The organism is Ruegeria marina (genome assembly GCF_900101475.1).
In the GTDB taxonomy this organism is placed as follows: Bacteria; Pseudomonadota; Alphaproteobacteria; order Rhodobacterales; family Rhodobacteraceae; genus Ruegeria_B; species Ruegeria_B marina.
In genome coordinates this window covers 1-54818 of sequence record NZ_FMZV01000020.1, presented here as the reverse complement: position 1 = coordinate 54818, position 54818 = coordinate 1, and the positions used below count along the sequence as shown (strand labels likewise).

Genomic DNA, 54818 nt, shown 5'->3' with positions numbered 1-54818 from the left:
ATCCAGCCTGGTCAGGGGGATACTGAAGCGTGTCCAGAATTCCTTCTGGAACTGGGTTAGCATGCTTTTCGTGGCAACAACTAGAATGCGTTTGGCGCGGCCCCTGCGCACAAGTTCCGCTGCTAGGATACCTGCCTCCAAGGTCTTGCCGAGCCCGACATCATCGGCGATGAGCATGCGGACTCTCGGAGCGCCAAGTGCCATTTCCGCAGGTCTTAGCTGGAAAGGCAGCTGATCGATCGCGGCCTTGTCTGCGATGACCGGTTTGTCTGAAACAGGCATGGACCGCTGAAGCTGCCCTTCGAGATAAAGCAGTGTGTCTCTAAAGTATGGAGATTGATCGGGCACTAGCTCGGTGCGCGCTGGATCAACCACTTCAATTCGCTTTTCCAGGCTATCTATGAAGACGGCCTCTTTGTCCCGCACAATACCGGATAGACCAACTGCGTAGATCAGCTTACCCGAACGGGGACTTTGTTCTGTGCGTCGTACGAGCCACTCGGCATCTCTAAGTTCGATACGTGCTCCAGGGACTATGCTTTGTTCGAGGGCGGCCATCGAAAATCTACTTTCTCCCTAATATCGGTCCGGCGACGTCAAGCTTATCCTTGGCGCTGGCTTTGCTTCTTTGGACATAGCTTCGCATAAATTCGCGAAGAACTTGTGCCGCAGGCTTGTCTTCCTCGCGGCAGGCCGCCAAGAATTCTTCCCGTAGGTCACGCTGAACCCGTATGCGCAGGCCGACGTCTTTCATAGCTTCGCAGTGTAGCCAATGGATACACATTTGGGTAGGCTTTTCTCAAATTTCTAAGGGCTTAGACCTTACGCACCCGTAAGCTTGCTTCGTCCGGAGCCATCCATCGCCTTCACCCCGTGCCGAGGCGATGGGGGCAAAGGACGACCAGCGCTTGCTTCGGCGGTGATTCCGGATGCCTTCTTGTCCGCCGCCCAGCCCGTTGGCCTTGGTATACCGCTGCTGGCGCCCTGCAGTCCCCCTTCGCACCAGGGATCGTCACCCGACTGGGCCGAAACCAGACCACTCCACCTTCCGCGTCTGGGTTCGGTCGCCACCGGCGATAGAGCCCGGCCCGGCTCGTGCCGGGGATGCCAAAAACACACGATCACCGTGTTGATGGCCGAGACCATCCACATCATTTTAAGGCCGAGCTTGTCCGCCTATTTGCCACTCGCCCTGTGATGCCTCACACTCAAGCGCATGAAGATTATCGGAATTGATTTCACAAGTCGGCCTTCGCGCCGCAAGCCGATTACGGCGCTCCACTGCTCTTTTGAGAGCGGAACACTCACGGCAGAAAACCTTGAACGCTGGGCGAATTTCAGCCTTCTGGAGACATTTCTGAAAACACCAGGACCCTGGATTGCCGGGATAGATTTCCCGTTTGGCCAGGCAAGGCGCTTCATCGAGACGATTGGCTGGCCGCAAGATTGGGCTGGGTACGTGAACCATGTCGGGAAAGCCGACCGCAAGGATTTCCGCCGCGAACTGGACGAGTACCGAAAAGATCGCCCCGCGGGAGACAAAGAGCACCGACGCGCGACAGACATCGCTGCGAGTTCAATCAGCCCGCAAAAGCTGTACGGCGTTCCGGTGGGTCTGATGTTTTTCGAGGGCGCCCCGCGGCTGATCGAAGCCGGTGTTACCATCCCGCACCTGATGCAGGGCGACCCACAGCGCATTGTGGTCGAAGCTTATCCCGGCGTAGCGGCCCGGAACCTTATCGGCAAGCGCAGCTACAAGAACGACACGAAGAAAAAGCAGACCGATGATCAGCGGCATGCCCGCCTGGATGTTCTTGAGGAACTGAAGCGCCGAAGCCAGAAACTGTACGGCTTCACAATAGAAGCTGACACCTCACTCTGCGATGACCCGGGTGCCGATAGCCTTGATGCCTTGCTCTGCGCCGCGCAGGCCGCCTGGGCCTGGACACAGCGCGATGAGGGCTTTGGCGCCCCAGCAACGGTCGATCCTCTCGAAGGCTGGATTGCTGATCCAATTCTGAGAGGTACCGTCTAGCTACCTGATCACGGCCTCTGCCGGGGGTGCCCAATGAGACGGTTTCCTGTGGATGGATCGACAACCAGCCCGATCGAGCATGGCGAAGCTCGGGGCGCCCTCGCTATGCTGGAAGAGTTACTATGCGAGTGAAACAAGGGTTGGTTGATGACGAAAGAGGTGATGTGCGAGTTCGAGCGGATGAGGATTGTCACCGAAACCGGCCGGCAAACACTGGAATGGTTATACAATCACTCCAAACACCCGCAGAGACGGCAGATCGCCAAGAAAGCGCTGGAAGAAATCGACAGCGGTTTAGAGCTGCACAACAGCGCTGATACCAGCAGCCAGTTGGCCCTCTCCTACGCCATTGTATTCATGGCGATAGGAACAGCGGGAAAAGAGCTTCAAGAAGCTCAGTAGCGCCCCTGAAGAAAGACGACAGAAAGGAAAGACATGCTTGGCAAGAAATTTGATGAAGCCCTGATTTTAGCATCCGAGCTTCATCGTCAGCAGACCCGGAAACAAACGCCGATCCCGTATATCGCCCACTTGATGGCCGTCGCGGGCATCGTCATGGAGGCCTATGCCTACCACCAGTTCGACAACATCGAGGACATCGCGATCGGTGCCCTTCTTCATGATGCGATCGAAGACCAAGGTCATCTGATCAATCTTGAAGAGATCAGGCAGCGCTTCGGCGATACGGTGCACGACATTGTCGAGGACTGCTCCGATGCGATCATTGAAGAGGAAGGCCAGGAAAAGGCCCCCTGGCGGGAGAGAAAGGAAACCTACATCGCGCATGTCCGGCACAAACCGATCGAGACCCAGCTGGTGTCTTGCGCGGATAAACTCCACAACGCCCGCTCGATCCTTTTTGACTATGACAAGATCGGGAGCGCGATTTGGGACCGGTTCAACCCGACGAAGGACGACACGCTCTGGTACTATGAGAGCCTCGCAGCCGCCTTCACAGAAGCCTGGCCGGAAAACCCGCTCCTCCCGGATTTCCGGGCAACGGTGGAGAGGATGCGAAAAGCGGTTGAAGCCAGCTAACGGATAGCAGCGGACAGATAGCGCTATCCATCTTAGTTATCCGTTTTATATGGCACCCCAAAAATTGGCGTATTGTGGTACTCATATTCGATACCATTCATAGCGAGCCAGCTCCTGATATCATGGCACTCCGATAGGCTTTGCTGTATAAGCTTCATCAGCAATTTATTCTTTTCTTCCCAGCCTATCGAAATCGAATAGCTGATCTCATCGTCTCCGGGAAAGCCTTCAAGGAGAGGACCTGAATCGTTGCCTTCGAACACGAGGTAATCCGAGTCATTGATGAATGCATCGAGACTATAAGACTGTCCACCCACACTCCTCTCGGCAACGCGTGTTCTGTAATTCTGCCCATCACTCATAACTTCCCCCAAAATACATTTACCGGCCAATTCAAATCAGAAAATTCTATTCGCCTTTTATACCAGATACCGCTGCGAATGAGTCAAGGAAACCAGAGTTTTTTTACAAGAGTGAGAAAGAAGCGCAGAAGACAATGACCACTTGAAGATGGAGCCTTCGCGATACCTGCCCGAAGGTCATCCAGTGTAATTGATCGCAGATAAAACACAGCGCACAAATATTAATCCGGGGACTTCATTATTTATTCTTCCGGGTATTTTCGGTAAGGTGTTAGGATGTCTTTTTCAAATTTTTTAAAATGGTCATTTGTTGCTGTGGTTGCCCTATTGTCGGGCTTTTATGTGTTTCTTTATTTTTCATCGGATCGCCACAAGCTTCCCCCGAACCTACCGCCCGGAGCATTCGCCTTGGCCTTCAAGAATGGCGTGCGCGCCATAATGATCGACATTGAAGACCAACGGTTTAATGAGTTCGCAACCCGCCGTAAATATGTAGCTTCGCCCGTAGAAGACCTTCCGCCGTGGTTCGAAGGCGCTTGGGCATTTTGCAAGCCGCCGACGGAAGAAGAGTGGGAGGAACTGAACCGACTTAACTCGAATCTTGATATGCAAGGGGGCATGCGCCTCGAAGCGCTCTGTAAAATTGAGGTGGATTACGAAAGCTTCACAACGTCAGTCATATTCTCAGTACCTGATCTATAGAACGATAGAGCCCGGCCCGGCTTTCGCCGGGGGTGCCCATACCAACAGACCTACCGCCCGCGATCCTTGCCGCGATCCCGGCTGCGCTTCCGCCGATACCGCTTGATCTGCTCTTCGGCCTTCTCCTCCGTCCGCGGCCTGCGCCCATCACCCGCTTGCCCGCGCCCCTCATCATCGCGCGCGGCCTCCACACCGGCGGCCCGATCAAACTCTTCTGTGAGATCGATAGGCCCCGTCTTCTCCGGCGCCGCCGTGATGTCCTTGGCATTCTCCGCCCAGCGCGAACGCTCCTGCTCCCGCTTTTCAAGCGTCAGGTTTTCGCCCGGACGCTCACCCATCCGCAGAGATGGCATTTCAGTTCGACCGCCACGCGCCTGTTCACGCCCTTGCCGGACAAGGGACGTTTCCAGCGAGGCAAGCTCGCGCTTCTCGACCTTATCGAGCCCGCGCAGCTTTCGGCTTATTCCCATCGCTTGCGCCTGGAGCTTTCTTTCCAGCAGCACACGTTCTTCACGCTGAAGATCGATCAACGCGTCCTTACCCGTCCGATACGCCTGATAGCGCTTTGTATCCTGCCGCTTATGCAGCAGCTTGATCGCCGCACTGACACCGGTGACGCGCCCGAGGAAGGCCGCGAGCCCTGTCGCCCGGCCTCGGCGCCGCCGCTCCCGGATGCGTCTGCCTTCCATCACGTATTCCGCCCGGCGCTGCGCCTGCACCGCCTGCTGCTTTAAAACGAGCGCGGATCTTTCCTTGTCCTGCTTTTCGCGCAGCACCGCTTTTTGTTTCTCGAATTCAGCCCGGCGTTCGGCTTGCCGCTGTTCAAGCGCTGATATCTGCGCCGCTCGATCTTCCACCTTTTCATGCTCTTTGAGCGCCGCGCGGTGCTTTGCCGCGAGCTCCTTGGCCTCGTCAACCGAGGGTAAGGCATCCACCGGATAGGCGTCCTGCAGGAAGGCCTGCACGTCTTTCGCGCGCACCTGCTTGTCCCCGATCATCCGGGGAAGCGCGCTGACATGACCGTAGAGATCAACGACCAGATAAGGCCGGTTCCCTGTCGCCAGGATGTACCCTTGATCGGCGAGAGCTCCGACAAAGGCCTTCGGACTATCCGCTGTGCGCCAAGCCGCCGTGATCTGATCGATCCGGTCCTGCTTGCTGATCCCGGTCTCGCGCTGCTGGTGCATTTCATAGAGGGTGGCTTGGCGTCCGGACTCTGTCCCGCGCTCATAGCCTTTGGGCAAGGACAGCCCGTGCTCCCGCGCAAATTCACGGGTGACCATCATCAGCTTTTGCTTGTCATAGGCGAGATGCACCGCCTTGCCCTGCTGCGCATCGATGCGGGACCAGACGACATGGCAATGCTCACGTCCATGTTTGATGTGAAAGACGACGGCACGCGGCTGCCCGGCCAATCCGAGTTGCTCTTCGGCCCGGTCGATATAATCGAGATATTGTTCTCGGGTCAGCCGCCCCTGCGCCGGATCGGGATTGACGGACAGGCTGTAGAGATATTTCTGGCAGCGTGTGAGCGCATCCGCCTGAAACTCCCACTCGGCAAAGGCGCCATGGAGATCACGGCAGGCCGCACCGCGGATTTGGGCAACCTCGACACGCTCGTTTTCTTGAGCGTTCTGCAAATGGGTGGCGAGGTCCTGCCCCAGCCCGCGGGATGTCGCGAACGGAATCATGGCTTCCGCCCCGTCGCCAGCAACGCCGTCGCGGCAACTTGTTCGATATGCCGGGCCGCGCCTTCCACCGCACGGGAGACATCCTGATCCTGACCGGCCACCTCGACAATGCGATCCAGCCCGTCCCGCATCGCAGCGCATTCCGCGATCAGCTTGGCCAGCAATGCGCGATCGATGGCAGAGCCGCGAACCCGCGGCGGACCGCCTCCAAGAATGCGCATTGTCATGTAGGCGTTGAGCGATATGCCCAGCTCACGCGCGGCCTCCGGGGCCTCATCCCAGCGATCTGCCGGGGGCCTCCAGGAATGGGGCGGTTTACGCTTGTTGCCGGTCGTCTTGCTCATGTCTCCTACGTAGATGAGTGGTTACCGGCCCTGCCTCGGGCCGACCTCACATCACACGCAGGGGCGCAGGGTTTCCCTCCTGCCGGGGTTCAGCGCTCGTACGCTGGTCAGGTTTCCAAAGGGCACGAAGGCTCTTTGCTCCGCCCACCGCAGCTTATCTGCGAAGGTGGGGTCGTTAAGGATGCGCATTTCGCGCATCGTCCATGCCACGCGCTATTCGCGCTACGGCATGAGGGGGTTCCAAGGGGAGAGCGAAATCTCCCTTTGGTGCGGGGTTAAGGGCTGCATAAGGCCCTTACGGCATCCAACCGGCGCACGGTTGGTTGAGGGTATCTAGGGGAGCAAAATCCCCTAGAGCGATGGGTTCCAAGGGAGAGCCAGTCTCCCTGGTCGCCGGTCACAGACCCGGGCGAAACGGCAATGGTGCCAATCATTGCCCTCAGCCGATCTCATCCTCGATGGGTGAGACGGCTGACACAGCCCTTAGGAAAATCCGTGCCAGAGCGCAGATTTTGCTTAGGGCTGCCCTGGGGGGTCCGCGGGGGATGGGAAATCCCCCCGCAAGGTGCGCGTGGTAGTACCACGCACACCTTGTACTCACTCTTATGAGCTTTCACCCTAATTTCAGGATATCGGGAAAACACTGCGAAAAGGTTAATTTTCACTTAATTTGGTAGCACAAACGCAGGCTCAGAGCCAGCTTCAGCCATGCTGCATTGCATCACAAAAACGCTCGGAACGCCTCTCCCGGATCAATACTGAGGCGTCACCGAGGCAGGCGTTTCTCCGGCCCCGTCATAACCCGTCCATCAGATCAACCAGCTGAGAAGGACGGTTCCCATGGACTATGAAACAGAAGTCGCTTTGTATCGCCTGGAGCGGGCAGCCGCGCTTATCCAGAACTGCATCGAGCATGATGCGTTCGATCAACTCGAAGTCGATGAGTACATTCGGTGGCGGGCAGACAGAGCCGAACACGATGCGATCCGCGATGACTGGGAGGCCATCGACTGCCTGATCACAGTCGCGCTGCAAGGGCGCCCGAACAGGCTCTCGTATATGGATGAAGAATGGGAAGCGTTCGCGTTCGGGACGCCCTTCGTCCCTGAAGATGAGGACGATCCCGAACACGACGAATAGGCGCCGGGCGGGATTTTCCCGCTCAGCGCCCGAAGGCGGGAGGCTCTAGGCCCCCGCCTCCGCGGTGTTGATGGCGTACAGGGTGAAGTTGCTGACAACCTGGGTGCCGTAGAGCTTGATGTAGAACGAGCCGTCATCGTTTTCCCAAGCGACCCCGATCCGCTCGTAGCTAGCCTTCTTGCCGTAGCCGATGCGGGTCTTCGCAACGTGGGTCGGCAGGTTCTTGGTTTCGCCGTTGTCTTGGGTCGTATTTTCGGTTTGCGTGCTCATCTTTCTTTCCTTTCGTTTGTGTCGGTCTGGACCATTCCAGCCTTGCCCGCCGATGAGCAGAGCGAAGGTCACGTGTCATGGCCAACACGGTCCGGCGGAGCCTTGGCGAAGACGGATGGTGCGGGCAGTGCCATTGACACGCCGTCAGGGTATGGCCTGCGGTTTGCTAGGCGGCAGCTTTGGGTATGGCTGGAATTGCGTCGCAGAGCGCCCCGGCAAACGTGCCGGAAAGCATGAGCTCCCAACGAACAGACCCGGAACTGGAAACGGCGGAATAGAACGCCGTCCGTCTCACGTTCGCAAAAAACTCAAGAGCGCAGGCCGAAGCGCAGTGCCGATCGGCTGACGAGCTCAGAAAACGGACAGCACTGAGGTTAGACCGAGGCACCGTTTTCCGCACCTGAGCGATAGTCGCTCCATCACATTCTGATGGAGTAAAGCCATGACCAGCCTTCCGGACACTGTCATCTTCAATCGCTGCGCCTATGACGAGCGCGGAAACCTTATCGGCCATGAGCCGATGCGCGTTCGACGAGGCGAAGTCATGGAGTACTGCCTTCGCAGCGAAGGCAGCGGCGTCGCCCTTGTCTTACCTTGCCAGGACGGCAGCGTTTCCCTCATCCCCGTGCGCGAGACACCCGAGATCGTCGCGCGGCTGACCGGCGCCCCGATCAACCTAAGAACCTTGTGGGACTGAGCCATGAGCGATCTCATCCACGGGTCTTGTCAGACAAACCCGGCTTGAGGCGTGGCAGGGGCCTCTGTAGCGTCTTCCAATGACCCGACCGTGCCCATTCAAGTACTTCAAGACGTCGCGCGAGATTATCCGTCTTGCCGTGATGATGTATGTCCGCTTCCCGCTGTCGCTTCGGAATGTCGAAGACCTGCTGCACGAACGTGGGATCGACGTCAGCCACGAGGCGGTCCGGTTCTGGTGGCATCGCTTCGGCCCGATGTTCGCAGCCGAGATCCGGAAACGTCGGATCGAGGGTATGCGGTCGAGCCAATGGCGATGGCATCTCGACGAGATGTTCGTGAAGATCAACGGCGAGCGATACTACCTCTGGCGAGCCGTTGATCACGAGGGAGAGGTCCTCGAGAGCTTCGTGACGAAGACCCGCGACAAGAGGGCTGCGCTTAAGTTCCTCAAGAAAGCAATGCGCAAGCACGGCCGCCCCGAAGTGATCGTGACGGATAGGCTCCGGTCCTACGGCGCCGCGTTGCGCGAAATTGGCGCCGCTCATCGCCGGGAAACAGGGCGCTGGTTGAACAACCGCGCTGAGAATTCACACCTACCATTTCGACGACGGGAGCGGGCGATGCTCCGTTTTCGGCGGATGCGAAGTCTTCAAAAATTTGCCTCCGTCCACGCCTCGGTCTTCAACCATTTCAATTCGGAACGCAGCCTCACCAGCCGACAGGATTTCAAGTTGAACCGAGCCGCTGCTCTAGCCGAGTGGCGCGGTCTCTGCGCTGAATAAAGGACAGCCATCCTGTCCTTGCCGAGACTAGTTAGAATTCGTCTGGCAGCACCGCCAGCCACCTTCGGGTATTCCCCCTATAACAAAGTAGATGCCCTTTCTGCCCGCTATTCCGGGCGGTTGCGCGCTGTTTTGGTGCGCAGAGACGCATTGTAGCGGCGCGGGAGGGCGGGATTTCGGGCACAGTCTCTGCGGGCCATTTCGGCGGTGCGGTTTTTCGTTTCGGGCCGCGATTTACAGGGAAAAACGCATCGGGGGCGCCGCGCCGCTCTTGCGGCGACATGCGTGAATGCAACCGGGCCGATCTCTGGCGCAGAGACCGGCCCGAGGCTCGAACGATTGAAGGGGGGATCAGGCCCTGCCCGCCTCAAGTCGGTTTGCTTTGACAGCACCCACGGGCGGCTTCGGCATCGCCATTGGCGTAAAGCCGCAGCAGTGCGTCTTCTGCGTCTGAGTCCGCAGCCGCGCCACCGCCGCGGGCAACTGTGCCAATAGAGGTCATGTCCCCCTTCCGGGTCAGTGTTTCATCTTGTCGCCAAAGCCGTGGCGGCCGTGGCGCGCCTTCATCCGCTCCTGCATCTGGGCAAACTCCTGTTCCGAGATCGCTCCGTCGCCATCGCTGTCCTGTCGCCCAACGAACCCTGCGCCATGACATTGTGGTTCAGGCATTTCGTTCTGACGAAACTGGCCGTCCTTGTCGCTGTCAAGCCGTTCAAGCATGTGGGCCACACGCGCGCTGGCGCGCGCCTGTGCCTCGGCCTCCAACTCCGAACGGCTGAGGGCACCATCCCCATCGGTATCCGCGCGGGCAAGCCGCTCGGCGCGATGGCCCAGCATTTCTTCCTGCGCGATCTTGCCGTCGCCGTCCGCATCAAGCTCGGTAAAGCTAAAGCGCGGACCATCGCCCGGCCCCATGGCCAGAACCGAAGAGGAGGTCAAGACGACGGATGCCAGGACAATTCCCGCGATCAGTCCTGCGTTTTTCATTTTGGCCTTCCTTTCTCCGTGGCGACACCCTGCCGCTGTTCACTTTTTTCAAACGCAGGAGACGCGGCTTTCCGTCGCTTTTTTCTTTCTTTTCCGGAGGCCTGAAAACGTGAGTATCGCCCGCCTATTTTGCGACATCCGGACGCAAGGCGGTTCCATACCCTTTCATTCGCGGCTATAGACGATCAGATTTCGGGAAATCACCTGGACGAGCAAAACATGACAGATCAGATCGCCTGCACCGGCACCGACCGACCGACATGGCCCGCAGTCTTTGCCGGCTTCCGCGGGCGTTGCCCCAATTGTGGCGAAGGAAAGCTCCTTCATTCCTATCTGAAGGTAAATGACAGCTGCGGAAAATGCGGCGAGGAATATGTTCATCATCAGGCCGACGATGGGCCGGCATATCTGACGATCCTCTTCGTGGGGCACCTGATGGCACCCCTGCTGCTTATGGTGTTCGAAACCTGGAGACCAAGCCCATTGACCCTGTTCGGCATCTTTGCCCTTGGCTGCCTCGCGCTGTCGCTTTACCTTTTGCCCCGGTTGAAAGGCAGCGTCGTTGCCTATCAGTGGGCACGACGGATGCATGGGTTCGGCAATTCGCGCTGAAGGCCGCCCGACGGGAGGATTGATGGAGCAAGACAAAACGACGATCCGCAACGCGGCAACCGTGATCGTGCTGCGCGATCGGGCGGACAACCCGGCAATCCTGATGGGCCAGCGCGGCGCCACGGCAGCGTTCATGCCCAACAAGTTCGTATTTCCCGGCGGGGCCGTCGATGTTGCGGATGCGCAAGTGCAACTGGCCGCACCGCTGCCGCGGGTCTGCGCCGACCGCCTGACGGAAAAGGCCCCCGCGGGTCTGGGTCACGCGTTGGCAGTTGCCGCCGTTCGCGAGTTGTGGGAAGAGACCGGACTGATCCTGGGTACGCCGGGCCACTGGACCGGGGCGGTTCCCGACGATTGGCAAACCTTCGCCGCCACCGGCCATCTGCCAACCGCCGATGCCTTGCAATTCGTGTTTCGGGCACTCACCCCACCGGGGCGCCCTCGCCGCTTTGATGCCCGTTTCTTTCTGGTCGACGCCACGGCGATCAAGGGCGATCTGGACGATTTCACCCATGCCTCGGACGAGCTGTCGCATCTTCAGTGGATTCCCCTGAAAGACGCGCGCAAGTTCGACTTGCCTTTCATCACCGAGGTCGTTCTGGCCGAGGTCGCGGGCCGGGTGGCCGATCCGACCCCGCCGGAAACGGTGCCCTACTTCCACAACAATGAAGAGGCCAGCCTGTTCCTGCGCCTGCGCGGTTACCCGATGCCCGAAACCGGATGACACCGGCGGGGCCGAGCGCCGCGAGATTTGAATTGAAAGCTTGCCGACAAGATCCTTTTCAGGACCTTGTCCCGTTCCCGCTCAGCGCATCCGGCTGATCACCACGGTCACTTCCGGCTTCTTTCCCAACTCGCTTTGCGCGGTCTGGCGTGCGATGCGCTTCAGGGCCTCTTCCAGCCGGTCGTCATCACGCAGGGTCTTCTGGTTGGAGCGCATCAGAAACTGGTTCAGGTCCTCTTCCATCACCTCGACCAGAGGCGCATTCGACGAACCGATCTCGGGAAGGCCGATCAAGTCGCACCACGGCTCACCCAGCGGCTCGTCCTCTTCGTCGAGGATCACCGTTACCGTCACGTGCCCGTTCAGCGCCATCCGGATCCGGTCGCGGACCACCCCGTCAAGCGCGCCGACCTGGATGGTGCCATCCAGATAGGTGCGGCCGGTTTCCACATGGCCCGCCACCACCGGCGCATTGCCAGAGAGGTCCAGCATTGTACCATTCACGGCGACTACCCCCTGGCGGCCACCCGCCTCGGCAAGGCGCGCATGTTCGCGCAAATGACGGTGTTCGCCATGCATAGGGATCACCATCTGAGGATCGACAAGCGCATGCATCCGTTCCAGATCGGGGCGATTGGCGTGACCAGAAACGTGATAAAGCCCTGAACTGTCATCGACCACATCCACGCCCTTTTCGGACAGTTGGTTGATGATGCGAATGACGTCCTTCTCGTTGCCCGGAATAGTCTTGGACGAAAACAGGAACAGATCACCTTCTGTCATCTCCAGGCCGCGGTACTTGCCGCGCGCCAGTTGCGCGCTGGCGGCACGTCGCTCGCCCTGGCTGCCGGTCACGATAAGCATCAGGTGATCTCGGGGAACATCCTGCGCCTCTTCGGCGCTGAGCACGCTCGGAAAGTCGGTCAGGACACCGGTTTCGATCGAAGCTTCGATCATGCGCCGCATGGCGCGACCGAGCAGGACCACCGAACGCCCGGCACGTATCCCTGCCTCTGCAAGTGTCCGCACACGGGCCACGTTCGACGCAAAAGTGGTGGCCACCACCATACCGGATGCCCCCGCAACCAGCTTGATGATCTCGGGTCCCACCTCGGCCTCGGAGCGGCCGGGATTGGGGGAGAACACGTTGGTGGAGTCGCACACCAGCGCGCGCACGCCACCCTTGCCGATCTCGCCCCACAGATCGGGATCAAAGGCTTCGCCGACCATCGGTTCGGGATCCAGCTTGAAATCTCCGGTGTGCACGATGCGTCCTGCCGGCGTGTCTATGACCAGGCCCGCGCTTTCGGGAATGGAATGGGAAACCGGTAGGAAACCGACGGTGAACGGTCCCGCCTTGATCGTTTCGGGCCAGGCCGAGGCCGTCGTTACGGTGTCCGCGGGATGGCCAAGCTCGTCCATCTTGCGCCGCGCAATGTTCGCGGTAAAGGTCCGCGCGTAGATCGGGGCGCGCAGTGCCTCATGGCAATGGGCCACTGCGCCCACGTGGTCTTCGTGCGCATGGGTTATGAAGATGGCCTCCAGCCGGTCAACGTTCTCCTTCAACCAGGAAATGTCCGCCCAGATCAGATCCACACCCGGAGACGTATCCATGTCGGAAAAAGCCACCCCCAGATCGACAAGGATCAGCCGTTCCTCACCCGGCTTGCCGTATCCGTAGACATAGGCGTTCATGCCGATCTCGCCGGCGCCTCCCAGAGGAAGGTAGATCAGTCTTTCACGGCTCATGCGGTCCCGTTTTCCTTGTTGTAGCGATGGATCACGGTCAGACCGTGCATCGTCAGGTCGTCCTCGAATATATCGAACAGAATTTCGCTTTGCTGAAACAGTGCCGCCAGGCCACCGGTCGCGATGACCTGCATGTCGCGGTTGCGCTCGGCCTTGATACGCGCGCAGATTTCCTTGACAAGCCCGACGTATCCCCAGAAAACCCCCGATTGCATGCAGGCCACTGTATTGGTTCCGATGACCGCCTGTGGCTTGGCGATGTCCACATGCGGCAGCGCCGCTGCCGCCATGTGCAGCGCCTCAAGGCTCAGGTTGACGCCCGGCGCAATGACGCCACCAACATAGGCCCCATCGTCATCGACCACGTCGAAGGTTGTGGCCGTACCGAAATCGACGACGATCTTGTTGCCCCCGTGGCGGTCAAAGGCACCAGCCGCGTTGACAAGCCGGTCCGGCCCGACTGCGGTTCCGGCATCGACACGCGGCGCGGTGGGCAGCAGGCATTCGGGTTTTCCGACCACCAAAGGGCGGCACCCGAAGAACCGGTCAGAAAAGACACGCAGGTTGAACACCACCCGTGGCACGGTCGAAGAGATGATCACATCCGTTATGTCGGCTTCGATCCCGTAATGTTTGATCAGGGTCGAGAACCAGGTGAAATAGGCGTCCGCTGTCCGAGCGTGATGGGTCGAAGTCCTGAGCGTACACAGGAATTTCTCACCATCCCAGATCGAGAACACGGTATTGGTATTACCGCAATCAATGGCCAGAAGCATGATCCAACTCTCCTAATAATAGACGTCCGCTGCCGGAATGCTGACGCGGCCATGAGCGGTGTGTAGGACAAGGTTACCATCCGCGTCCACAGTTTCGAAAGTTCCCACCGTCTCGGACGTTGCGGTACGCGCGGTGATCACTTCGCCCAGACGGGCGGCCCGGGCCAGCCAGGCGCTGCGGATCGGGGCAAAACCATATGTCTCGAACTGCGCCTCGTACCGGGCATATGCTGCGGCGAGTTCGGTCAGGAACATTTCGGGCTCAACCCGCAGACCTGTTTCCGAAAGGAGCGACACGGGCCGGACCGCGCCCGGTTCTACCGCATCGGCACCGGGGGCGTCAGCCAGGTTCACGCCGATACCAATGGCAAGGTGCGCCACGCCAGTTCCATGGCCAGAACTTTCCAGCAGGATGCCCGCCAGTTTTCCGCCATTCAGCAGAACATCGTTGGGCCATTTAAGGGCCAGCCCTTCGGCCCTGCCGGTGACCGAGACACAGGCATCAAATAACGCCAGCGACGCGACAAAACTGCGTAGAGCCACCTGCCCGGCCTCGCCCACCGGCCGCAAGACCAGCGTCGCCGCAAGATTTCCGGCAGGCTGCACCCAGGTCCGGCCACGACGCCCGCGCGCGGCAGTCTGGCGCCGCGCCATGATCCATTCCGGTCCGGCCAGAGACGCCGCGATCCGGTTCGCCTCGTTCAGGGTGCTGTCGACTTCGTCCAGCACCCGTTTCCCGTAGCCTTGCGGCCATTCGCTCATCGGACAAAAAGGCCCGGTCCTGCGACCGAGCCTCCCTTTGTTGGTTGTGACACGGAATCAGTTGACAAGTGTTGCCGCCGCGGCCGCTGCCGCGCCCTCGACCCCGAACTGGTAGAAGAGCCCCACCAGCATGAGTGCCGCGGATCCCATCAGCGCCGTCCACAGAACAGGCGAAGAGTGGGTGTCGATCGGTTCTTCGTTCTCGGCACCGAAATACATGTAGAAGACGATGCGCAGATAATAGAAGGCGCCGATGACCGAAGCGACGGCCGAGGCGACCACAAGCCCCATCAGCCCGGCATCGACACCGGCCTGCCATACGCCCAGCTTCGCAAAGAAGCCCAGCATCGGCGGCACGCCCGCCAGGCTGAACATCAGGATCAGTACCGCTGCTGCCTTGCCCGGATCGCGACGCGAGAACTGCCGCAGCGCGTCTATGTCGACAACCGGCTGGCCATCGCGCTCCATCATCAGGATGAAGGCAAAAGTGCCGACATTCATGGTGACGTAAATGGCAAGATAGACCAGCATCGCCTGAACGCCCGCTTGCGTGCCGGCGGCCAGACCGATCAGCGCATAGCCCATATGCGCGATGGAAGAGAAGGCCATCAGCCGCTTGATGTTGCGCTGCCCGATCGCGGCCACAGCGCCCAGGAACATGCTGAGCACCGACAGCACCACAAGAACCTGCTGCCAGTCGCTGACCGCATTGCCGAAGGCATCGAACATGAGCCGCGCGAACAGACCCATCGCCGCAACCTTGGGCGCGGTGGCGAAGAAGGCGGTGATCGGGGTGGGCGAACCTTCGTAGACGTCCGGCGTCCACATGTGGAACGGCACTGCCGACACCTTGAAGGCCAGACCCGAGATCAGGAAGGTCAGGCCAAAGAGCAGCCCGATCGACACTTCGCCATGATGAGCGCTGGCCAGGATGCCCGAGAACAGCGTGGTCCCGGTGTAGCCATAGACCAGCGAGGCGCCGTAGAGCAGCAGACCGGAACTCAGCGCGCCCAGCACGAAGTACTTCAGACCTGCCTCGGTCGACTTGACGCTGTCGCGGCGCAGCGATGCGACCACATAGAGCGCCAGCGATTGCAGTTCGAGCCCCATGTAGAGCGACATCAGATCGCCCGAGCTGACCATCATCATCATCCCGACCGTAGCCAGGGCCACCAGGAGAGGATACTCGAAACGCAGGAGCCCGCGCCGCGCCATGTAATCCTGACTCATCAGGAGGACGGCTCCGGCCGAGAGCAGTATCGCTACCTTGGCAAAGCGTGCAAAGGCATCATCTACGAACATGCCGCCGAAGGCCACCCGGGTTCCGGTCTCTTGCGTCGCAATCCAGATCGCCAGCACCGCCATCAGCGCCGCCGTCGCCCAGACCAGAAGCGGGCCCAGCCCGTCCTTAGTTGTATAAACAGCCCCCAGCAGCGCCGCCATCGCATAGAGCGCCAGAACGATCTCGGGCAGGATAATGTACAGATCAGCCTGGATCATTTTCCCAAAGCTCCCTTAATGCGATGCGACCTGGGTCGCGGTCTCGGCCGCGGCCAGGGCCGTGTCAAAGTTCGAAATCAGCGCGGCGGTCGACGGGCCGATGATATCGGTGACCAGCGAGGGATAGACCCCCAGAAGAATGGTCATCACGATCAGCGGCGCGAAGATGGCGCGCTCGCGCGAGGTCATGTCGGTAATCGCCTTCAGGCTTTCCTTGATCAGATCCCCGAACACCACCCGGCGATAGAGCCACAGCGCATAGCCCGCTGAGAAGATCACGCCCGAGGCGGCGACAGCCGCAACCCAGGTGTTTTTCTGGAAGGTGCCCATCAGGGTCAGGAATTCACCAATGAAACCGCTGGTGCCGGGCAGGCCCACATTGGCCATGGTGAACAGCATGAACACACGGGCGTAGGTCGGCATCCGGTTCACCAGACCGCCATAGGCATCGATGTCACGGGTGTGCATCCGGTCATAGATGACGCCGACGCAAAGGAACAGCGCCGCCGAGATGAAGCCGTGGCTGAGCATCTGGAAGATCGCCCCGTCTACCCCCTGCTGGTTGGCGGCAAAGATGCCCATGGTGACAAAGCCCATATGCGCGACCGAGGAATAGGCGATCAGCTTCTTCATGTCCTCCTGCACCATCGCCACCAGCGAGGTGTAGACGACAGCGATGGCCGACATCCAGAGGATCACGTCGGTCATCACCTCGGCTCCCACCGGGAACATCGGCAGCGAGAAGCGCAGGAAGCCGTAACCGCCCATCTTGAGCAGGATCGCGGCCAGAACCACCGAACCGGCGGTCGGGGCCTGCACGTGGGCATCGGGCAACCAGGTATGCACCGGCCACATCGGCATCTTGACGGCGAACGAGGCAAAGAAGGCGATGAACATCAGGGTCTGCGCCCCGCCCAGCACATGCACGCCCAGGATGCTGAAGCTCTCGGACGAGAACTGGTGCTTCAGCAGCAGCGCGATATCGGTGGTGCCCGCATCCACATACATGGCGACCATCGCCACCAGCATCAGCACCGAACCGAGGAAGGTGTAGAGGAAGAACTTGAAGCTGGCATAGATGCGGTCCTTGCCGCCCCAGATCCCGATGATCAGGAACATCGGGATCAACCCTGCCTCGAAGAACAGGTAGAACAGCACGAGGTCGAGCGCCATGAACACGCCCAGCATGAGCGTCTCCAGCAGCAGGAACGCGATCATGTATTCCTTGACGCGGGTCGTCACCTCCCAACTGGCCAGGATGGTCAGCGGCATGATGAACGTGGTCAGCAGCACGAAGAGCACGCTGATCCCGTCGACGCCCATCTTGTATTTCAGGCCCATCAGCCATTCGGCCTCTTCCACCATCTGGAAGCCGGTGTTGTTGGGATCGAACCCGGTATAGATGCCGATCGACACAAGGAAGGTCACGGTTGTCGCAAACAGCGCCACCCATTTGGCATTGCGCTGTGCGGCGGCGTCCTCTCCCCGCAGGAACACGGCCAGGATTGCCGCGGCCAGCGCCGGGATGAAGGTGACAATGGAAAGGATATTGTCCATCAGTGTGCGCCCCCGCCGATCGACATCCAAGTGATCAGGGCGGCGATGCCCAGGACCATCCAGAAAGCGTAAGTGAAGATGTAGCCCGACTGCGCCTTGCCCGCGAGGCGGGTGAAATAGGGCACCACGCCCATGGCGACGCCGTTCAGGAAGCCGTCGATCGTGCCGCCGTCACCGCGTTTCCACAGCAAGCGGCCCAGAGCCAGCGCAGGGCGGACAAAGATGGCATCGTAGATCTCGTCGAAATACCACTTGTTCTTGAGGAACAGGTAGAGTGGACGCTGGTTGGCAGCCAATTTCTTGGGCAGCTCGGGATTGGCGATGTAGAACAGATAGGCCAGCGCCAGACCCAGCACCATGGCGATGAAGGGCGAGACCTTGACCCATTTCGGGGCCGCGTGGGCATCGTCCAGCACATGGTTGTCCGGGCCGAAATAGAGCGCGCCCTCGCCCGGAGCTCCGGCGAAACTTGCATGATGCTCGCCGTCGGCCTTTCCATGTGCCGCTTCGTCGCCGTGACCGGCATCGGCGTTGCCGTGGCTGGTCTCGCCGGTGGTGACCTGATCGCTGTCCGAGGCCCCATGCGCGGTGTCCTGACCGCCTGCGGCGGCCTCGGCCACCGGGATGCCGTAGAACTTGCCCACCTGATCGGCATGGCCGAAGAACTGGCCATACCAGATCATACCGGCAAACACGGCGCCAAGGCTGAGCACGCCAAGCGGCACCAGCATCACCCTGGGGCTTTCATGCGCGTGGTCATGCGTGTGCTTGTCGCCGCGTGCCTTGCCATAGAAGGTCAGGAACATCAGCCGCCAGCTGTAGAAGGACGTCATGAACGCCGCGATAACCAGCAGCCAGAACCCGTATCCCGAGCCACCTGCATAGGCGCTTTCGATGATCGCGTCCTTGGACAGGAACCCGGCAAAACCAATGGTGGTCAGCGGGATGCCGACACCGGTGATGGCCAGGGTACCGACCATCATCGCCCAGAAGGTGTAGGGGATCTTCTTGCGCAGCGCGCCATAGTTCATCATGTCCTGCTCGTGATGCATCGCATGGATGACCGAGCCGGCGCCAAGGAACAGAAGCGCCTTGAAGAAGGCATGGGTAAACAGGTGAAACATCGCCGCCGAATACATGCCCACGCCCGCCGCCACGAACATGTAGCCCAGCTGCGAGCAGGTCGAATAGGCGATCACCCGCTTGATGTCGGTTTGCACCAGACCCACGGTTGCCGCAAAGAACGCGGTTGTGGCGCCCAGCACGGTGATGAACCCGGCCGCACCCGGCGCGAATTCGTAAAGCGGCGACATCCGGCAGACCAGGAACACGCCTGCGGTCACCATGGTGGCGGCGTGGATCAGCGCGGACACCGGGGTCGGGCCTTCCATCGCGTCGGGCAACCAGGTGTGCAGCAGCAGCTGCGCGGATTTGCCCATCGCACCGATAAAGAGCAATACGCCGATCACCTCTGCCGCGTTCCATTCACGCCACAGGAAGGTCACCTGAGTTTCGGCCAGCGTCGGCGTGGCCGCGAAGATGTCGGAGAAGTTGATGCTGTCGACCAGGAAGAACAGGGCAAAGATGCCGAGCGCAAAACCGAAATCGCCGACACGGTTGACGATGAAGGCCTTGATCGCCGCCGCGTTGGCCGACGGCTTGCGATAGTAGAAGCCGATCAGCAGGTAGGAGGCGACGCCGACGCCTTCCCAGCCAAAGAACATCTGCACCAGGTTGTCCGCCGTCACCAGCATCAGCATGGCGAAGGTGAAGAAGCTGAGATAGGCAAAGAAGCGCGGCTTGTAGCTTTCGCCGGTCCGCCATTGCGGGTCGTGATCCATGTAGCCGAAGCTGTAGAGATGCACGAGCGCCGAAACGGTCGTAACCACGATCAGCATGATCGCGGTCAGCCGGTCGAGCCGGATGGCCCAGGAGGTCGAGAGCGAGCCGCTTTCGATCCAGCGCAGGATCTCGATCTGCTGTGTATGGCCGTCAAAGCCAAGGAACACGATCCAGCTGAGCGCGCAGGCCAGGAACAACAGGCCGGTGGCGGTCCACATGGCGGCCTTTTCACCGATGAACTTCCAGCCGAAGCCGCAGAGGATGGCGCCCACCAGCGGGGCAAAGAGGATGGTCGTTTCCATGATCTCTTACCCCTTCATCACGTTGACGTCTTCGACGTCGATGGTGCCGCGGTTGCGGAAGAAACAGACCAGGATGGCCAAGCCGATCGCGGCCTCGGCAGCGGCGACCGTCAGTACGAAGAGCGTGAACACCTGCCCCACCAGATCACCCAGAAAGGACGAAAAGGCCACCAGGTTGATGTTCACCGCCAGAAGCATGAGTTCAATGCTCATCAGCAGGACGATCACGTTCTTGCGGTTCAAAAAGAGCCCGAAAATGCCGATGACGAACAGCGTCGCCGCGACAGTCAGGTAATGTTCAAGTCCGATCATCCACTTATCCTCTGGTCCCTTTGGTCCCAAGTCTTCTTTCTCTCAGCCAGCGCAGGCCGCTATAGCCCGCTGTGGCCTTTATCACCCAAAGGCCGCCCAAACCGGCCAACCCGATAAGGGCAAATGTGCTATGCGCCAGTTCCAGCACTCACAGCCCCTGCCCCGGTTTCACGTCCTTCAGTTCCATCGCCTTCGCCGGGTCGCGCATCATCTGCGCGACGACGTCCTGGCGCTTGACGTCCTGGCGGTGGCGCAGGGTCAGCACGATGGCGCCGATCATGGCGACCAGCAGGATCAGCCCCGCCAGCTGGAACAGCAGGAAATACTGGTCATAGATGATCAGCCCCAGCGCCTCGGTGTTGTGCCGGTCGGCAGGCACCGGCTGCGCCAGATGCCCAGTTGCCCCATGTGCGGTTTCCCAGGCGCCATAGGCCATGACGAACTGCATCAGGATCACCAGCCCGATCAGCAGCGCCAGCGGCATATAGCGCGCCATCTCCGCCTTCAACTCGGCGAAATCCACGTCCAGCATCATCACGACGAAGAGGAACAGCACCGCGACCGCGCCGACATAGACGATCACCAGCAACATGGCCACGAACTCGGCCCCCAGCAGCACGAACAGGCCCGCCGACGAGATGAAGGCCAGGATGAGCCACAGCACCGAGTGCACCGGCTGGCGACTGATCACCGTGAACAGCCCGCCAGCGATTGCGCTGATGGCAAAGAGGTAAAAGGCAAACACGCTCATTGATCATCCTCCCCCTTGTCGCCCATGACTTCCTGCGCGAGGTTCAGCGCGCGGGTCATGGCGGGAATGCCGGCAAAGACCGACATCTGTCCGATCGTTTCCACGATCTCTTGTTTTCTGGCCCCCGCTTCCAGCGCGTGGCGCACGGTCTGGCGCACGGCGGTGTCGGCCTGCGCGCCCTGGCAGGTGAGCCCGGCCAGCGTCAACAGCAGCCGGGTCTTGGCATCCAGCCCGTCCTTGTTGAGGGTATTGCCGAACATCAGTTCCATGACCTCTTTCGGCATTTTGGGCCACATTGCCTCGAACCCTTTGAAGGCCTCGGAAGGAGAGAAGTTCTCCAATGCCGGATTGAAAGCCTTGGCCATGTCATGGGCTTGGGCGAGCATGATCTCGAACGGATTTTTCGGCGTATCGGTCATCGGTAGGGCGCATCCAGTTCCAGGTTGCGGGCGATCTCGGCCTCCCAGCGGTCGCCGTTCGACAGGAGCTTTTCCTTGTCATAGAACAGCTCTTCGCGGGTTTCGGTGGCAAACTCGAAATTCGGCCCCTCGACGATGGCATCGACCGGGCAGGCCTCCTGGCAGAAGCCGCAGTAGATGCATTTCGTCATGTCTATGTCATAGCGCGTGGTGCGGCGGGAGCCGTCCGCTCGCGGTTCGGCGTCGATGGTGATCGCCTGCGCCGGACAGATCGCCTCGCAGAGCTTGCAGGCGATGCAGCGTTCCTCGCCATTGGGATAGCGGCGCAGCGCGTGCTCGCCACGGAACCGGGGGGAAAGCGGCCCCTTTTCATGCGGATAGTTCAAAGTCGCCTTGGGGGCGAAGAAGTATTTCAGCCCCAGTTTCATGCCGCCCCAAAAATCCTGAAGCAGGAAATATTTGGCGGCGCGGGTATAGTCGATATTCGCCATGATCAGCCCCCCACGGTCCAGCGGGCGAACAGGCCCCAGAACCAGTCGAATTTCGCCGCAAAGGCCACGAAGACCACCCAGACCAGGCTGAACGGCAGGAAGACTTTCCAGCCCAGCCGCATCAACTGGTCATACCGGTAGCGGGGTGTGATCGCCTTGACCATTGCAAAGAGGAAGAAGAAGAACGCCATCTTGGCGACCATCCACAGCACCCCGTCGGGCAGGCCCGGAATGGGCGACAGCCAGCCGCCGAAGAACAGCAGCGAGGTGAGCGCGCACATCAGGAAGATGGCGATGTACTCACCGGCCATGAACAGCAGGAAGGGCGTTGCCGAATATTCCACCTGATAGCCCGCCACCAGTTCCGATTCCGCCTCGGGCAGATCGAAGGGCGGGCGGTTGGTCTCGGCCAGCGCCGAGATGAAGAACAGGAAGACCATCGGGAAATGCGGCAGCCAGTACCAGCCGAAGAAACCCCAGTCGGTGTCCTGCGCCCGCACGATATCGCCGAAGTTCATCGACCCGGTCGACAGGATGACCCCGATGATGATCAGGCCGATGGAAACCTCGTACGAGATCATCTGCGCGGCAGAGCGCAGGCTGCCCAGGAACGGATATTTCGAGTTCGACGCCCAACCGCCCATGATCACACCGTAGACCTCGAGAGACGAGACCGCGAATACATAGAGAATGGCGACGTTGATATCGCTGAGAACCCAACCGTCGTTGAACGGGATCACCGCCCAGGCGATCATCGCCAGAACGAAAGAGGTCAACGGCGCGAGGATGAACACCGTCCGGTCGGCTCCGGCGGGAATGACCACTTCCTTGACCACGTATTTCAGCGCGTCGGCCACCGATTGCAGCAAGCCATAGACGCCCACCACGTTCGGGCCGCGGCGCATCTGGACAGCGGCCCAGATCTTGCGGTCCCCATAGACGAGGAAGAGCAGCGAGATCATCACAAAGGCAACAACTGCAAGCACTTGCGCCAGGATGATCAGGGCTATGCCGCCTGGGGTGTTAAAGAATTCAGCCATAGGTCCTCACACCGTAGGTATTCCGTTTTCGGCGCAGTGCGCGACCACGACTTCGGCGTCAATGGTCTTTGCCCCGCGCGGCAGGGATGGCGAGATGGTGTAAACAGCATCCGCTGCCCACACGCCACCCTTTTCGTTCACATTCGTGCGCAAATGCCGCGCAAACCCGTAGCCCCGGATCAGGGCGTATTGAGCTGCCGCGCATTCGGCATAATCGTCCAGATCGGCCGGACCGCGTGCACCGCTCATCCGTACCCCGAACTGCACCAGATCGCCTTCCAGAAGCGCGGTCTCGACGCCCATGTACTGGGGCGCAAAACGCGACACGTAGTCCTGCGCCGGGTTGGCGCAGGCCATCAGGATCAGGGGCGATATGACTGCGAGACGGGTCATTCGGCGGCAATCTTCTCCGCGTGGCGCGCCTTGGCCATGGCAGAAAGCTCGGCCATCAGGGTGCTGGCGCGCGCGATCGGGTTGGTCAGGTAGAAATCGTCCACCGCATTGCGGAAACTTGCGTCGCCCAGCGGACCGGACTCAAGCATCTGCACCTCGTTTTCGGCGACGCAGTCCACCTGTGCCAGATGCGGCACCTCGGCGACCAGCGCCTGACGCAATTGGGCCAGGCTGTCGAAAGGCAGCGTGGCGCCAAGCTCGGCGCTCAGCGCGCGCAGGATCGCCCAGTTCTCCTTTGCCTCGCCCGGGGCGAATCCGGCGCGCATCGCCAGTTGCGGGCGGCCTTCGGTGTTCACGAAGAGCCCGTTTTCCTCGGTGTATGCGGCACCGGGGAGGATCACGTCGGCGCGATGCGCGCCCCGATCCCCGTGACTGCCCTGGTAGATCACGAAGGCACCGGCGGCGGTCTCGACCTCGTCGGCCCCCAGATTGTAGATCACTTCGGCACCCTCGATGGCGGCCTCGATGCCGCCCTCGGTCACCGCGCCGATGTCCATGGCACCCACACGACCCGCCGCTGTGTGCAACACTAGCACACCCGCGCCCGACTTGGCCGCGATCTCCTGAACCTTGGCCATGACGGCCAGTCCATCGGCCTCGCGCAGCGCACCCTGTCCCACGATGATCAGCGGGTTCTTGTCGGCAATGTCATGCGCATCGGCCGCAACCTTTTCCAGCGCGTCGCGGCCGGCGCCGACATGATCGTATTCATACGTCAGATCAACGGCCTGACCGACGACACCCACGCTTGCGCCCTTGGCCCAGGCCTTGCGAATGCGCGCGTTCAGAACCGGCGCTTCGTCGCGCGGATTGGTGCCGACCAGCAAGATGGCGCGAGAGGAGTCGATATCCTCGATCCGGGCAGTTCCGACATATGCCGAGCGGTTTCCAATGGCGAGACGGGCGTTGTCGACCCGGCATTCCACTTTGCCGCCCTGTCCCTCGACCAGCTGCTTAAGGGCGAAAGCGGCCTCGACCGGGACCAGATCACCAACGAGGCCAGCGATCTTCCTGCCTTTCATCGCGGCAGCCGCGACACCCAACGCCTCGGACCAGCTGGCCGGCCGCAGCTTGCCGTTCTCGCGCACATAGGGCTTGTCCAGCCGCTGGCGGCGCAGGCCGTCCCAGACAAAGCGCGTCTTGTCGGAAATCCACTCCTCGTTCACGCCGTCATGGTTGCGCGGCAGGATGCGCATGACCTCGCGCCCCTTGGTGTCGACCCGGATGTTCGATCCCAGCGCATCCATCACGTCGATGGTCTCGGTCTTGGTCAGTTCCCAGGGACGGGCGGTGAACGCATAGGGTTTCGACGTCAGTGCTCCGACGGGGCACAGGTCGATGATATTGCCTTGCAGGTTCGAATCGAGTGTCTCGTTCAGGTAAGAGGTGATCTCGGCATCCTCGCCGCGCCCGGTCTGGCCCATCTGGGTGATGCCGGCCACCTCGGTCGTGAAGCGCACGCAGCGGGTGCACGAGATGCAGCGCGTCATGTGCGTCTCGACCAGCGGGCCAAGGTTCAGATCGTCCACCGCGCGCTTGGCCTCGCGAAAGCGGCTGAAATCGACGCCATAGGCCATGGCCTGGTCCTGCAGATCGCATTCCCCACCCTGATCGCAGATCGGGCAATCGAGCGGATGGTTGATCAACAGGAACTCCATCACGCCTTCGCGCGCCTTCTTGACCATGGGCGAGTTGGTCTTGACCATAGGCGGCTGGCCTTCGGGACCGGGGCGCAGGTCGCGCACCTGCATGGCGCAAGACGCGGCGGGCTTGGGCGGGCCACCCACGACCTCGACCAGGCACATCCGGCAGTTGCCCGCGATGCTGAGACGTTCGTGGTAGCAGAAGCGCGGCACCTCGATCCCGGCCACTTCGCAGGCCTGAATCAGGGTCATGGCCCCGTCGACTTCGATCTCGTGCCCGTCGATGTTTATCTTGCGGAGGTCAGACATGATCTAATTCGCCCTCAGTAGCGCGCCGATTGCGCTTTTGTTCGTGATTTCAAGCCGGCCCAAACGGCACAGGTCGCCCGGCTTGTCATAATCGAGGCCCTTGCCGGCCATGTAGACGCGTCCGCGTGCACGCATCCGTTCCTTTTCCTCGTCAGAGTCGAGCACCGCGCGGATCTCGGCATCCGAATAGCCAAGTTCGTTCGCCCGCGCCCGCAGGCGCCGAATCTCTCCGATCCCCTTGAAAATGCGGCCATCTATCTCGTCACATTTCTTGCGGATTTCGTTTGCCACCACGATGGTAAAGATCCCGTCAGCGATTTCGGGCACCTCGCGCAGCGGAGGTTTCGCCGCGGCTACGGCCACGGCCCCCAGGCACAAGCAGGTTGCAAGTGCTGTCATTGCAAGTTTGGGCATGACATGTCCTTTCAGTCTGGATGCTCCAGACCGATACGCACCGGGGGCGTTATTCAATAACACCGCGCCGGATCGGCAGGGATATGCCGAGCCCCGCTTCATGGCCGCTGGCAAGTTCCGCTGAAAGTGAACTTGTCATCCACGATGCGCAATTGCGCCGGGTCGCTATCGGGGCCGAGAGACCACTCGATTTCCGACGTGCCGTAATTGGAGATGCAATAGACAGTCCCGCCGTGCCGTCCGGCTTCGCGCGCGTCATCCGGTGACTGGCTGGCCTTGTCGACGGTGACTGTGAAATCGGCGAGACTGACTTTCTTGTCGATCGCCTTTGCCTTGACCGGAAAATAATAGCCGTTGAAAAGCATCCTGTTCTCGCGCTTCTGGCCCGAGCAACCGGTGGTTACCACTACGGCACAGATCAGGCCGGCCAGCACGAGCCGTCCCTTCCGCCCGGACATGGAAATGCTTTCGCCGCCCATCCCGATCACTCCGCCGCCATCGCGCCCATGCGGCGCGACTTCTGCGCCTTGATCCGATCTTCGATTTCGTCGCGGAAGTTCCGGATCAGGCCCTGGATCGGCCAGGCGGCCGCATCGCCAAGCGCGCAGATCGTATGGCCTTCGACTTGCTTGGTCACATCCCAGAGCATGTCGATTTCCTCGATCGCGGCCTCGCCTTTCACCAGGCGATCCATCACCCGCATCATCCAGCCGGTCCCTTCGCGGCAGGGAGTGCACTGGCCGCAGCTTTCATGCTTGTAGAACTTGCTCAGGCGCCAGATCGCCTTCACGATATCGGTTGATTTATCCATCACGATCACCGCCGCTGTGCCCAGGCCCGAGCCCAGTTCGCCGCGCAGGTAGTCGAAGTCCATGATGGCGTCCTTCATCTTTTCCCCGCGCACGCAGGGCACCGACGAGCCGCCCGGGATCACCGCAAGCAAGTTGTCCCAACCGCCGCGAATACCGCCGCAATGGGTCTCGATCAGTTCCTCGAAGGAAATCGACATCGCCTCTTCGACAACGCAAGGGTTGTTCACGTGACCGGAAATGGCGAACAGTTTGGTGCCCGCGTTGTTGGCGCGGCCGAAACCCGCGAACCACTCGGGACCACGCCGCAGGATGGTCGGCACGACCGCAATCGACTCGACATTGTTCACGGTCGTGGGGCAGCCGTAGAGACCGGCGCCGGCCGGAAACGGCGGCTTCATCCGGGGCATGCCCTTCTTGCCTTCGAGGCTTTCGATCAGGGCGGTTTCCTCGCCGCAGATATAGGCCCCTGCACCGTGGTGCAGATAGAGGTCGAAATCCCAGCCCGACTTGGCCGCGTTCCGCCCCAGAAGGCCGGCGTCATAAGCCTCGTCAATGGCAGCCTGCAGGGCCTCGCGCTCGCGGATGTATTCACCGCGAATGTAGATATAACAGGCGTTCGCGTTCATCGCGAAACTGGCGATCAGACAGCCTTCGATCAGCGTGTGCGGATCGTGGCGCATGATCTCCCGGTCCTTGCAGGTGCCCGGCTCGGATTCGTCGGCATTGACCACCAGATAGGACGGGCGGCCATCACTTTCCTTGGGCATGAAGGACCATTTCAAGCCGGTCGGGAAACCCGCGCCGCCACGACCGCGCAAGCCACTGTCCTTCATCTGCTGGATGATCCAGTCCCGCCCCTTGGCGATTATCCCGGCGGTTCCGTCCCAGTGGCCGCGCGCCATCGCGCCCTTCAGCGAGCGGTCGTGCATCCCGTAGAGATTGGTAAAGATCCGGTCCTGATCCTTCAGCATGCTTCCTGCCTACCTTTGGCTATCCTGACGCAGGCGCCAGAGTTGAAAAATGTTGATCACCGCATAGATGAACCCGGCAAGCGCGGCGAAATCGAAGAGCAGCGCATACCGGTCCGGCAGCCCCAGCGCCGGACCGATGAACATAGACAGGACAAGCCACAGCACCATGGTCACGGCAATGACCAAGGCGATATGGCGACCCTTGCGGGCAATGACCTGTTCCAGTTTCTCGTCCATGTTTCCAGTGCGCGCCACGGATCACGCCGTGGCACTGTTACCTTCATATCGCCACGTGCCCTTGCGCGCGGCCAGTTCAGCTTCGCCCGGCAAGGCCTTGGAGGGCTGAACCAATTTCATCTCTTCTGCGGCCTCGACCACTGTCGCGACCGGCTCGGGTTCCGCTACCGCGCTGGCGGCCACCGGTTCCGTCATCGGCGCCGGAGCGCTCGGGGCGACATCGGCCCGCGCCTCGGTCTCTCGCACCGCACCGGACATCCGGCTGCCAAGGTAGCCGCCCGCAGCAAAGGCGAGCACACCGGCCACAGCAGCGGTCATGACACTTGTCTGACCAAACACCAGGATCACACCCGCGACCACGAGCCCGCCATAGGCCGCCCGTTTCCAGACACGCGCGGTGTCCGCCGATTTTTCCGTTGAGGTCGTCATGGTGTGGTCTCCCTGTTGTCAGTTATTCGTCGTAAATTCCGTCCTTCTTCGCCCGTTTGGCAAATTCCGTTTCCTCTCCCGCAGCCAGTGCGCGGGCCTGATCGATCCAGCCATCGCGCTCGATCCGGCCCTTGAACTTCAGACGCGCATCAACCCAGGTGACTTGCGCCGGGGTCCAGGCGGCAATCTGGTCATAGTGGTAGAAGCCCAACTCGTTCAGAAGCTGCTCGAGCTTGGGGCCGACACCCTTGAGCAGCTTCAGGTCGTCCGCCCCGCCCTCGCGCGCGGCGGTCAAGGTAAGGGGCTGTTCCTCGCCTGCCTGTTCGGCTGCAGCGGCTTGTGCTGCCTCGTCCGCTGGTGCCTCATAACGCCATGTGCCCTTGCGGGTAGCCAGATCCTCCTGCCCAGGCAGGGGAGCGGACGGTTTCACGAACGGGCCCGCCTCGGGCTTCGGTTCAGGTTTCGCTTCCGCCTTCGGGGTCTGTTTGACCGCCGGTTTCGGCGCCGCCGGCGCCGGCGGCGGGCTTACCTTGCCGGCACGGCTGGCGACCGAACCATCCTTGCCGATCCAGGGCGTCAGCAACGGCACTTCGGTTCCGTCGATCCGCTTCACCGTATCGCCGATGTCGGTCGCCAACTGCACGCTCGCATTGTAACGGGTCTTGCCGCTGTCATGCTGAGTCAGGCTTGAAAGCCCCTTGAGCGGCTCGGAGGCGTACCGGCCGTTTTGCGGACCGGGTACCGGCACCTTGCCGGCAGCCAGTTCGTCAAGGATCTCGCCCAACCGCTTGGCGGTCAGATCCTCGTAATAATCCTTGCCGATCTGCGCCATGGGGGCATTGGTGCAGGAACCGAGGCATTCCACCTCTTCCCAGCTGAACTTGCCATCCGCCGACACGGCATGCGGTTTCTCGGCGATCTTTTCCTTGCAAACCGCGATCAGATCCTCGGCGCCGCAGATCATGCAGGATGTGGTGCCGCAAATCTGGATATGTGCTACCGAACCAACGGGCTGCAGCTGGAACATGAAGTAGAACGAAGCCACTTCGAGAGCCCGGATATAGGCCATGCCCAGCATGTCGGCGACGGTTTCGATGGCGGGTTGGCTCAGCCAGCCTTCCTGCTCCTGCGCGCGCCACAGAAGCGGAATGATCGCGCTGGCCTGACGGCCTTCGGGGTACTTGGTGATCTGGCCTTGCGCCCAGACCAGGTTGGCGGGGGTAAAGGCGAAACTGTCGGGCTGTTCGGGATGCAGACGGCGGAGCATTAGCGGTCGATCTCTCCAAAAACGATGTCCATCGTGCCGATGATGGCGGCGACGTCGGCCAACTGGTGGCCGCGGGCGACGTGATCCATCGCCTGAAGGTGCAGGTAACCCGGCGCGCGGATCTTGGACCGGTAGGGCCTGTTGGTGCCGTCGGCAACGAGGTAGACGCCGAATTCGCCCTTGGGCGCCTCGACGGCGGCATAGACCTCGCCCGCGGGCACGTGGAACCCTTCGGTGTAAAGCTTGAAGTGATGGATGAGCGCCTCCATCGAGGTCTTCATGTCGCCGCGTGACGGCGGAGTCAGCTTGCCGCGCGCCAGCACATCACCGGGACAGTCCCGCAGTTTGGCGATGGCCTGACGGATGATCGAGATCGACTGGCGCATCTCTTCCATCCGGCAGAGGTAGCGGTCGTAGCAGTCGCCGTTCTTGCCCACGGGCACCTGGAACTCGAACTCGTCATAACATTCATAGGGCTGCGCGCGGCGCAGGTCCCAGGCCAGGCCCGAACCGCGCACCATCACGCCCGAGAAGCCGTATTCGAGGATCTCTTCCTCGGTCACGACGCCGATATCGCAATTGCGCTGCTTGAAGATGCGGTTTTCGGTCAGCAACCCGTCGATATCGTCCAGAACCTTGGGGAAACTGTGACTCCAGGCCTCGATATCGTCTAGCAGCGCGTCGGGCAGATCCTGGTGCACGCCGCCGGGCCGGAAATAAGCCGCGTGCAGGCGCGCGCCGCAGGCGCGCTCGTAGAACACCATCAGTTTTTCACGCTCTTCGAACCCCCACAGCGGCGGGGTCAGCGCGCCCACGTCCATCGCCTGGGTGGTGACGTTCAAGAGGTGGTTCAGGATACGGCCGATTTCCGAGTAAAGCACCCGGATCAGGCTGGCGCGGCGCGGCACCTCTACGCCGGTCAGTTTCTCGATGGCCAGGCACCAGGCATGTTCCTGGTTCATTGGCGCCACGTAATCCAGCCGGTCGAAATAGGGCAGGTTCTGAAGATAGGTGCGGCTTTCCATCAGCTTCTCGGTGCCGCGGTGCAGCAGGCCGATATGCGGATCGCAGCGTTCGACGATCTCGCCGTCAAGCTCCAGCACCAGGCGCAACACACCGTGCGCCGCAGGGTGTTGCGGGCCAAAGTTGATGTTGAAGTTGCGGATCTTCTGCTCGCCCGTCAGCGCGTCTTCGAAGCCCTTGCCACCGTCCATCATCTGTCACTCCTGTCCGGGAAACCCGGATTTCAACTCGCTCGGGCGCCTGCCCGTCAGTCGACGCAGTCAGCGCCGCTTGTCTGCCTTTGTCCCGGCCCGAACCCGGACGCCTTGCGCCTCGGGAGCCCTGGCCGCAAACCCGGTCAGGATCAGCCCCAGTACCACTATCGCCGCCAGTTCCCCCAGAATCGCCATCATCTCACCTGCGCTCCAGTTCCTGAAGCTTGACCGCCATCCACCACAAAAGCCCAAGCGCCCCCACCGGAACGACACAGACCAGCGCCCAATACTTGTCGATCCCGAAATGCGGAAGAAGCTTCAGCATCGGCACGATGGTCGCAACGGTCCAAACGAGCCAGATGACGAACTCCATCACTTCGCCTCCTGCTTTTCATCCCCCGGAAGAATGTAATTGGCACCTTCCCACGGGGACATGAAATCGAACTGGCGATATTCCTGAACCAGGCTCACAGGTTCGTAAACCACACGCTTCTCGGCCTCGTCATAGCGCACTTCGGTATAACCGGTGGTCGGAAAATCCTTGCGCAGCGGATAGCCGCGAAACCCGTAGTCGGTCAGGATCCGGCGCAAATCCGGATGACCGGAGAACAGGATCCCGAACATGTCGAACACCTCGCGCTCGAACCAGTTCGCCGACGGATGTACATCGACGATGGATGGCACCATGTCCTCTTCCCGGATCGACACCCGCAAGCGGATACGCTGATTCTGATACATGCTGAGGAAATGGTAGACCACGTCGAACCGCTTGGGCCGCGCCGGATAATCCACCGCCGTGATGTCGACCAGGGTCGAGAAACGGCAGGCCGAATCCGACTTCAGAAACTCGACGAAATTCACCAGGTTGGACGGCGCCACATCGACGTTCAACTCGTCAAAGGCAACATCCCAGGACAGCACGCAATCCGCCCGCGTCAATTCGAGGTGGGTTCCCAGTTCCTTGAGAGCTTGGCTCATCGAATTGTCTCCTCAGCGCACGATGGTGCCGGTGCGGCGGATCTTGCGTTGCAGCTGCAACAGACCATAAAGCAGCGCCTCTGCGGTCGGCGGACAGCCCGGCACATAGATGTCGACCGGCACGATGCGGTCGCAACCGCGCACCACGGAATAGCTGTAGTGATAGTATCCGCCGCCGTTGGCGCATGACCCCATCGAGATCACGTAACGCGGCTCGGGCATCTGGTCGTACACCTTGCGCAGCGCGGGCGCCATCTTGTTGGTGAGTGTACCGGCCACGATCATCACGTCCGACTGGCGCGGCGAGGCGCGCGGCGCGATGCCGAAGCGTTCGGCGTCATAGCGCGGCATCGAGGTATGCATCATCTCGACCGCGCAGCAGGCCAGGCCGAAGGTCATCCAGTGCAACGAGCCAGTCCGGGCCCAGTTGATGATGTCCTCGGTCGATGTCAGCAGGAAACCCTTGTCCTGCAACTCGGCATTGAGGGCCTGGGTCGCGACTTCCTTGTCGACTCCAGCGGTGTTGGCACCGGTCATCACTGCCATTCCAGCGCCCCCTTCTTCCATTCATAGGCAAAGCCGATGGTCAGCACGCCGAGGAACACCATCATCGACCAGAAGCCCACATCGCTCATGTCCTTGAACCCCACGGCCCAGGGAAACAGGAACGCGATTTCGAGGTCGAAGATGATGAACAGGATCGACACCAGGTAAAACCGGACGTCGAACTTCATCCGCGCGTCGTCGAATGCGTTGAACCCGCATTCGTAGGCGCTGACCTTTTCGGGATCGGGATTCCGGACCGCCAAGACAACAGCCGCGAGAATCAGGACTATGCCAAGACCGGCGGCGACGGCCAGAAACACCAGGATCGGGAGGTATTCCCGCAACAGCTCTTCCACGAGTGGCTCCTTTCCTGCGCGCCCCGTTTGGACGCGCCGTCAATTGGCGTATTGACTGGACCTTCTCTAACCGCGCCCGCGCAGAGGGTCAACTGAACGAACGCGTCCAGAAGCGCATATTTCGACGCAGAAGGCATGTGATTTCCTGAATGTTTTCAGGATCGCGCACGCGCTCACGCCCGGATCAAACCTGAGTATTCCATGCAGGTTTTCGCTTGTCAAAGAACGCGCCGATTCCTTCGCGAGCCTCGTCGGTTTCCCAACGGTCGACCAAAGCCCGGATGGTCCGGTCGATGACGGCATCGTCGACGCGCGGGCCAAGATCCCGGACCAGCTGTTTTGCCGAAGCGACCGCTCCAGGCGCACAAGACAGATAGGGGACCACTTCCGCCTCGACGGCCGAGGCAAGATCGCCGGCCGGCACCGCCCGGGCCAGAAGGCCCAGTTGTACCGCCTCGGACGCATCGAAGATTCGGCCGGACATGAACACCCGCCGCGCCCGCGCCTCGCCCATGCGGGCGATGACATAGGGGCCGATGGTGGCGGGAATGATCCCCAGCCGCGTCTCGGTCAGGCCCATTTTCAGATTATCGACCCCGATGGCGACATCGCAGACGCTGGCCATACCGACGCCGCCGCCAAAGGCGTTGCCCTGCAACGCCCCGATCAGCGGCTTGGGCAAGGTATTCAGGGCCTGCAGCATCTCGGCCAGCTTGCGCGCCTCGACAAACCTGGTTTCAGCATCCGCCGCCATCTGCGCCTGCATCCAGGCCAGATCGCCACCAGCGCAGAATGTCTTTCCGGCGCCCGTCAAAACCACGACCCGCACAGCCTCATCCGCCGCCAGTTCTCCGGCGGCCGCGGTCAGGTCCGCCAACATCTGTGCCGACATCGCATTGTGCTTGTCCACCCGGTTCAGGGTCAGGGTGGCGACGCCGCGCGCATCTGTCTCGATCGTTATGGTTTCGTACATGATATCTCCTTCACGGCCGGTACCCGGCTCGAACCACGCAGGGCCAGAATGTCAAAGGTCGCAGGTTTCAGGCCGAGCGCATTTTACGAGCCATTTCGGCCGCTTCCTCGATCACACCCAGGTCCAGCCCGGTCCGATAGCCAAGGCGTTCCAGATGGGCGACGACCGCCTCGGTCGCGACGTTGCCTGCCGCGCCCGGAGCATAGGGGCAGCCCCCAAGCCCCCCGACCGCCGCATCGAAGACGCGCACGCCCAGCGCCAGCGAGGCGTCGATATTGGCCAGCGCCCGGCCTGCGGTGTCGTGGTAATGCCCGGCCAGCCGCGTGACCGGCACCCGTTCGCGCACCGCCATCAACATCCGTGCAATCTTGTCGGGCGTTGCTTGTCCGATGGTGTCCCCCAGCGAGATCTCGTAACATCCGAGCGCGAACAGCCGGTCGGCCACTTCGGCCACTTTCTCGGGCGGCGTCGGCCCGTCATACGGACAGTCCGTGACGCAAGAGACATAGCCGCGCACAGGCAAGTCGATATGGCGCGCTGCCTCGAGGATCGGCACGAAGCGTTCGATGCTCTCGTCTATGGTGGCGTTGATATTCGCCTTGGAAAACCCTTCCGAGGCTGAGGCAAAAACGGCGATCTCGTCGGCCCTGGCCGCCAGAGCGTCCTCATATCCGCGCATGTTCGGGGTCAGCGCCGCATATCTGATACCTTCCGCCCGCTTGATTCCTGCCAGGACCTCGGCCGAGCCCGCCATCTGCGGCACCCATTTCGGCGAGACAAAACTCGCCACCTCGATCCGGCTGAAGCCCGCGCGGCTCAGGCAATCGACCAGCGCCACCTTGTCCTTTACCGGGATTTCGCGTTTTTCATTCTGCAACCCGTCGCGCGGGCCTACCTCGAAAATCTCGACAAAATCGCCCATCTGCGCTCTCCCGCTTCCTTGTGGTTCACGAAACCAATATCACGCTGGCAAAGACCCGTCCCGCCTTCATTCATCCTCGGGTTCCAACCGGACCAGCGCCGCGCCGGCCTCGACCTGGGAACCGGCGGTTGCCAGCACTTCGGCCACCACGCCATCGCGCGCGGCCAGCAACGAATGTTCCATCTTCATCGCTTCGAGAATGGCCAGCCGGTCACCCTCCCGGACCTCCTGTCCGGCGGTTGCAAACACCGCTTTCACCAGGCCGGGCATCGGCGCAAGGATCACGTTGGTGTCGCCACCCGCACTTGTCTCGCGCGCCAGCGGGTCGAAGATGTCAAAGCGATATCCATTGCCCCAGAACACGGTCAACTCGTCCGGCTGCCGGGCAACCCTTGCCTGCACCCGTGTCGCGTCGACCCACCACAAACCGCCCCGGAATTCGACCCGGTGCCGGACGCCTTCGCCCAGCGAGACGTCGAAACACCCCGGACCACTGACCAGAACCCGCGCCTGGATGTCCTCGTTCTGATGGATCAGGGCCACATCCCAGCCCAGCGGTTCCCACAGTGTGAAACCGCCCAGTTCTCCCGCCCCTTCGTGCAGGCCCAAGGCCGCCAGCGCCGCGATCGAACGCGCCTTGGTACAGGCCACCGGCGCGGCGGTCAGGCTGTCCGCCTCGCGTCCGATCAGGCCGGTGTCGACATCGCCCCGGACGAAGTCTGGCTGACAGGCCAAGAGCCGCAGGAAGGACACGTTGGTGACGGTGCCACCGATATCCGTCCAGCGCAGCGCCCGCTCGAGCTGGCGCAGGGCCGCGCCCCGGGTCGGGCCATGCACGGTGATCTTTGCGATCATCGGGTCATACCAGGGGCTGATCGTATCGCCCGCGCGCACGCCGCTGTCGATACGGGCGCCCGCTGGAAACTCCAGATGGCTGAGCGTGCCGGTGGCGGGCAGGAACCCTTTCGGCACATCCTCGGCATAGATCCGCGCCTCGAACGCATGGCCATTGATCGACAGATCCTCTTGCCGGGCCGGCAGGCTCTCGCCTGCGGCCACGCGCAACTGCCATTCCACCAGATCGACACCAGTGATCGCCTCGGTCACCGGATGTTCGACCTGAAGACGGGTGTTCATCTCCATGAACCAGAACCGGTCGGCGCGCAGCCCTTCGGAGGCGTCCACGATGAACTCGACCGTACCGGCCCCCTTGTAGCCGATGGCCTCGGCGGCGCGCACGCCCGCCTGACCCATGGCCGAACGCATCTCTTCGGTCATGCCCGGCGCGGGCGCTTCCTCGATCACCTTCTGGTGGCGGCGCTGGAGCGAGCAATCGCGTTCGAACAGATGCACCGCATGAGTGCCATCGCCAAACACCTGCACCTCGATGTGGCGGGGTTTCGAGACATATTTCTCGATCAGCACGGCGTCGTTGCCAAAGGCGGTCTTCGCCTCGCCCCGCGCGCTGTCGAGCGCCGCCGCAAAATCCTGCGGTCGTTCGACAAGGCGCATCCCCTTGCCGCCGCCGCCCGCGACCGCCTTGATCAGCACCGGATAGCCGATGGCATCGGCCGCCCCCGAGAGATGCTCGGGGTCCTGGTTGGCCCCATGATAACCGGGCACGACGGGCACGCCCGCTTCCTGCATCAGCGCCTTGGCGGCATCCTTCAGCCCCATGGCGCGGATCGCCCTGGCCGAAGGGCCGATGAAGGTCAGGCCCGCCGCCTCGACCGCGTCGACGAAATCGGGGTTCTCGGACAGGAAACCGTAACCAGGATGGATCGCCTGAGCGCCGGTATCGAGCGCCGCCTGAATGATCACATCCCCCTTCAGATAGCTGTCGGCCGGGGCGGCACCGCCGATATGCACGGCCTGATCAGCCATCGCCACGTGTTTGGCCCCTGCGTCGGCGTCGGAATAGACCGCAACGCAGGCCACGCCCAGACGCTGCGCCGTTTCCATCACACGGCAGGCGATCTCGCCCCGGTTCGCAATCAGGATCTTGTCGAACATCTAGCTCTTCCTTCTGTACCAGCCGCCCGCAAGCAGGGCCTCGGCCTCATGGGCCATCTGTTTCATGATTTCCGCCGCAGGGGCGCTGCCGTTAACCAGCCCTATCCCCTCACCCAGCACCGGATTGGCGACCGACGGATCACCTGCGGCCAGGCCTGCGGCCCAGGCCGCGTGCTGCGCGGGATCGGCACGCAGCCCGTCCAGATCACCCTGCCAGCGCGCGGTGAATGCGTTGTCGAGAACGCGGATACGGAACCGCTCGGGCCAATCATAGCCGCGCACGATATCGACCACCTTGGTGGCAATGGTCTGGTCACCGTTTGCCGCGATACCGGCCTGCTGAAACCGGGGTGGGATCAGGGCCTCGTCGCTCAGGCAGAAACGCGTCCCCACCAGCGCCCCGTCCGCGCCCAGCATCAAGGCCGCAGCTAGGCCCCGCCCGTCGGCTATCCCACCCGCTGCCAGCAAAAGCGTTTCAGGAGAAACCGTCCGCAACAGATCCGCCACTTCGGGCACCAGCGTCATGGTCGCCCGGTTGGCACCATGGCCACCGGCCTCGCCCCCCTGGGCCACGATCACCTTTGCTCCGGCCTCGACGGCCTGGCGCGCATCGACCAGCGTCTGTACCTGGCAGATCAGCGCCGCCCCGGCCGCATGGATACTTTCGGCAAAGGGCCGAGGGTCGCCAAAGGACAGAAACACCGCACGCGCGCCGCGATCGAGCGCCGCGTCGAGCACCTGCGGCGCCTGGGCCAGTCGCCAGGTGATGAAACCGCAGCCGACGGCGGTGTTGCCGGCATTGGCGAATTCAGCCTCGATCCAGTCAGCATCGCAATAACCGCCACCGATCAGGCCCAGCCCCCCGGCCCGCGACACCGCCGCCGCCAGCCGCCCGCCGGCGACCCGGGCCATGGGAGCCGACACGATCGGATAATCAAGACCGAAGGTTTCAGTGAGCCGCGTGCGGATCATGGCCTGTCCCTTGTGTCGTTCCGGCCGGAATCGCACCGGGTCGCCTGACGCCAGGAAACGACCGCACCAAGGGCGCTGCCCCCGGACCCCGGGAGTTTTTGGGAAAAGAGGAGGATCACATCCGGAACACGCCGAAGCGTGTCTCCTCGATAGGCGCGTTCAGCGCTGCGCTCAACGACAGCGCCAGCACGTCACGGCTCTTGCGCGGGTCGATGATACCGTCATCCCAGAGCCGGGCGCTGGCGTAGAGCGGATGAGACTGCCTCTCGAACATCTCCAGCGTCGGGCGTTTGAACTCTGCCTCTTCCTCGGTCGACCAGCTGCCGCCCGCGCGTTCGATCCCGTCGCGCTTGACGGTGGCCAGAACGCCAGCCGCCTGCTCGCCGCCCATGACGGAAATCCGGCTGTTGGGCCAGGTCCACAGGAACCGCGGCTGATAGGCGCGGCCCGCCATGCCATAGTTGCCCGCCCCGAACGAGCCGCCCACCAGCATGGTGATCTTGGGCACGCTGGTGGTGGCGACCGCCGTCACCATCTTGGCGCCGTGGCGCGCGATGCCTTCGTTTTCGTATTTGCGGCCCACCATGAAGCCGGTGATGTTCTGCAGGAACACCAGCGGGATCTTGCGCTGACTGCACAGTTCCACGAAATGCGCGGCCTTTTGCGCCGCCTCGCTGAAGATCACGCCATTATTGGCGATGATGCCGATCGGGCAGCCCTTGAGATGCGCAAACCCGCAGACAATGGTCTCGCCAAAGCGCGGCTTGAACTCGTCAAAACGCGAGCCGTCGACCAGCCGCGCGATCACCTCGCGAATGTCATAGGGGGTTTTCAGGTCGGCGGGCACCACGCCCAGGATTTCCTCGGGGTCATAGGCCGGTTCTTCGGGGCTGGCCCAGTCCACCGTCAGCGGCTTGCGCCGGTTGAGCGAGCGCACCGCGCGCCGCGCCAGCGCCAGCGCATGGGCGTCGTCCTCGGCCAGGTAATCGGCCACGCCCGACAGGCGGGTATGCACATCGCCGCCGCCCAGATCCTCGGCGCTCACCACCTCGCCCGTCGCGGCCTTGACCAGCGGCGGACCTGCAAGAAAGATGGTGCCCTGTTCCTTGACGATGATGGTGACGTCGGACATGGCGGGCACATAGGCGCCACCTGCGGTGCAGGAGCCCATCACCACGGCGATCTGCGGGATGCCCTTGGCCGACATGCGCGCCTGATTGTAGAAGATGCGGCCAAAGTGGTCACGGTCGGGGAACACCTCGTCCTGGTTGGGCAGGTTAGCGCCGCCGCTGTCCACCAGGTAGATGCAGGGCAGGTTGTTTTCCTCGGCGATCTCCTGAGCGCGCAGGTGTTTCTTGACCGTCATCGGATAATACGTGCCGCCCTTCACGGTAGCATCGTTGCAGACCACCATGACCTCCTGCCCCTCGACCCGGCCGATACCGGCGATCACACCGGCGCAGGGGGCGGCGTTGTCATACATGTCGTGGGCGGCAGTCGCGCCGATTTCCAGAAAGGGCGAGCCGGGATCAAGCAGGTTCGCCACCCGCCGGCGCGGTAGCATCTTGCCGCGCGAGACATGGCGTTCGCGCGCCCTGTCTCCCCCACCGGCGCGGGCGGCCTCGGCTGCGGCGCCGATCCGGGCCAGCGCTTCGAGATGCGCGTCCCGGTTCGCCTTGAAGCCCTCGGAGGCGGGCATGGCCTTGGAGTTGAGTTTCATTGGTTGGCCTCCAGTTCAGCCGCTGCGCGGCGCTTCAATTCCTTGCGGATCACCTTGCCTGTCACTGTCATCGGCAGCGCGTCGAGAAATGCCACCTCGCGCGGATAAGAGTAGTGGGCCAGACGCTCCTTGACGTAGTCCTGCAAATCCGTTCCCGAAACCTGGGTGCCCGGTTTCAACACCACATAGGCCTTGACGATCTCGGTCCTGAGCGGGTCTGGCTTGCCGACCACGCCCACGGTCGCGACCGCCGGGTGGGTCAGCAGGCAATCCTCGATCTCGGCGGGGCCGATGCGGTAACCGGCCGAGGTGATCACGTCGTCCTCTCGGCCCACGAAACGGAGGTACGCGCCCTCCCACACACCCCGGTCGCCGGTGACAAGCCAGTCGCCCCGGAACTTGGCCGCCGTTTCCTCGGGCCGGTTCCAGTATTCCAGCAGCATCGAGGCCGAGCCGCGCCGGATGGCGACATCGCCTTCGTCCCCTGTCGGATTGCCATGGGCGTCGATCACCTCCACCTCGTGCCCCGGCACCGGCTTGCCGATACAGCCGGGGCGCGGCGCGAAATCAACCGCGCAGGAGGAGGCGACCATGTTGCATTCGGTCTGACCATAGAATTCGTTGATCGTCAGGCCAAAGGCGCGTTGGCCCCAGGCCAGCATCTCGGCACCCAGCGGTTCGCCTCCGCTTGCGACCGACCGCAGGCCTGGAATCGAGCGGTCGGCTACTTTCAGCATCCTGAGCGCGGTGGGCGGAAAGAACACATTCTTCACGCCGCCACGCGCAATCACATCGGCGCAGGCCTCGGGCGTGAACTTGTCAAGACGGGCCGCGACCACCGGAATGCCCAGCGCCAGCCCCGGCATCAGCACGTCGAAAAGACCGCCGATCCAGGCCCAGTCGGCAGGGGTCCACAGGCAGTCGCCCGCGCGCAGGTGGTCATGGCTGATCGAGACTCCGGGCAGGTGCCCGGTCAGCACCCGGTGACCATGCAGCGCGCCCTTCGGGCTGCCGGTGGTGCCGGAGGTATAGATGAGAACCGCAGGGTCTTCGGGTCGGGTATCGGCGAAGGGAACCGGCGCGCCCTCTTTCCCTGCCTCGGCGGTCATCGCCGGTTCGGCCAGATCACCCAGAAGCCCGGCGCCCTCGGCATCAGTCAGCACCAGCCGCACGCCCGCATCCGAGACACGGGACCGCAGGGCATCCTGCTTGAACAGCTTGAACAGCGGAACCGAAATCGCACCGATCTTCCAGATCGCCAGATGGGCGGCGGCGCACCAGGGCGACTGGCTGAGCAGCACGCCAACCCGATCTCCAGAGGCAACCCGCGTCAACAGGTAGCGGGCCAGGTTATCGACCATGCCGGTCAACGCCCCATAGGTGATGTCGCGCCTCTCTGGCCCGGTCAGGTCGATGATCGCCAGATCGCCCGCCGGGTGGGACAGGCACTGACGCGCCATGTTCAGTCGCTCTGGCAGGTCCCAGCCCCCATCTGGGCGCAATCCGGGTATGCGCGCAGTGAAACTCATGCACTCCTCCAGAGGAAAGAGCCTTGTTTTTCAGCGTTGTAGCATATGTCTCCTGAATGAGCACATGTGCGTGCCGAAAATTTGCACATGGAATCCTGATCCGGATCAGAGATTGGGAATGTGTTATTTGCCACGAGGGGTTCATCACTCAGACAAAATGAACCCAGATGACACGCATTGCCGCCGCGTTCGCGATCTCGACCGCTCTTGCCACCCTTGCCGACCCTCTGGCCGCTCAGTCTCATGGTGACTGGACCGTCGGTGTCGGCTACGCAAACCCCAAATCCAACAACGGCACACTCGCTGGCGGGACCGCGACCGTGGACGACAGCCCCCGGCCGATCTTTACCGCAGAGTATTTGATCCGCGACAACCTCGGCATCGAACTGCTCGCTGCAACCCCGTTCGAACATGATGTCTCCGTCAGCGGTATCGGCTATGCGGGCTCGGTCAAACATCTGCCGCCCACCCTGTCGCTCAACTACCGTTTCCCGACCCAGCCGGCCTCGAAACCCTATGTCGGACTCGGTGTGAACTACACGACATTCTTCTAAGAAAGCTCTCCCCTCCGAGCCTTGAAGCTGGAAGACAGCTTCGGCATCGCGGTCAACGCAGGCCTCAACTAACAGATCAGCGATACCGGAGCACTGCGCCTGAATGCGAGATGGATCAGCATCGAATCCGACGTCACGCTGAACGGTGCGCCGATCGGCACGGCAGAAATCGACCTGCGGGTAATCGGCGTTCAGTACGTGCATCGGTTCTGGTCCCCTCGTCAGTGACAGGCGGCCCGCAAGACCCCTCGGCGTGCGGGCCGTTTGCGTTTCAGAGCACCGTGTTCATCAACTCGCGCCCGATCAGCATGCGGCGGATTTCCGAGGTGCCGGCGCCGATCTCCATCAGCTTGGCATCGCGGAAGATGCGGCTGACCGCGCTGTCGGACAGGAAGCCGGCGCCGCCCATGGCCTGCACCGCCTGATGCGCCTGCACCATCGCCTGTTCGCTGGCATAAAGACAGCAGGCGGCGGCGTCCTGACGGGTCACGTCGCCCCGGTCACAGGCCTTGGCCACCTCGTAGATATAGGCGCGGGCCGAGTTCATCGCGGTATACATGTCGGCGATCTTGCCCTGCATCAGCTGGAAGGTGCCAATGGGTTTGCCGAACTGCTTGCGCTCGGCCAGGTAGGGCATGATCTCGTCGAGACAGGCGGCCATGATGCCGGTGCCGATGCCCGCCAGCACGACGCGCTCATAGTCGAGGCCCGACATCAGCACCGCAACGCCCTTCCCCTCCTGCCCCAGAACGTTCTCGAAAGGGACCTCGACATCTTCGAAGACCAGTTCGGCGGTGTTCGAGCCGCGCATGCCAAGCTTGTCGAAATGTTTCGAGGTCGAAAATCCCTTCATCGACTTCTCGATAAGGAAGGCGGTGATGCCCTTGCTGCCAGCCTCGGGGTCGGTCTTGGCATAGACCACCAGCGTGTCGGCGTCGGGGCCGTTGGTGATCCAGTATTTGTTGCCGTTCAGACGGTAATGGTCGTTGCGCTTTTCGGCGCGCAGCTTCATCGACACCACGTCCGACCCAGCACCCGCCTCGGACATGGCCAGTGCGCCCACATGCTCGCCCGAAATCAGGCCTGGCAGGTACTTGCGCCTCTGCTCGTCATTGCCGTTCAGCTTGATCTGGTTGACGCAGAGGTTGGAATGCGCCCCATAGCTCAGCGAGACCGAGGCGCTGGCCCGCGCGATCTCCTCGACCGCGACGGTATGCGCCAGATAGGACATGCCCGCACCGCCGAATTCCTCGGGGACCGTGATGCCCAGCAGGCCCAGATCCCCCATCTCGCGCCACAGTTCGTTGGGAAACTCGTTGCTCCGGTCGATCTCGGCGGCCATCGGCTTGACCCGCTCCTGCGCCCAGCGATGCACCATCTCACGCAGCGCATTCACGTCCTCGCCCAGATCGAATTGCATGGTTGCTGCGAACATCGCGCTCTCCTCTCCGCATTAATGAACAACTGTTCAATAAAGTCGATAGCAGCGTTTTCCGAACCCGTCAACGATTCCTGCATATAGGGCAAACAGCAAAGACGGCACCCCGCTCGGGGCGCCGCTGATGGCCTTGCGGCAATGTTCAAGATGTCAGGACTGGTAGACCGTCCCTACCTCGGCCCGGATGATGCGCGCGATCAGATCGCAATCCTCCAGACTGAAGGTCAGCGGCACCCGCATATCGACGATTCCGGCCAGCACCCGGTCGCTGGCGGGCATCGGCGCACTCTCGGCATAGCGCCAGCTGTCATAGCGCGAGGTGAAGCCGACCGGTTCAGGAGCGCCGAACCATTTCAGTTCGACCCCGCGGGCGGCGCAGCGGCGCAGCACCTGCTGCACCTTGTCGGCCGCCCAGTCGAGCAGCAGGAACTGGATGGAGGAACCCACATAGGTCTCGGCCTCGGGCCTCTCGATCACGGTCAGGCCCGGCGTGCCGCGCAGCCCCGCCTCGATCCGCCGATAGCGTTCGTTCCAACGTGCCACCTGGGTATCAAGCGCCCGCAACTGCGGCCGCAGGATCGCGGCGCGCAGATTGTCCATCCGGCCCGAGATATTGGGGGTGTGATACTTGATCCGCTCGAACACCTCGGGCCCCGGCGCCGCCAGATGACGTTCATAGAGCATATACGACCCCGACAGCATCACCGCCCGCGCCGCGATCTCCTCGTCATCGGTGACCAGCAGCCCACCCTCGCCCGAATTCACATGCTTGTAGGTCTGGCAGGAATAGCAACCGACCGCGCCCTGCCGCCCCGAGGGCACCCCGTTCCAGGCCGCGCCCATCGTGTGGGCGCAATCCTCGATCACGGTGATCCCGGCCGCGTCGCAGATCGCCATTAACCGGTCCATGTCGCACAGGTGCCCGCGCATGTGGCTGAGCATCAGAACCCGCGCCTGGCCCGCCTTGGCGGCAAGGTCTTCGAGGTCGATGGTCAGGTTCTCGGTCACGCCGACAAACACGGGCCGCGCCCCCACCGAAGCGATGGACCCCGGCACGGGCGCCAGGGTGAATGCGTTGGTCAGCACCGGGTCGCCCGGCCGGACACCAACCGCGCGCAGAGCCGTTGCCAGCGCATATCCGCCCGAGGCCACGGCGAGGCAGTATTTCGCGCCAACCTGGGCAGCGAATTCCTGCTCCAGCAGCGCGGTTTCGCCCAACTCGCCCCTTGCCAGGTTGTAGCGGTGCAAGCGACCGTGGCGCAGCACCGCCAAGGCCGCCTCGACCGCCTCCTCCGGAATGGGTTCCTGCTGGGTGAAACTACCCGAAAATGTCTCTGTCATGACCAAGGTTGTGGGGGCGGTCTTATCGACGGTCAAGGGGCTACAAACCGATTTCGGAATCTCAAATCCCGCATCAACCGATCAGTCGCCGAACGGTGTCGGGCAGATCGTCAAAGCAGTCGATCAGCGCCTCCGGTTCAAGGGCAGCCATGTCCGCCCCGGAGGGTCCAAAGGTCACGAGGATCGAAGGCACACCCGCCGCGCGTGCCGTATTGCGGTCGGTGTCACTGTCACCCACCAGAACACAGGCCGCCGGATCGCCACCCGCCGCGCGTGCCGCCGCCCGCAACGGTTCGGGGTCAGGTTTGCGCACCGGCAGGGTGTCGGCCCCGATCATCGACGCAAACGCACCCCGCACCCCCAACCGCTGCAACAACAATTCGGCCAGAGCCTCGGGTTTGTTGGTGCAGATCCCCACGCCATACCCTCGCGCCCGCAATGCCTCCACTGCTTCCATCGCTCCGGGATAAACAAAGGTATGGTGGTCGATCGCCCCCCGATAGGCCTCAAGCAAGATGGGATAATATTGGTCGACGGTGGCAACCTCGTAGGCGCCGACCCGCTCGAGCCCGCGTGTCAGCATCATGCGGCCTCCTCGCAGGGCGATTCCCGCATCCTGTCCGGGGATCAGCACATCGCCATACCCCATCTCGCGAAAGCAGTGGTTCGCGGCGGCCAGAAGATCACCCGACGTGTCCGCCAGGGTTCCGTCCAGATCGAAGATCACCGTACGCATGCTGCCCCCTTCGGCGGCTTTCCGCCTTGGCCTGTTGCAAGCCGCAATCTAGTTTGATCGCGCTATCGCTTGCGCCTTTGTCACCAGCGGATAAAACGGACGGCAGGAAAACAAAAGAGAAAACGCCACATGAGTACCGCTTTGGTCATACTGGCCGCAGGCAAGGGCACCAGAATGAATTCGGACATTCCCAAGGTCCTTCACCCGATCGCACAGGTTCCCATGCTGGCGCACGCCATGCGGACCGGAGCCGCGCTGACGCCCGAACGGACAGTGATCGTGGCCGGCTATGGCGCCGATGCCGTACGCAGCGCAGCACTGGACGAGGATGAAACCGCCCTTGTCGTTCTGCAAGAGGATCAACTGGGCACAGCTCATGCGGTCGATCAGGCCCGTGCGGCCTTGCAAGGGTTTTCCGGCGATGTCGTGGTGCTGTACGCGGATACGCCGTTCCTGCACCCCGATACGCTGGAACGGATGGTCGATGCCCGCGCCACGCATGATCTGGTCATCCTCGGATTCGAGGCCGCCGATCCCGAGCGCTATGGACGCCTCGTGATGCAGGGCGACAGCCTCGAGAGGATCGTCGAATACAAGGATGCCAGCGACGCCGAACGCGCCATCAGCTTCTGCAACTCCGGGCTTCTGGCCTGCAAGTCCGACACGCTGTTTTCGCTGATCGCCGAGGTGGGCAACGCAAATGCCGCGGGCGAGTACTACCTGACCGATGTCGTCGAGATCGCCCGCAAGCGCGGTCTCAGGGTCACGGCCGTTTCCTGCGATGAAAGCGAGACGCTGGGCGTCAATTCCCGGGCCGATCTGGCAGCGGCCGACGCGATTTTTCAGACCCGCGCGCGGGCAGAACTGCTCGACCTCGGCGTGACCCTGATGGCGCCCGAAACCGTCTACCTTGCCGCCGACACCGTGATCGGCCGCGATACCGTGATCGAACCCAATGTTGTCTTCGGCCCCGGCGTCACCGTCGAAAGCGGCGCGACGATCCGCGCCTTCTCGCATCTCGAAGGGTGCCACGTCAGCCAGGGCGCGGTCGTAGGCCCCTATGCGCGCCTGCGTCCCGGCACGGAACTGGCCGAGAACACCCGTGTCGGCAACTTTGTCGAGATCAAGAATGCCGAGATCGGCGAGGGCACCAAGATCAATCACTTGTCCTATGTCGGTGACGCAAGCGTCGGGGCACACACCAACATCGGTGCGGGAACAATCACCTGCAATTACGATGGCGTGATGAAACACCGCACCACCATTGGCGCGAACGTGTTTGTCGGGTCGAACACGATGCTTGTGGCCCCGGTGACATTGGGAGATGGCTCGATGACGGCGACCGGAACCGTGGTCACCCGGGATGTGGAACCCGACGCCCTTGCACTTGGACGCGCCGCGCAGGAAAACAAGCCTGGCTATGCACGCAAGCTGTTCCAGATGCTGCGCGCCAAGAAAGCCAGAAAGCAGAAGGAAACCTGACCATGTGCGGCATTGTCGGTGTGCTCGGCGACCACGAGGTCGCACCCACCCTGGTCGAGGCCCTGAAGCGGCTCGAATACCGCGGCTACGACAGCGCGGGCATCGCAACAGTCAACAATGGCGTGCTGGATCGCCGCCGGGCCGTTGGCAAGCTTGTGAACCTGAGCGACCTTCTGGTGCACGAACCGCTGCCGGGCAAATCCGGCATCGGGCATACCCGCTGGGCGACCCATGGCGCGCCCTCGGTCAACAACGCCCATCCCCATCGCGCCGGCGCGGTTGCGGTGGTCCATAACGGCATCGTCGAGAATTACCGGGAATTGCGCGCCGAACTGGCTGAACTTGGCATCTCCTTTGCGACCGAGACCGATACGGAAACGGTGGCCCTGATGACCGAGCGTTACATGCGCGAAGGGCTTGGTCCGGTCGAGGCGGCCTTTCGCACGCTCGACAAGCTTGAAGGCGCCTTTGCCCTGGCGTTTCTCTTCGATGGAGAGGAAGACCTGATCGTCGCCGCGCGCAAGGGCAGCCCCCTGGCGATCGGACACGGCGACGGCGAGATGTACGTCGGATCGGACGCCATCGCGCTGGCCCCGCTGACCGACAGGATCACCTATCTCGAAGAAGGCGACCGCGCCATCGTCACCCGCAAGGGCGTCGAGATCAGCGACGCCAACGGGCAACGGGCCAATCGGCAGATGCGCAGGATCAAGCTGGACAGCGCGCGCGTCGACAAGGGCGGTTTCAAGCATTTCATGGCCAAGGAAATAGCCGAGCAGCCCACGGTGATCGCCGAGGCGATCCGCTCCTATCTGCCGACCGGATCCGACAAAGTGCAACTCCCTGGCGAAGGGGTGGATTTCGCCAGTGTCGACCGGCTGACCATGGTGGCCTGCGGGACGGCCTATTATGCCTGCCTGACGGCGAAATACTGGTTCGAGCAACTGGCGCGGTTGCCGGTGGAAGTGGATATCGCCAGCGAATTCCGGTACCGCGAACCTCCGATCCCGGCACGGACGCTGGCCCTGTTCGTCAGCCAGTCGGGCGAAACCGCCGACACACTGGCGGCTCTGCGTTATTGCCGCGACAAGGCGGAGAGGATCGTTTCGGTCGTCAATGTGCCCGAAAGCTCGATTGCCCGGGAAAGCGATCTGATGCTGCCAATCCATGCCGGAGTCGAGGTTGGCGTCGCCTCGACCAAAGCTTTCACCTGCCAGCTGAGCGTTCTGTTGATGCTGGCGCTCAAGGCGGCCTGCGACCGGGGTACTCTCACGTCAGACCAGATCGCCGACCATGCGGCGGCGCTGCGCGGGCTGCCGTCGACTCTCAATGCCGCATTGGATCAGAACGACACGATCCGGTCCGCCGCGCAGAAATTGAGCGAGGCGCGCGACGTGCTGTTCCTGGGCCGGGGCCTGATGTTTCCGCTTGCCCTGGAGGGTGCGCTGAAACTCAAGGAAATCAGCTACATCCACGCCGAAGCCTATGCTTCGGGAGAGTTGAAGCACGGGCCGATCGCGCTGATCGACCAGCAGATGCCGGTGGTCGTCATGGCACCGCGCGATGCGCTGTTCGACAAGACGGTGTCGAACATGCAGGAGGTCATGGCGCGCAAGGGAAAGGTGATGCTGATCTCGGATTCCAAAGGCCTGGCCGAGGCCCGCGACGGTGTCTGGTCGACCATCCAGATGCCGCATGTCCATCCGTCGCTGACGCCGATCCTTTATGCTGTCCCCGCGCAGCTTCTGGCCTATCATACCGCGGTGGCCAAGGGGACCGACGTGGACCAGCCGCGCAACCTTGCCAAATCCGTAACTGTTGAGTGACGCCATGGCCAAGCAGTTTCCGCAGATCGACGAAGCGCACCGCAAGTTCATCGAGGAACAGCATATTTTCTTCACCGGTTCGGCCGGCCCCGAGGGGCGGGTCAATATCTCGCCCAAGGGCATGGACTCGCTGCGCGTGATCGGGCCAAACCGTATCGTCTGGATGAACATTACCGGCAGCGGAAATGAAACGGCTGGGCACCTTCTGGAGAGTGACCGGATGACCTTGATGTGGTGCTCCTTCACCACCCGGCCGCTGATCCTGCGCTGCTACGGAAACGCGCGAACCCTGCATATTGGCGACGCGGGATGGGATGAACTGGCCGCTCTCTTCCCCGCCCATCGCAGCGCCCGCCAGATCTTCGACATGTCGGTCGATCGGGTCCAGACCTCTTGCGGCTATGCGGTGCCATTCATGGACTATCGTTCGGAACGGGACACAATGCAGAAATGGGTCGACGCGAAATCGGATGAGGACATCCGCGCCTATTGGGTCGAGAAGAACCAGAAAACCATCGACGGCAAACCGACCGGCGTGCCGGTCTGATCGCGCACCAGACGAAGATCACCAAGGGGCGGCACCTGCTCATGGAAGCGGGGCGTCGGCCGGATTTCCCGGCGTAAAAACAATTCCAACCGCCTCGCGATCCTGACGGCCTTCATTTTGCATGCCTGAATATTTGAAGCATAAAACTTCTTGTGCGCAGTTTCGTGACCGGCTACCATCGGTCTCGTCCAATGCAATTCGAGATGGGCTTGCAGTGTATTTCACTTTCCAGAACCCTGATCCCTGCCAGTATCGCGGCTTCGTGGGGGCCCTTTCCTGCCCGTCCGGGTTCCTGACGGCCAAGAAGATTGTGCCCCGCCCGGTATTCGCTGCCGGGTGCAGCCGGGGAATGTGGTTGGCTTGGCTTCGGAACAACTTTTGCGGCGTCAGGCGAAGGCGATCGGTTTCTTGACCACCCCCTTTTCGGACCGGATCACATCAATCAAGGGAGCAACCCGATGAAACCCAGAACCATTCACCCCGAAGGTTGGGCGCCGGCGTTGGGATATGCCAACGGGATGCTGATGGCTGACGGCACCCTGCATGTCGGCGGACAGATCGGATGGAACGAGAGCAAGGAAATCGTCTCGAAGGATTTCATCGGCCAGATGGAACAGGCGCTGTCCAACATTGCGGCCATAGTGCGTGCAGCGGGCGGCGACGTGGACGACATCGGACGCCTGACCTGGTTCGTGAAGGACAAAAAGGAATATCTCGCCCGTCAGAAAGAGGTAGGACAGGCCTATCGGAAAATCTTTGGCCGCCATTTCCCGGCCATGTCGATGATCGTCATCGACGATCTGATCGAGGATGACGCCCTGCTCGAGATCGAGGCCACCGCCTATATTCCGCAATCGACCTGAGGCCGTTCGGCCCGCGCTGCAGGATCAGGCTCCGGGCCGTTCTATACCCCCAGGTACTGCTCGGCGACGCCGTTACCGACATCGGCCATCGGGCCGTGCCAGACGGTTTCTCCCCGTTGCAGAACAACCGCCTCATCGGCGATCCTCGCCAGTTCCTTCAGCGACTTGTCGATCACCAGGATCGCCAGCCCCGACTCGTGCTTGAGCGTTCCTATGGCTTTCCAGATCTCTTGCCGCACGATCGGGGCAAGCCCTTCGGTGGCCTCGTCCAGCACCAGCAGGCGTGGGTTGGTCATCAAGGCCCGGCCAATGGCAAGCATCTGCTGCTCCCCTCCGGACAGGGATGCTGCGGACTGGCTGCGCCGCTCTTCGAGCCGGGGGAAAAGTTGGGCGACCCGCTTGAAATCCCAGTGCCCCGGACGCGCAGCCGCGATCAGGTTCTCCTCGACCGTCAGGTTGGGAAAGCAGCGCCGCCCTTCGGGCACCAGCCCCAGCCCTAACTTGGCCGCCCTGTGCGATGCCAGCCTGCGCAAGTCATGGCCGTCGAACAGCAGTTCGCCGCCCGCGACGGGCAACATCCGGAAGATGGTCTTGACCGTGGTTGTCTTGCCCATTCCATTGCGGCCCATCAGGGCGACAACCTGCCCCTCCGCTACCCGAAGGCTGACCTTGAACAGGGCCTGACTGGGCCCGTAGAAGGCAGAGACATTGGTCAGGCTCAGCAGGCTCATTCTTCCTCTCCCAGATAGGCGCGGCGCACTTCGGGATGGGCGCGGATTTCATCCACAGTTCCGGTTGCGATGACGCTGCCGTAAACCAGCACCGAGATCCGGTCTGCCAGCGCAAAAACCGCATCCATGTCATGTTCGACCAGCAGGATGGGCGCTTCGTGCCGCAACTCGTCCAGAAACCGGGTCAGGCGTTGGGAACCGCTGGTTCCCAGCCCCGCCATCGGTTCATCCATGACGAAGGCGCGCGGCCGCATGGTCAGAGCCACGGCGACCTCAAGCTGCCGCCGCTGCCCGTGCGACAGATCGGATGTGCGCATGAGCGCCTGTTCCGAAAGACCGACACGCGCAAGCGCGGTTTCGGCGGTCTCGCGCAGCGCCTTGTCCTTGAGAACCGGACGTAAAAACCTGAAGGGCCGTCCGCTGGCGCCCAGGGCGCCCAGCATGACGTTCTGCAACACGCTGTCCTCCATCGCCAGGGCGGATATCTGGAAAGTCCGCCCCAACCCCATCTGCGCCCTCTGCACCGTATCCAGCGCGGTCACGTCACGGCCCAGAAACCGCACAGTGCCGGAGTCCGGCTGCAATCCACCGGCGATCTGCTTGATCAGGGTTGATTTGCCGGCACCGTTCGGGCCGATGAGCGCATGGATTTCCCCGACACGCAGGTCCAGCGATACGTCGATTGACGCCTTCAGCGCACCAAAGCTCTTGTTGATCTTGGTGACGGACAGGATCGGTTCAGCCATGCTTGCCCCCCTGCCCTGCCAGCGTTCCGATGACACCGCCGCGCGCGAACAGCACCACTCCGAGCAACAGAAGCCCCAGGTAGATGTGCCAGTACTCGGACAAGCCGCCAAGCACGTGTTCCAGCAGGATGAACAGCAGCGCGCCCGCCACCGGCCCGAACAGGCGCGCGACACCGCCGAGAATGACGAAAACCATGATTTCCCCCGAGGTCTGCCAGCTGAGCATGCTGGGGCTGACGAACCGGTTGAGATCTGCGAACAGCGCACCGGCCAGCCCGGTGATCATCCCCGAAATCACGAAAACCGTAAGCCTGAGCCGGTAGGGCCTGATGCCGACGGTTTCTACCCGCTCGGATGTTTGACGCGCCGCGTTGAGCGCCAGACCAAAGGGCGAAGCCGCCAACCGGGCCGATAACAGCAGAACCGCACCCAGGATCGCATAACAGATCAGGAAGAACTGGATCGGGTCGAGCGTGTTGAGTCCGGGAAAGCTGTTGCGCACATAGATCGACAGACCGTCCTCGCCGCCATAAGCAGGCCAGCTTATCGCGAAATAGAAGAGCATCTGGCCAAAGGCGAGCGTGATCATGATGAAATAGACGCCGGATGTGCGCAATGACAGTGCTCCGATCACCAGTGCCGCCAGCGCCGAAGCCACGACCGCCACAAGCCAGATCACCGGCATGGACTTGGTGCCTTCGATCACAAAGGGAAACTCCATCAACGGTGTGTAACTCTGCGCGTGGCTGGCGAGGATTCCCATCGCGTAGCCGCCGATCCCGAAGAAAGCCGCGTGACCCAGGCTGACCAGCCCGCCCAGACCCAGGGCCAGGTTCAACCCGACGCCGGCCAGCGCAAGGATCACGACCCGCGTCGACAAGGTGATCATGAACGGTTCCTCCGCCCACCAGGCCCAGAGCGGAAACGCGAAAAGGCCCAGACCCAGCACGGCGTTGAAGAGTGTCTCGCGGGTCATGCGCGCGCTCCATAAAGCCCGGTGGGTCTGACGATCAGCACCACGGCCATGAGGATGTAGATCAGCATCGAGGACAGCGCAGAACCGATACTGGTCGCGTCAGCCGGTTCCATGAACAGGCCAAAGAGACCGGGCAGCAGGGCCCGCCCCAGCGTATCGGTCAGCCCGACAAGAATGGAGCCTGCCAGCGCCCCCTTGATCGAACCGATGCCGCCGATAACAATCACCACAAAGGCCAGGATCAGCACCGGTTCTCCCATGCCCACCTGTACCGACTGAATGGCCCCGATCAGCGCACCTGCCAGCCCGGCCAGGGCGGCTCCCAGCGCGAAGACCACTGTGTAAAGCCTTGATATGTTGACCCCCAGCGCCGCGATCATCTCACGGTCGCTTTCGCCGGCACGGATCTGAATGCCCAGCCGTGTGCGCGCGATCAGCAGAAACAATCCCAGTGCGACGAGCAACCCGACACCGATGATGGTCAGGCGATAGAGCGGGTAGTCGATGCCGCCCGGCAGCGTGACCGGGCCGGACAGATAGTCGGGAATGTCGAGAAACAACGGAAACGAGCCGAACAGCCACCGTGTCCCCTCGGAAAAGATCAGGATCAGCGCGAAAGTCGCCAACACCTGGTCCAGGTGATCGCGGGCATAGAGCCTCCGGATCACCAGCACCTCGACCAGCACCCCCGCAGCAGCTGCGGCCGCGATACTGGCCATCACCGCCAGAAGAAAACTGCCCGAAGCCGCAGCCACCGCCGCCGCAGCAAAGGCGCCGATCATGAACAGCGAGCCATGCGCCAGGTTGATCAGCCCCATCACCCCAAAAACAAGGGTCAGGCCGGCAGCCGTCAGAAACAGCATTACCCCGAACTGAAGCCCGTTCAGAAGCTGTTCGGCCAAAAGAAGGAAAGACATCGGACAGGTCCCGGAGTTGCGGCGCGGGCACCGGGCCCGCGCCATCAGGCGTCTTACATCTCGCACTCGGCGGCATAGACGTCGGAATGATCTTCCAGCGCAACACCCACCAGCTTGTTTGTGTAAATGTCACCTTCCTTGACCACCTGCCTGACATAGATGTCCTGGATCGGATGCTGGTTCGGACCGAAGGAGAACTTGCCCCTGACAGAGTCGAAGTCAGCCGCGCGCAAGGCGGCAAGAAACGCGTCCTTGTCCGAGATATCGGCCTTGGCCATGGCGCTCAGCAAAAGATTGGCGGTGTCATAGCCCTGGCTGGCATAAAGAGACGGCAGCCGGCCATATTCGGCCAGGAAGGCCGCGACAAAGGCCGCATTGGCCGGGTTGTCCAGGTCCTTGTTCCACTGGCTGGTATTGTGCACGCCAAGCGCCGCGTCACCCACCGCCTGCAGGATATCCTGATCGAAACTGAAGGCCGGGCCGACCAGCGGAAGGCCGATCCCGCTGTCGGCATATTGCTTGAGGAAAGATATCCCCATGCCGCCCGGCAGGAAGAAGAACACGCTGTCGGCACCGCTTGCCCGGATCTGCGCCAGTTCCGAGGCGTAATCCGTCTGGCCCAGCTTGGTCAGCAATTCCCCAGCCAGATCACCCTTGTACATCCGCTTGTAGCCAGCCAGCGCGTCGTGGCCGGCCGGATAGTTCGGCGCCAGGATGAAACTGTTCTTCAACCCGGCCGAGTTCGCATAGGCGCCCGCTGCCTCGTGGAGGTTGTCGTTCTGCCAGGCCACGTTGAAATAGTAGGGATGGCAACCCTTGCCTGCCAGCGCCGAAGGTCCGGCATTGGGCGACAGATAGATCTTGCCCTGCGCCGTGGCAGCCGGGGCCACGGCCATGGCCAGGTTGGACCAGACGATACCGGTCAGAATGTCGACCTTGTCCGACTGGATCATCTTGTCGGCGAGCTGGACGGCCACATCGGGTTTTTGCTGGTCGTCCTCGACGACCACTTCCACATCGGTGGTTCCCGACTGTTTGAGTGCCAGCATGAAGCCGTCGCGAATGGCCACCCCCAGACCGGCTCCGCCACCCGAAAGCGTGGTGATCATTCCGACCTTTACCGGTTCCGCGACGGCCATTCCCGCCGACAGGACCGCCGCCGACGCGAGCGTCACGAGTGCGTTGAGTTTCATTTTTTCCTCCTGATATTGGACCTTGGTTGCTAAAAGCCCTGTGCGGGCAATCGTACGCCTTGTTGCCGGCGCTTGTCCGAATCTTCCCGGATATTGCCCGCGATGAAAATCCCCGAACCGCCGGGCCACCGCAAGCATCGGCACGCTCATCTGCCTTTGCGCCTCCGACCCGCAGCCACGAAGGGGCCGCCACCCCGGACTGGCATCGCCACCGCTATCTTGGACAGGATCCCAGCATGCTCAAATTCCCCTGTTGAAGTTTGCCATTGTCTGTCGGGCGATGACGAGGCGCTGGACGTCGGATGCGCCCTCGTAGATGCGCAGGGCGCGGATGTCGCGGTAGAGCTGTTCGACCGTCTCGCCGCGCCGCACGCCATCGCCGCCAAAAAGCTGGACGGCCCGGTCGATCACCTGCTGCGCCTGGTCGGTGGCATGGAGCTTGGCCATCGCCGCCTCGCGGCTGACGCGCGCGGCGCCCATGTCCTTGGCCCAGGCGGCGCGATAGGTGAGCAGTGCGCTCGCGTCCACATCCAGCGCCATGTCGGCCACATGGCCCTGCACCATCTGCAGCTCGAACAGCGGCGCCCCCTGCACCTGCCGCGCCGCGACCCGCGCCAGCGCCGCGTCCAGCGCCCGGCGGGCAAAGCCGAGTGCCGCCGCCGCCACGGTCGAGCGGAACACGTCGAGCACCGCCATCGCCACCTTGAACCCCGCCCCTGGCGCGCCCAGCAGCGCCGCGCGCGGCACCCGCACATCCGAAAACCTCAGCCGCGCCAGCGGATGCGGCGCCATCACCTCCAGCCGCTCGGCCACCTCGAAC

General features: G+C 62.1%; 59 protein-coding genes and 1 pseudogene (1 of these 60 running past the window's edge). 14 read left to right on the top strand and 46 right to left on the bottom strand.

Translation table 11 applies throughout. The features are described 5' to 3' along the window. Positions 1-558, bottom strand: partial view of a helicase-related protein gene (locus BLT75_RS20910; RefSeq protein WP_093036716.1) — the 5' portion only. The gene continues 2376 nt to the left of window position 1, outside the view; the window shows 558 of its 2934 coding nt (coding positions 1-558); its start codon is at positions 556-558; the stop codon falls past the left edge of the window. Between the two features lie 658 nt (positions 559-1216). On the opposite strand from BLT75_RS20910, the gene BLT75_RS20900 reads away from it, so the two are divergent. The 3 genes from BLT75_RS20900 (at position 1217) to BLT75_RS20890 (ending at position 3073) form a co-directional block, all read left to right on the top strand. Further along, entirely contained in the window at positions 1217-2035 is an 819-nt protein-coding gene (locus tag BLT75_RS20900) for a DUF429 domain-containing protein (protein ID WP_093036709.1), read from the top strand. A 147-nt stretch (positions 2036-2182) separates the two neighbouring features. Further along, a complete protein-coding gene (locus tag BLT75_RS20895; RefSeq protein WP_093036706.1) occupies positions 2183-2437 on the top strand; it encodes a hypothetical protein in 255 nt (84 codons plus the stop codon). Positions 2438-2470: 33 nt separating this feature from the next. Next, the gene (locus BLT75_RS20890; RefSeq protein ID WP_093036703.1) at positions 2471-3073 is read left to right on the top strand and encodes an HD domain-containing protein; all 603 of its coding nucleotides are present in this window, start codon (positions 2471-2473) and stop codon (positions 3071-3073) included. Positions 3074-3105: 32 nt separating this feature from the next. On the opposite strand, the gene BLT75_RS20885 is transcribed toward BLT75_RS20890, so the two are convergent. Continuing rightward, complete coding sequence (locus BLT75_RS20885; RefSeq protein WP_093036700.1) at positions 3106-3435, bottom strand: hypothetical protein; 330 nt, start codon at positions 3433-3435, stop codon at positions 3106-3108. A gap of 276 nt (positions 3436-3711) precedes the next feature. Here BLT75_RS20885 and BLT75_RS20880 point away from each other — a divergent pair, with 276 nt between their 5' ends. Then, positions 3712-4137 (top strand): hypothetical protein, encoded by a 426-nt coding sequence (locus BLT75_RS20880; RefSeq protein WP_143028615.1) that lies wholly within the window; start codon positions 3712-3714, stop codon positions 4135-4137. Between the two features lie 50 nt (positions 4138-4187). Here the strand turns inward: BLT75_RS20880 and BLT75_RS20875 are convergent, their stop codons facing one another. Next, entirely contained in the window at positions 4188-5828 is a 1641-nt protein-coding gene (locus BLT75_RS20875) for a relaxase/mobilization nuclease domain-containing protein (RefSeq protein ID WP_093036694.1), read from the bottom strand. Further along, entirely contained in the window at positions 5825-6172 is a 348-nt protein-coding gene (locus BLT75_RS20870) for a hypothetical protein (protein WP_093036691.1), read from the bottom strand. Before BLT75_RS20870 ends, BLT75_RS20875 begins: the two co-directional genes overlap by 4 nt. An 840-nt stretch (positions 6173-7012) precedes the next feature. Between BLT75_RS20870 and BLT75_RS20865 the strand changes: the two genes are divergently transcribed. Continuing rightward, entirely contained in the window at positions 7013-7312 is a 300-nt protein-coding gene (locus tag BLT75_RS20865) for a hypothetical protein (RefSeq protein WP_093036688.1), read from the top strand. 45 nt (positions 7313-7357) lie between these two features. Here the strand turns inward: BLT75_RS20865 and BLT75_RS20860 are convergent, their stop codons facing one another. Beyond that, positions 7358-7582: a hypothetical protein gene (locus BLT75_RS20860; protein WP_093036757.1), complete on the bottom strand. Its 225-nt coding sequence runs from the start codon at positions 7580-7582 to the stop codon at positions 7358-7360. A 442-nt stretch (positions 7583-8024) separates the two neighbouring features. Between BLT75_RS20860 and BLT75_RS20855 the strand changes: the two genes are divergently transcribed. Both BLT75_RS20855 and BLT75_RS20850 read left to right on the top strand, forming a co-directional pair. Beyond that, complete coding sequence (locus tag BLT75_RS20855) at positions 8025-8279, top strand: hypothetical protein (RefSeq protein WP_093036685.1); 255 nt, start codon at positions 8025-8027, stop codon at positions 8277-8279. Between the two features lie 79 nt (positions 8280-8358). Then, positions 8359-9063: an IS6 family transposase gene (locus BLT75_RS20850; protein WP_093036682.1), complete on the top strand. Its 705-nt coding sequence runs from the start codon at positions 8359-8361 to the stop codon at positions 9061-9063. 516 nt (positions 9064-9579) lie between these two features. On the opposite strand, the gene BLT75_RS20845 is transcribed toward BLT75_RS20850, so the two are convergent. Beyond that, entirely contained in the window at positions 9580-10050 is a 471-nt protein-coding gene (locus tag BLT75_RS20845; protein ID WP_093036679.1) for an EF-hand domain-containing protein, read from the bottom strand. 219 nt (positions 10051-10269) lie between these two features. Between BLT75_RS20845 and BLT75_RS20840 the strand changes: the two genes are divergently transcribed. Then, on the top strand, positions 10270-10662 hold the full coding sequence (locus tag BLT75_RS20840; protein WP_093036676.1) for a DUF983 domain-containing protein: 393 nt from the start codon (positions 10270-10272) through the stop codon (positions 10660-10662). Positions 10663-10684: 22 nt separating this feature from the next. Next, positions 10685-11386 carry an NUDIX hydrolase gene (locus tag BLT75_RS20835; protein ID WP_093036673.1) on the top strand — a complete coding sequence of 234 codons (702 nt, stop codon included), beginning with the start codon at positions 10685-10687 and terminating at the stop codon, positions 11384-11386. Positions 11387-11467: 81 nt separating this feature from the next. Here BLT75_RS20835 and BLT75_RS20830 read toward each other — a convergent pair whose 3' ends face one another. The 31 genes from BLT75_RS20830 to BLT75_RS20690 form a co-directional block, all read right to left on the bottom strand. After that, positions 11468-13135, bottom strand: coding sequence for a ribonuclease J (locus BLT75_RS20830; protein ID WP_093036670.1), 1668 nt, complete (start codon positions 13133-13135; stop codon positions 11468-11470). Beyond that, positions 13132-13911, bottom strand: coding sequence for a type III pantothenate kinase (locus BLT75_RS20825; protein ID WP_093036667.1), 780 nt, complete (start codon positions 13909-13911; stop codon positions 13132-13134). The genes BLT75_RS20830 and BLT75_RS20825 overlap by 4 nt, the downstream gene beginning before the upstream one ends. Before the next feature lie 12 nt (positions 13912-13923). After that, entirely contained in the window at positions 13924-14673 is a 750-nt protein-coding gene (locus BLT75_RS20820; RefSeq protein WP_093036664.1) for a biotin--[acetyl-CoA-carboxylase] ligase, read from the bottom strand. A 57-nt stretch (positions 14674-14730) separates the two neighbouring features. After that, on the bottom strand, positions 14731-16173 hold the full coding sequence (nuoN, locus tag BLT75_RS20815) for an NADH-quinone oxidoreductase subunit NuoN (RefSeq protein ID WP_093036661.1): 1443 nt from the start codon (positions 16171-16173) through the stop codon (positions 14731-14733). Positions 16174-16188: 15 nt separating this feature from the next. Next, positions 16189-17730, bottom strand: coding sequence for an NADH-quinone oxidoreductase subunit M (locus tag BLT75_RS20810; protein ID WP_093036754.1), 1542 nt, complete (start codon positions 17728-17730; stop codon positions 16189-16191). Next, positions 17730-19874, bottom strand: a complete 2145-nt coding sequence (gene nuoL / locus BLT75_RS20805; RefSeq protein WP_093036658.1) for an NADH-quinone oxidoreductase subunit L — start codon at positions 19872-19874, stop codon at positions 17730-17732. The genes BLT75_RS20810 and nuoL overlap by 1 nt, the downstream gene beginning before the upstream one ends. A 6-nt stretch (positions 19875-19880) precedes the next feature. Continuing rightward, the gene (gene nuoK / locus BLT75_RS20800; RefSeq protein WP_011048465.1) at positions 19881-20186 is read right to left on the bottom strand and encodes an NADH-quinone oxidoreductase subunit NuoK; all 306 of its coding nucleotides are present in this window, start codon (positions 20184-20186) and stop codon (positions 19881-19883) included. 148 nt (positions 20187-20334) lie between these two features. Further along, the gene (locus BLT75_RS20795; protein WP_093036655.1) at positions 20335-20937 is read right to left on the bottom strand and encodes an NADH-quinone oxidoreductase subunit J; all 603 of its coding nucleotides are present in this window, start codon (positions 20935-20937) and stop codon (positions 20335-20337) included. Then, the gene (locus tag BLT75_RS20790; RefSeq protein WP_093036652.1) at positions 20934-21356 is read right to left on the bottom strand and encodes a carboxymuconolactone decarboxylase family protein; all 423 of its coding nucleotides are present in this window, start codon (positions 21354-21356) and stop codon (positions 20934-20936) included. Before BLT75_RS20790 ends, BLT75_RS20795 begins: the two co-directional genes overlap by 4 nt. Further along, complete coding sequence (gene nuoI / locus BLT75_RS20785; RefSeq protein ID WP_093036649.1) at positions 21353-21847, bottom strand: NADH-quinone oxidoreductase subunit NuoI; 495 nt, start codon at positions 21845-21847, stop codon at positions 21353-21355. The genes BLT75_RS20790 and nuoI overlap by 4 nt, the downstream gene beginning before the upstream one ends. Before the next feature lie 2 nt (positions 21848-21849). Further along, entirely contained in the window at positions 21850-22887 is a 1038-nt protein-coding gene (gene nuoH / locus BLT75_RS20780; protein ID WP_093036646.1) for an NADH-quinone oxidoreductase subunit NuoH, read from the bottom strand. 6 nt (positions 22888-22893) lie between these two features. Next, a complete protein-coding gene (locus tag BLT75_RS20775) occupies positions 22894-23280 on the bottom strand; it encodes a hypothetical protein (RefSeq protein ID WP_093036643.1) in 387 nt (128 codons plus the stop codon). Continuing rightward, positions 23277-25292 (bottom strand): NADH-quinone oxidoreductase subunit NuoG, encoded by a 2016-nt coding sequence (gene nuoG, locus BLT75_RS20770; RefSeq protein WP_093036640.1) that lies wholly within the window; start codon positions 25290-25292, stop codon positions 23277-23279. The genes BLT75_RS20775 and nuoG overlap by 4 nt, the downstream gene beginning before the upstream one ends. 3 nt (positions 25293-25295) lie before the next feature. Then, complete coding sequence (locus tag BLT75_RS20765) at positions 25296-25706, bottom strand: DUF5333 domain-containing protein (protein ID WP_245706605.1); 411 nt, start codon at positions 25704-25706, stop codon at positions 25296-25298. 98 nt (positions 25707-25804) lie between these two features. Further along, positions 25805-26185 carry a hypothetical protein gene (locus BLT75_RS20760; protein ID WP_093036748.1) on the bottom strand — a complete coding sequence of 127 codons (381 nt, stop codon included), beginning with the start codon at positions 26183-26185 and terminating at the stop codon, positions 25805-25807. Between the two features lie 5 nt (positions 26186-26190). Next, complete coding sequence (gene nuoF, locus BLT75_RS20755; protein WP_093036637.1) at positions 26191-27489, bottom strand: NADH-quinone oxidoreductase subunit NuoF; 1299 nt, start codon at positions 27487-27489, stop codon at positions 26191-26193. A gap of 9 nt (positions 27490-27498) precedes the next feature. Further along, positions 27499-27726: a DUF5337 domain-containing protein gene (locus BLT75_RS20750; protein ID WP_093036634.1), complete on the bottom strand. Its 228-nt coding sequence runs from the start codon at positions 27724-27726 to the stop codon at positions 27499-27501. Between the two features lie 21 nt (positions 27727-27747). Continuing rightward, the gene (locus BLT75_RS20745; protein WP_093036631.1) at positions 27748-28155 is read right to left on the bottom strand and encodes a hypothetical protein; all 408 of its coding nucleotides are present in this window, start codon (positions 28153-28155) and stop codon (positions 27748-27750) included. Between the two features lie 22 nt (positions 28156-28177). Then, positions 28178-29422, bottom strand: a complete 1245-nt coding sequence (locus BLT75_RS20740) for an NADH-quinone oxidoreductase subunit E (RefSeq protein WP_093036629.1) — start codon at positions 29420-29422, stop codon at positions 28178-28180. Beyond that, the gene (locus BLT75_RS20735; protein ID WP_176828155.1) at positions 29422-30636 is read right to left on the bottom strand and encodes an NADH-quinone oxidoreductase subunit D; all 1215 of its coding nucleotides are present in this window, start codon (positions 30634-30636) and stop codon (positions 29422-29424) included. The genes BLT75_RS20740 and BLT75_RS20735 overlap by 1 nt, the downstream gene beginning before the upstream one ends. A 69-nt stretch (positions 30637-30705) precedes the next feature. After that, positions 30706-30834, bottom strand: coding sequence for a hypothetical protein (locus BLT75_RS25115; RefSeq protein WP_281243191.1), 129 nt, complete (start codon positions 30832-30834; stop codon positions 30706-30708). A 4-nt stretch (positions 30835-30838) separates the two neighbouring features. Further along, positions 30839-31012: a hypothetical protein gene (locus BLT75_RS24475; RefSeq protein ID WP_176828154.1), complete on the bottom strand. Its 174-nt coding sequence runs from the start codon at positions 31010-31012 to the stop codon at positions 30839-30841. Then, a complete protein-coding gene (locus BLT75_RS20730; RefSeq protein WP_093036623.1) occupies positions 31012-31617 on the bottom strand; it encodes an NADH-quinone oxidoreductase subunit C in 606 nt (201 codons plus the stop codon). Before BLT75_RS20730 ends, BLT75_RS24475 begins: the two co-directional genes overlap by 1 nt. 12 nt (positions 31618-31629) lie before the next feature. Then, a complete protein-coding gene (locus BLT75_RS20725) occupies positions 31630-32163 on the bottom strand; it encodes a NuoB/complex I 20 kDa subunit family protein (protein WP_030003237.1) in 534 nt (177 codons plus the stop codon). After that, positions 32154-32519 (bottom strand): NADH-quinone oxidoreductase subunit A, encoded by a 366-nt coding sequence (locus tag BLT75_RS20720; protein WP_093036620.1) that lies wholly within the window; start codon positions 32517-32519, stop codon positions 32154-32156. Before BLT75_RS20720 ends, BLT75_RS20725 begins: the two co-directional genes overlap by 10 nt. 184 nt (positions 32520-32703) lie before the next feature. Continuing rightward, positions 32704-33492 (bottom strand): crotonase/enoyl-CoA hydratase family protein, encoded by a 789-nt coding sequence (locus tag BLT75_RS20715; RefSeq protein WP_093036617.1) that lies wholly within the window; start codon positions 33490-33492, stop codon positions 32704-32706. 67 nt (positions 33493-33559) lie between these two features. Then, entirely contained in the window at positions 33560-34414 is an 855-nt protein-coding gene (locus tag BLT75_RS20710) for a hydroxymethylglutaryl-CoA lyase (RefSeq protein WP_093036614.1), read from the bottom strand. A 66-nt stretch (positions 34415-34480) separates the two neighbouring features. Continuing rightward, positions 34481-36427, bottom strand: coding sequence for an acetyl-CoA carboxylase biotin carboxylase subunit (locus BLT75_RS20705; RefSeq protein WP_093036611.1), 1947 nt, complete (start codon positions 36425-36427; stop codon positions 34481-34483). Beyond that, the gene (locus BLT75_RS20700; RefSeq protein WP_093036608.1) at positions 36428-37399 is read right to left on the bottom strand and encodes an NAD(P)H-dependent flavin oxidoreductase; all 972 of its coding nucleotides are present in this window, start codon (positions 37397-37399) and stop codon (positions 36428-36430) included. A gap of 115 nt (positions 37400-37514) precedes the next feature. Next, entirely contained in the window at positions 37515-39119 is a 1605-nt protein-coding gene (locus BLT75_RS20695) for a carboxyl transferase domain-containing protein (RefSeq protein ID WP_093036604.1), read from the bottom strand. After that, a complete protein-coding gene (locus BLT75_RS20690; RefSeq protein ID WP_093036601.1) occupies positions 39116-40648 on the bottom strand; it encodes an AMP-binding protein in 1533 nt (510 codons plus the stop codon). The genes BLT75_RS20695 and BLT75_RS20690 overlap by 4 nt, the downstream gene beginning before the upstream one ends. Positions 40649-40815: 167 nt before the next feature. Between BLT75_RS20690 and BLT75_RS20685 the strand changes: the two are divergent. Continuing rightward, positions 40816-41430 (top strand): annotated as a pseudogene (locus BLT75_RS20685) (OmpW/AlkL family protein). Positions 41431-41473: 43 nt separating this feature from the next. On the opposite strand, the gene BLT75_RS20680 reads toward BLT75_RS20685, so the two are convergent. The 3 genes from BLT75_RS20680 to BLT75_RS20670 all read right to left on the bottom strand — a co-directional run bounded on the left by BLT75_RS20680 (position 41474) and on the right by BLT75_RS20670 (position 44717). Then, positions 41474-42637 (bottom strand): isovaleryl-CoA dehydrogenase, encoded by a 1164-nt coding sequence (locus BLT75_RS20680; protein ID WP_093036598.1) that lies wholly within the window; start codon positions 42635-42637, stop codon positions 41474-41476. Positions 42638-42790: 153 nt separating this feature from the next. Continuing rightward, on the bottom strand, positions 42791-43981 hold the full coding sequence (locus BLT75_RS20675; RefSeq protein WP_093036745.1) for a DegT/DnrJ/EryC1/StrS family aminotransferase: 1191 nt from the start codon (positions 43979-43981) through the stop codon (positions 42791-42793). A gap of 73 nt (positions 43982-44054) precedes the next feature. Continuing rightward, complete coding sequence (locus BLT75_RS20670; RefSeq protein ID WP_093036595.1) at positions 44055-44717, bottom strand: HAD-IA family hydrolase; 663 nt, start codon at positions 44715-44717, stop codon at positions 44055-44057. A 129-nt stretch (positions 44718-44846) separates the two neighbouring features. Between BLT75_RS20670 and glmU the strand changes: the two genes are divergently transcribed. The 4 genes from glmU (at position 44847) to BLT75_RS20650 (ending at position 49435) form a co-directional block, all read left to right on the top strand. Continuing rightward, positions 44847-46199 (top strand): bifunctional UDP-N-acetylglucosamine diphosphorylase/glucosamine-1-phosphate N-acetyltransferase GlmU, encoded by a 1353-nt coding sequence (gene glmU, locus BLT75_RS20665; RefSeq protein WP_093036592.1) that lies wholly within the window; start codon positions 44847-44849, stop codon positions 46197-46199. A 2-nt stretch (positions 46200-46201) separates the two neighbouring features. After that, a complete protein-coding gene (gene glmS, locus BLT75_RS20660) occupies positions 46202-48025 on the top strand; it encodes a glutamine--fructose-6-phosphate transaminase (isomerizing) (RefSeq protein WP_093036589.1) in 1824 nt (607 codons plus the stop codon). A gap of 4 nt (positions 48026-48029) precedes the next feature. Next, a complete protein-coding gene (locus BLT75_RS20655) occupies positions 48030-48572 on the top strand; it encodes a pyridoxamine 5'-phosphate oxidase family protein (protein WP_093036586.1) in 543 nt (180 codons plus the stop codon). 458 nt (positions 48573-49030) lie between these two features. Beyond that, the gene (locus BLT75_RS20650) at positions 49031-49435 is read left to right on the top strand and encodes a RidA family protein (protein WP_093036583.1); all 405 of its coding nucleotides are present in this window, start codon (positions 49031-49033) and stop codon (positions 49433-49435) included. 41 nt (positions 49436-49476) lie between these two features. Here BLT75_RS20650 and BLT75_RS20645 read toward each other — a convergent pair whose 3' ends face one another. The 6 genes from BLT75_RS20645 to BLT75_RS20620 form a co-directional block, all read right to left on the bottom strand. Continuing rightward, on the bottom strand, positions 49477-50166 hold the full coding sequence (locus BLT75_RS20645) for an ABC transporter ATP-binding protein (RefSeq protein ID WP_093036580.1): 690 nt from the start codon (positions 50164-50166) through the stop codon (positions 49477-49479). Next, entirely contained in the window at positions 50163-50912 is a 750-nt protein-coding gene (locus BLT75_RS20640) for an ABC transporter ATP-binding protein (protein WP_093036577.1), read from the bottom strand. The genes BLT75_RS20645 and BLT75_RS20640 overlap by 4 nt, the downstream gene beginning before the upstream one ends. Continuing rightward, entirely contained in the window at positions 50905-51888 is a 984-nt protein-coding gene (locus tag BLT75_RS20635) for a branched-chain amino acid ABC transporter permease (RefSeq protein WP_093036574.1), read from the bottom strand. The genes BLT75_RS20640 and BLT75_RS20635 overlap by 8 nt, the downstream gene beginning before the upstream one ends. After that, entirely contained in the window at positions 51885-52805 is a 921-nt protein-coding gene (locus BLT75_RS20630) for a branched-chain amino acid ABC transporter permease (protein ID WP_093036571.1), read from the bottom strand. The genes BLT75_RS20635 and BLT75_RS20630 overlap by 4 nt, the downstream gene beginning before the upstream one ends. Before the next feature lie 53 nt (positions 52806-52858). Then, positions 52859-53998 (bottom strand): ABC transporter substrate-binding protein, encoded by a 1140-nt coding sequence (locus BLT75_RS20625; protein ID WP_093036742.1) that lies wholly within the window; start codon positions 53996-53998, stop codon positions 52859-52861. Positions 53999-54238: 240 nt separating this feature from the next. Then, positions 54239-54818: acyl-CoA dehydrogenase family protein (locus tag BLT75_RS20620; protein ID WP_143028614.1), on the bottom strand; the 580-nt coding region annotated here is incomplete at its 5' end.

Excerpts from the sequence above, each read along its gene's own strand:
- BLT75_RS20900 (WP_093036709.1), top strand. The coding sequence starts at position 1,217 with ATGAAGATTATCGGAATTGATTTCACAAGTCGGCCTTCGCGCCGCAAG.
- BLT75_RS20895 (WP_093036706.1), top strand. The coding sequence starts at position 2,183 with ATGACGAAAGAGGTGATGTGCGAGTTCGAGCGGATGAGGATTGTCACC.
- BLT75_RS20890 (WP_093036703.1), top strand. The coding sequence starts at position 2,471 with ATGCTTGGCAAGAAATTTGATGAAGCCCTGATTTTAGCATCCGAGCTT.
- BLT75_RS20885 (WP_093036700.1), bottom strand. The coding sequence starts at position 3,435 with ATGAGTGATGGGCAGAATTACAGAACACGCGTTGCCGAGAGGAGTGTG.
- BLT75_RS20880 (WP_143028615.1), top strand. The coding sequence starts at position 3,712 with ATGTCTTTTTCAAATTTTTTAAAATGGTCATTTGTTGCTGTGGTTGCC.
- BLT75_RS20875 (WP_093036694.1), bottom strand. The coding sequence starts at position 5,828 with ATGATTCCGTTCGCGACATCCCGCGGGCTGGGGCAGGACCTCGCCACC.
- BLT75_RS20870 (WP_093036691.1), bottom strand. The coding sequence starts at position 6,172 with ATGAGCAAGACGACCGGCAACAAGCGTAAACCGCCCCATTCCTGGAGG.
- BLT75_RS20865 (WP_093036688.1), top strand. The coding sequence starts at position 7,013 with ATGGACTATGAAACAGAAGTCGCTTTGTATCGCCTGGAGCGGGCAGCC.
- BLT75_RS20860 (WP_093036757.1), bottom strand. The coding sequence starts at position 7,582 with ATGAGCACGCAAACCGAAAATACGACCCAAGACAACGGCGAAACCAAG.
- BLT75_RS20855 (WP_093036685.1), top strand. The coding sequence starts at position 8,025 with ATGACCAGCCTTCCGGACACTGTCATCTTCAATCGCTGCGCCTATGAC.
- BLT75_RS20850 (WP_093036682.1), top strand. The coding sequence starts at position 8,359 with ATGACCCGACCGTGCCCATTCAAGTACTTCAAGACGTCGCGCGAGATT.
- BLT75_RS20845 (WP_093036679.1), bottom strand. The coding sequence starts at position 10,050 with ATGAAAAACGCAGGACTGATCGCGGGAATTGTCCTGGCATCCGTCGTC.
- BLT75_RS20840 (WP_093036676.1), top strand. The coding sequence starts at position 10,270 with ATGACAGATCAGATCGCCTGCACCGGCACCGACCGACCGACATGGCCC.
- BLT75_RS20835 (WP_093036673.1), top strand. The coding sequence starts at position 10,685 with ATGGAGCAAGACAAAACGACGATCCGCAACGCGGCAACCGTGATCGTG.
- BLT75_RS20830 (WP_093036670.1), bottom strand. The coding sequence starts at position 13,135 with ATGAGCCGTGAAAGACTGATCTACCTTCCTCTGGGAGGCGCCGGCGAG.
- BLT75_RS20825 (WP_093036667.1), bottom strand. The coding sequence starts at position 13,911 with ATGCTTCTGGCCATTGATTGCGGTAATACCAATACCGTGTTCTCGATC.
- BLT75_RS20820 (WP_093036664.1), bottom strand. The coding sequence starts at position 14,673 with ATGAGCGAATGGCCGCAAGGCTACGGGAAACGGGTGCTGGACGAAGTC.
- nuoN (WP_093036661.1), bottom strand. The coding sequence starts at position 16,173 with ATGATCCAGGCTGATCTGTACATTATCCTGCCCGAGATCGTTCTGGCG.
- BLT75_RS20810 (WP_093036754.1), bottom strand. The coding sequence starts at position 17,730 with ATGGACAATATCCTTTCCATTGTCACCTTCATCCCGGCGCTGGCCGCG.
- nuoL (WP_093036658.1), bottom strand. The coding sequence starts at position 19,874 with ATGGAAACGACCATCCTCTTTGCCCCGCTGGTGGGCGCCATCCTCTGC.
- nuoK (WP_011048465.1), bottom strand. The coding sequence starts at position 20,186 with ATGATCGGACTTGAACATTACCTGACTGTCGCGGCGACGCTGTTCGTC.
- BLT75_RS20795 (WP_093036655.1), bottom strand. The coding sequence starts at position 20,937 with ATGAGCGTGTTTGCCTTTTACCTCTTTGCCATCAGCGCAATCGCTGGC.
- BLT75_RS20790 (WP_093036652.1), bottom strand. The coding sequence starts at position 21,356 with ATGACCGATACGCCGAAAAATCCGTTCGAGATCATGCTCGCCCAAGCC.
- nuoI (WP_093036649.1), bottom strand. The coding sequence starts at position 21,847 with ATGGCGAATATCGACTATACCCGCGCCGCCAAATATTTCCTGCTTCAG.
- nuoH (WP_093036646.1), bottom strand. The coding sequence starts at position 22,887 with ATGGCTGAATTCTTTAACACCCCAGGCGGCATAGCCCTGATCATCCTG.
- BLT75_RS20775 (WP_093036643.1), bottom strand. The coding sequence starts at position 23,280 with ATGACCCGTCTCGCAGTCATATCGCCCCTGATCCTGATGGCCTGCGCC.
- nuoG (WP_093036640.1), bottom strand. The coding sequence starts at position 25,292 with ATGTCTGACCTCCGCAAGATAAACATCGACGGGCACGAGATCGAAGTC.
- BLT75_RS20765 (WP_245706605.1), bottom strand. The coding sequence starts at position 25,706 with ATGCCCAAACTTGCAATGACAGCACTTGCAACCTGCTTGTGCCTGGGG.
- BLT75_RS20760 (WP_093036748.1), bottom strand. The coding sequence starts at position 26,185 with ATGGGCGGCGAAAGCATTTCCATGTCCGGGCGGAAGGGACGGCTCGTG.
- nuoF (WP_093036637.1), bottom strand. The coding sequence starts at position 27,489 with ATGCTGAAGGATCAGGACCGGATCTTTACCAATCTCTACGGGATGCAC.
- BLT75_RS20750 (WP_093036634.1), bottom strand. The coding sequence starts at position 27,726 with ATGGACGAGAAACTGGAACAGGTCATTGCCCGCAAGGGTCGCCATATC.
- BLT75_RS20745 (WP_093036631.1), bottom strand. The coding sequence starts at position 28,155 with ATGACGACCTCAACGGAAAAATCGGCGGACACCGCGCGTGTCTGGAAA.
- BLT75_RS20740 (WP_093036629.1), bottom strand. The coding sequence starts at position 29,422 with ATGCTCCGCCGTCTGCATCCCGAACAGCCCGACAGTTTCGCCTTTACC.
- BLT75_RS20735 (WP_176828155.1), bottom strand. The coding sequence starts at position 30,636 with ATGGACGGTGGCAAGGGCTTCGAAGACGCGCTGACGGGCGAGCAGAAG.
- BLT75_RS25115 (WP_281243191.1), bottom strand. The coding sequence starts at position 30,834 with ATGGCGATTCTGGGGGAACTGGCGGCGATAGTGGTACTGGGGCTGATC.
- BLT75_RS24475 (WP_176828154.1), bottom strand. The coding sequence starts at position 31,012 with ATGGAGTTCGTCATCTGGCTCGTTTGGACCGTTGCGACCATCGTGCCG.
- BLT75_RS20730 (WP_093036623.1), bottom strand. The coding sequence starts at position 31,617 with ATGAGCCAAGCTCTCAAGGAACTGGGAACCCACCTCGAATTGACGCGG.
- BLT75_RS20725 (WP_030003237.1), bottom strand. The coding sequence starts at position 32,163 with ATGGCAGTGATGACCGGTGCCAACACCGCTGGAGTCGACAAGGAAGTC.
- BLT75_RS20715 (WP_093036617.1), bottom strand. The coding sequence starts at position 33,492 with ATGTACGAAACCATAACGATCGAGACAGATGCGCGCGGCGTCGCCACC.
- BLT75_RS20710 (WP_093036614.1), bottom strand. The coding sequence starts at position 34,414 with ATGGGCGATTTTGTCGAGATTTTCGAGGTAGGCCCGCGCGACGGGTTG.
- BLT75_RS20705 (WP_093036611.1), bottom strand. The coding sequence starts at position 36,427 with ATGTTCGACAAGATCCTGATTGCGAACCGGGGCGAGATCGCCTGCCGT.
- BLT75_RS20700 (WP_093036608.1), bottom strand. The coding sequence starts at position 37,399 with ATGATCCGCACGCGGCTCACTGAAACCTTCGGTCTTGATTATCCGATC.
- BLT75_RS20695 (WP_093036604.1), bottom strand. The coding sequence starts at position 39,119 with ATGAAACTCAACTCCAAGGCCATGCCCGCCTCCGAGGGCTTCAAGGCG.
- BLT75_RS20690 (WP_093036601.1), bottom strand. The coding sequence starts at position 40,648 with ATGAGTTTCACTGCGCGCATACCCGGATTGCGCCCAGATGGGGGCTGG.
- BLT75_RS20680 (WP_093036598.1), bottom strand. The coding sequence starts at position 42,637 with ATGTTCGCAGCAACCATGCAATTCGATCTGGGCGAGGACGTGAATGCG.
- BLT75_RS20675 (WP_093036745.1), bottom strand. The coding sequence starts at position 43,981 with ATGACAGAGACATTTTCGGGTAGTTTCACCCAGCAGGAACCCATTCCG.
- BLT75_RS20670 (WP_093036595.1), bottom strand. The coding sequence starts at position 44,717 with ATGCGTACGGTGATCTTCGATCTGGACGGAACCCTGGCGGACACGTCG.
- glmU (WP_093036592.1), top strand. The coding sequence starts at position 44,847 with ATGAGTACCGCTTTGGTCATACTGGCCGCAGGCAAGGGCACCAGAATG.
- glmS (WP_093036589.1), top strand. The coding sequence starts at position 46,202 with ATGTGCGGCATTGTCGGTGTGCTCGGCGACCACGAGGTCGCACCCACC.
- BLT75_RS20655 (WP_093036586.1), top strand. The coding sequence starts at position 48,030 with ATGGCCAAGCAGTTTCCGCAGATCGACGAAGCGCACCGCAAGTTCATC.
- BLT75_RS20650 (WP_093036583.1), top strand. The coding sequence starts at position 49,031 with ATGAAACCCAGAACCATTCACCCCGAAGGTTGGGCGCCGGCGTTGGGA.
- BLT75_RS20645 (WP_093036580.1), bottom strand. The coding sequence starts at position 50,166 with ATGAGCCTGCTGAGCCTGACCAATGTCTCTGCCTTCTACGGGCCCAGT.
- BLT75_RS20640 (WP_093036577.1), bottom strand. The coding sequence starts at position 50,912 with ATGGCTGAACCGATCCTGTCCGTCACCAAGATCAACAAGAGCTTTGGT.
- BLT75_RS20635 (WP_093036574.1), bottom strand. The coding sequence starts at position 51,888 with ATGACCCGCGAGACACTCTTCAACGCCGTGCTGGGTCTGGGCCTTTTC.
- BLT75_RS20630 (WP_093036571.1), bottom strand. The coding sequence starts at position 52,805 with ATGTCTTTCCTTCTTTTGGCCGAACAGCTTCTGAACGGGCTTCAGTTC.
- BLT75_RS20625 (WP_093036742.1), bottom strand. The coding sequence starts at position 53,998 with ATGAAACTCAACGCACTCGTGACGCTCGCGTCGGCGGCGGTCCTGTCG.